Here is a 57671-nt window from a genome sequence, read left to right as displayed (position 1 = left end):
CAGCTTTATGGCAAATGGCACCTCTGCTCTTGGTCTGGACCTTAGTGGTTTCTATTCGGAAAAGTTCAACAAAGTGGGAACAACGGTGTTCGCTTCGTACAATTTGGGAACACCTTACGATCCTGCGGATATTGGGTTGACAGCCATTCCCGAGTTTGATCGCTTTACCCTGAACCCCAAATTGTACTGGTATCTCAACGAACACACCGAACTGCTGTTGGGTATCAATGCCATTTGGGAAGACCGTCTTGGTGGTAATATGGATTATGTTAAGGGTGACGCGGTAGCCGACCCCTATTTTGAATCCAATGAAACCGAAAGGCTCTCTACCCAACTGGGATTCAAACATGCCTTTAATGACCAAAATCGATTGGAAGTCAAGAACAGTTTCAGTTTTTATGACCGAACTATCCAAATCCCAGATTTTTCTTTTTCGGGATACCAACGCTCGTCTTTTAGCGAGATTAATTTTTCCACAACTTCGGAAGATGAGGTGGAATGGGTCTTTGGCGCCAACCTATGGACGGAATATTTTAACGATACCCGCGAAAATCAGACCGAAGCTTTGGATCAATCCTACCAGATTATTGGATTGTTCGCTCAAAATGTATGGTCTATTGATGAAACTTTTTCTGTGGAGACCGGGTTCCGGGCCGATTTTCATTCCGATTATGGGGCCATGGCCCTTCCAAGATTATCTGTTCTCTTTGAGCCCACTAGCGCACTGACCTTCCGTTTGGGTGGTGGTATGGGGTACAAAACTCCTACGGTGTTCACCGAGGATGCCGAGCGGTTACAGTTCAGGAACGTGCTGCCCATCAATACGGATGAGGCTGACTTGGAGCGTTCCTTAGGTGGTAATTTCGATGTTAACTATAGATGGGTCCCCATGCCTGGGATGACAATGTCTATCAATACCCTCCTTTTTTATACCAAGATTGATGATCCCATGACACTGGTACCGGATGGGAATGGATTCTATGCATTCCAACAATACGGGGGCTATGTGGACACCCGTGGCGCAGAGGTCAACCTCAAGATAAAATATGGGGATTTTAAACTGTTCACTGGGTATACCCACGCCAATGTAAAACAACATGAAAATGGGACGGTTTCAGATTTTCCTTTGGTGGCCAAACACCGATTGAACAATGTGCTCATGTTTGAAAAGGAAGACAATCTTTGGGTAGGCCTTGAAGCCTATTATTACAGTCCACAACAATTGGGCAGTGGTGAAACAGGCCAATCGTATTGGATTGTTGGGTTGATGAGTGAAAAGAAGCTCGGTGAGAAATTTTCGATATTTCTGAACTTTGAGAATTTTCTGGATACTCGACAAACAAGGTTTGGCACAATTTATACAGGAAACATCAGTGACCCACAATTTTTGGATATTTATGCCCCTGTGGATGGTTTTGTAATCAATGGCGGATTTAAGATAAAAATATAGTTTTCCCTAAAAGAAGGATGCCAAGAAAATAACTTCTTGGTATCCCCTTTCCATTTTTCTTTTTATCAGAAAGGAAGCCTTCACATCATAGTATTCAACGGTTTTCTTGTTTTTGAGGACAGTTTGTTGATAACCCTGTGGAAAAAAGTTTGGGCCATCTGACACTTGTCAGATTTTTTTCCAAGCCTAGATTTTACGTTTGTTCCCATGACTTTTTCAGCCTCAAAAATCGCAATGTTGATAAAACTGTTGAGAACCCGAAAGAGGCAATGTAAAATCAAAGTAAAGAAAATATGAATTTTACAATCAGTTCATTTAGGACAAATCCAAACACTTTTTCTCATGCACATTTCTCATATTACTAAAAGGGATTTTAGTACACAGCCCTTCGATTTGCACAAAATTACCAATGCCATTTTAAAAGCCATGACCGCTGTAGACCATGGCCAAATGGAAGATGCCCAGACCATAGCCAGTAATGTTGAAAAGGCATTGTTGGAACGAAAAGAACAAGAGGAACACTATGTTCCCACGGTTGAGGAAGTTCAGGATGTGGTTGAGAATGAGTTAATGAACAGTGAGTTCCACGATGCGGCCAAAGCCTACATTATTTACAGGAACAAAAGGGCCCAAATGCGGGAAACGGATATTTTTGAGAAGCGCATCAACCTGAAACCCTACGAGTATCCCCAATTGTATGAATATGTGCCAGCTATCCGTCATTCGTATTGGATTCACACCGAGTTCAATTTTACCAGCGATATTCAGGATTTTAAATCTGGACTGACGGAAGTTGAACGAAGCGCCATTAAAAATACCATGTTGGCAATTTCCCAGATTGAGGTTGCCGTTAAAACCTTCTGGGGCGATATCTACCACCGTATGCCCAAACCTGAAATTGGTTCGGTAGGAGCCACATTTGCGGAAAGTGAAGTCCGCCACCATGATGCCTATTCACATCTGCTTGAGATTTTGGGTTTGAACCTAGAATTTGAGAACCTTAAGAAAAAACCTGTGATCATGAAACGGGTGCAGTATTTGGAAACCGCTCTTAAGAATGCCAAAAGTGAGAACAATAAGGAATATGCGGAGTCCATTTTGCTGTTTTCCCTGTTCATTGAGCATGTTTCTCTTTTCTCACAGTTTTTGATCATTATGGCCTTCAACAAGCACAAAAATGTGTTGAAGGGAATTTCGAATGTAGTGGAGGCCACCTCAAAAGAAGAGCAGATTCATGGTGATTTTGGAATCGATATCATAAACATCATCAAAAAAGAACACCCAGAATGGTTCGATGACGAATACAAGGAAATGATTCAGGAAATATGTGAAAAGGCATTTGAAGCCGAAAGCAAAATTGTGGATTGGATTTTTGAGGATGGCGAATTGGATTTCTTACCCAAAACAGTTGTAAATGAATTCATTAAGAACCGTTTCAATAATTCTTTGGAAAGCATTGGCATTGCAAAGGTGTTTGAGGTAGACCAAAAATTATTGGCAGAGACCGAGTGGTTTGATGATGAGATCATCGGCACCAAACATGGCGACTTTTTTGTAAAACGATCCATCAACTATAGCAAAAGAACACAAAGTATAACCAGCGACGACCTTTTTTAAATTATGGAGAACAAAGCCCAATCCCCCCAAATCGAAGACCTAAAAAAAGAAAACCAAACCCAAGAACTTGTAAATGCCCGAAAAAATGCGCTGGCACAACTCAAGGAAAAAGAAGAAAACACCGGATTTGAATGGCTGAATGAATACAGTCGTCAGTTTTTGGCTTCGGGCTATTTGACCGATGGGGTTACCCCAGAAGGTCGGATTCGGGAGATTGCGGACCGGGCCGAGCAAATTTTGCAGATACCAGGGTATTCGGACAAGTTTTACAACTATATGTCCGAAGGGTTTTTCTCTTTGGCGTCCCCGGTTTGGTCCAATTTTGGAAAAAGACGTGGGCTGCCCATTAGCTGTTTCGGCTCCCACATTGATGATGATATGGGGAATATTCTCTATACCCAATCTGAAGTGGGCATGATGTCCAAATTGGGTGGAGGTACTTCGGGCTACTTTGGGAAAATTAGGCATAGGGGAGCTGCTGTAAAAAATAACGGGCAGGCTTCTGGGGCTGTACACATCATGCAATTGTTCGAATCCATGGTGGATGTGGTGAGTCAAGGTTCAGTACGTCGCGGTCGCTTTTCACCGTATTTGCCCATTGATCATAAGGATATCATGGAGTTTTTGGAAATCGGTACCGAAGGGAACCCCATCCAGCAATTGACCCATGGTGTTACCGTGACCAATCAATGGATGCAGGAAATGATCGACGGCGATGTGGACAAGAGAACCGTTTGGGCCAAAGTCTTGCAGCGTAGGGGAGAGATGGGCTATCCGTATGTGTTCTTCTCTGACAATGCCAACAATGGAGCTGCGGATGTCTACAAGGACAAAGACCACCGCATTCACGCCAGTAATCTTTGTACCGAAATTATGTTGCCTTCCAACGACAATTGGTCGTTTGTATGTGTGTTGTCCAGCATAAATGTTCTGCATTACGATAAGTGGAAGAATACCGATGCCGTGGAGACCATGGTTTATTTCTTGGATGCCGTGATTACCGAGTTTGTGGAAAAATTGGAGGCGTATCGCGATTCCTCCGACCGGGATGATAGACAAACCTTCCTATTTATGGAGCGTGCTTACAATTTTGCCAAGGAAAATCGTGCCTTGGGCTTGGGCGTGTTGGGATGGCATTCGCTATTGCAATCCAAAAGGTTGGCATTTGACAGCCAAGAAGCCTATAATTTGAACAGTGAAATATTCAAGGGCATCAAAGAGCGCTCCTACAAAGCCTCAGCAGAATTGGCCGAACGTTATGGTGAGCCCGAAGTATTGAAAGGCTACGGAAGGCGCAACGCTACCCTGAACGCCATTGCCCCAACCACTTCATCGGCCTTTATTTTAGGTCAGGTTTCACAAGGAATTGAACCGATTTGGTCCAATTGCTATGTGAAGGACATCGCCAAGATCAAAACCACCATTAAAAATCCATTTTTGATGGAATTATTGGAGGAAAAAGGACAGAACACACCAGAAGTTTGGAAAAGCATTCGCGATATGGATGGTTCTGTTCAGCATTTGGACTTTTTGACCGATGAAGAAAAAGCCGTGTTCAAAACGTATTCGGAGTTGGACCAATTGGATATTGTGTACCAAGCCGCTAATCGGCAAAACCATATTGATCAAGGTCAATCGGTCAATATTATTGTTCATCCGGACATGCCGACCAAAGAAATCAATAAAATTCATGTAACCGCTTGGAAATTAGGCTTAAAGTCGCTGTACTATCAGCACAGCATGAATGCTGCACAGAAATTCAAGCAGAAAAAAGAATGCACTAGTTGTGAGGCATAAGTCTAGCTAGCTAAAACTGTTCCAATAGAGCTTATTTCAGCCCCCAAACCATGGTTTGGGGGCTGTTTTTTTGATGTGTCCATAATAAGGCCAACAATTCCAAATCCAGTTAAAATGTTAAAAAATGGGCATTGTTTTCCATCTTTAATCCGATGTTTCACAACAAATGATCGGCGTAATACAACATAACTTCCATTTTGTCCGTAGTTGTTGATATGTTTGGGTTACTCTTACTTCGTAAGAATAGCCTCATCCTCTAAACTATGAACAAACCCCAACCTCGCCAGTACAAAATCCATTTCTTTTTGGCTTTCTTGTTTGCACTGGGCATAGTGCAAGTTGGGAATGCGCAATGTCCGGCCGATGCAGGTTCTGATATAACCGTGGCACATTTGACCCCCATTTTTTTAAATGCGGCATCACCAGCACCAAATTCAGGTGTATGGACGCAGGTCTTGGGACCATCTGTGGTAAATTTTGTAGATCCAACCGACCCTGCCACAGAAGTAGAGGGAACTGTTCCCGGAACCTATGAATTTAGATGGACGGTTTCTGGAGCATGTACAACAGCATCAGATATCGTTGAGGTGAATGTGGTTGGAGTAGATTTGGAGTTAGAAATTGCGGCGAGCAATCCCACACCAGATGTGGGCGATGTGGTCACCTTTACCATCAACCTGAGTAATTTAGGGGATGTTGACGCGACCGGGGTTTCAGTTGAAAGCTTGGTCCCTGCCGGTTTTGGGAGTGTAACGGCAATCAATAGTGGAGGTACATTCAGCTTTGTTACCGATAAGGTTACATGGACTGGACTTTCAGTTCCATTGGGAACCAACACAATGGTTCTTAATTTTGATGCAACGGTTTTGACCCCAACGGGCACTTCAGGCGAGTTCACCCATATTGCCGAAGTAACCGCAAGTGGTGAATTTGATTATGACAGTACCCCCAATAATGATGACGGGGACCAGAGCGAAGATGATGAAGACGCAATAACCGTAGCACCGCTTCAAGCCGATTTATCCCTTACCAAAACCATTGTGGGCGGAAACACCATGCCTTTTGTGGGTGAAGCCATTAGTTTTGAAATAGCCATAACCAATGATGGCCCTGATGATGCCACCAATGTGCGGGTGGTAGATCAACTACAATCTGGGTACAGTTATGTTTCGTATACAGCTACAGCAGGAACGTATGATGTAGGAAGTGCCTTTTGGGATGTAGGGACTTTGGCCAATGGGGCAACCGAAACTTTGACCATCAATGTAACCGTAAACGCTACAGGAAACCATACCAATACCTCTCAAGTTTGGCAGTCTGATGCTTACGATTTGGACTCTACACCCGGTAATGGGGTCTCTTCTGAAGATGACCAAGGGGACGTCTCTGTTACCCCTGTTGAACTGGTCGACCTTTCGTTGACCAAGGTGATTGATAAATCTCCACCTTTGGTGAGTGACAATGTTAGGTTTACGCTGACTGTTTCCAATGCCGGTCCCAGTGATGCAACTTCGGTGGAGGTTACTGATCTCTTGCCATCAGGATTTACCTATGTTTCGGATAATGGGGGTGGAGCTTACGATGAGGTTAGCGGTATCTGGACTGTAGGCGCCCTTGCCAATGGAAATTCCACAAGCCTGAGCATTTTCGCCAACGTGAACGCGATGGGCGATTATACCAATATTGCCGAGATTACGGGCCATGATCAGGCCGATTCCGATTCAACCCCAAATAACAATGTTCCGGGTGAAGATGACCAAGATGAAGTAGTGGTCAATCCCACTCCAGTAGTTGACATTTCAGTCACCAAAAATGTGGATGAATTAATTCCTAATGTGGGCGATCAGGTAATTTTTACAGTTACGGTTCAAAATGATGGCCCCAGAGATGCCACAAACTTGGTGGTCACGGATGTTTTAGCTTCGGGCTATGATTTCGTTAGTGCTCTAACCAGCAATGGCACCTACAATAATGTGAATGGATCATGGACCCTAGGAAGTTTGGCCAGCGGAGCCTCAGAAACCCTTACGATAACGACTGAGGTGTTATCCAGCGGCAACTATGCCAACACCGCAGAACTTACAGGACTTACTGAGACCGATGTGGACTCAACTCCGGGAAACAACAGTGAATCAGAAGATGACCAACAAACAGTTACGCCGGTGCCTCTTCCGTTATCAGACTTGCTTTTACGGAAATCTGTGGACAATCTGAGTCCATTTGTGGGAGAGGATGTCATTTTTAACATCAATATTACCAATTTGGGGCCGAGTGATGTCACCGGGGTTCAGGTATTGGACTTGTTGCCTTCAGGATACACCTATGTTTCAAACAGTAGAACGGCGGGAACCTATAATTCCAACACAGGAATTTGGGAACTGAACAATGTCATTCCCGATGGGGTGACGGAAACCTTGAATATTGTGGCTACGGTAAACCCAACAGGGGACTATTTTAATGTGGCCGAAGTGGTTTCGTCCAACAATGATGACCCCAACTCAACCCCTAACAATAACAATATTTTTGAAAACGATCAAGATAGTGCGGGAACCATTCCTATTCCTGCTGCGGATATGACCCTGACCAAAACCGTTGATAATGAATTTCCCGATGTTTCTGATACCGTTACCTTCACCCTCAGCTTGACCAATGAAGGTCCAAGTGATGCTTTTGCCTTAGTGGTGGAGGACGTATTGCCTTCAGGATACACCTATATTTCTGATGATACTGGTGGATCTTACGATGTGAATTCAGGTATTTGGAATGTGGGCAACCTAATTGCAGGAAGCAATGCAACGCTGAACATGGTGGTTGAAGTAAATGCCTCTGGAGATTATGTAAACCGGGCCGAGTTGGTGAATTCCGTAATACCAGACCCAGATTCCGCTCCGGGCAACAACGACCCAACCGAAGACGATCAAGATGAGCAATCCACCACCCCAAGACACGTTACTGATATTTCAATCACCAATACAGCAGATAATCTAAGTCCATCTGCAGGAGATCAGCTAGTGTTTACCATTGCCGTAAACAACGCAGGCCCCAATGATGCCACAGGCTTGGTTGTGGAAGATGTATTGGCCACAGGCTATGGTTTTGTAGCTGCTACGCCTTCAGTAGGAACGTATGACGAGCTAGTAGGTTCTTGGGATATTGGAAATCTGAACAGCGGGACATGGGCAACCCTTCAAATTACGGTAGTGGTACTGCCCAACGGGGATTACAGAAACACAGCCGAGTTGATTGCGTTGGATACGTATGATCCTGATTCTACGCCAAACAACAATGTGCCTTCAGAAGATGATCAAGCTACCGTAGTGCCTGTACCCGATGGTTTGGCAGATTTGTCGCTGACCAAAATTGTGGATAATGCCACGCCAAACGTGGGCGATGTGGTCCGATTCACCATCAGCGTCACCAACGATGGCCCTACCGATGCAACTGGCGTTGTAATCACCGATGTATTGCCCGAAGGCTATACCTATCAATCGCATACCGCAACTGCCGGAGTCTACAACCCTGCCAACGGCTTGTGGAACGTCAACCGAACAATTTTCAATCAGAACAGTGAAACGCTCGAGCTATTGGCCGTGGTGAATACCCCTACGGGGCAAGCTGATGAATATCTCAATGTAGCCGAAATAACAGCCAGTAATTTTTCAGACCCAGATAGTAATCCAAATGAAGGTAACACAACCGATGATTATTCGGATGGCGCTGCTGATGATGACGAAGCCAGTGCTTTTGTGGTGCCCCAAACCACAGATTTAGCCATCACGAAGGTAGTGGACCGATTGGAACCCAATATTGGGGATGAAGTTGTTTTTACGATTACTGTGACCAACCAAGGCAATGTTCCTGCAACGAATATTGGTATTGAAGAGCAATTGCCCAACGGTTATCGTTTGGTGAACTCTTCAGCATCTGTGGGATTGTATGATGCTGGTGGTGGTTTTTGGGAGTTGGATGTGCTACAAGTTTCCGAAACGGCCCAACTCGATGTAACCGTGGAGGTCTTGGATTTTGAAGACTATTTAAACACGGCCAGCTTGGCTTTCGTAGATCAATTGGACACCAATGCGGGCAATGATTCAGCCGAAGCCTTGGTGCAACCTAGCTGTTTGGTGGTGTACAATGAATTTTCACCCAATGGTGATGGGGTTAACGACTTCTTTACCATTGATTGTATTTCTAGATATCCCGGAAATGTACTTGAGGTGTATAACCGATGGGGAACTGTGGTGTATCAAAAACGCGGGTATAACAATGATTGGGATGGAACACCCAACGGTAGGGCCATTATTCAAAAAGAAGATGAATTGCCGGTAGGAACCTATTATTATGTGTTGGATTTGGGGGATGGTTCCGAACCCAGAACGGATTGGTTGTATCTAAATCGATAATAAAGGGATGAACGGCGCAAACAACATATCGCGAATGAAAAAACGAATGGGGCATACCTATCTAGCGGTTTTACTCTTGGGAATCTTTACAGTTTCGGCACAGCAAGACCCACAGTTCACCCAATATATGTACAACACCATGAGTGTAAATCCTGCCTATGCCGGTTCGCAGGGGTATCTCACTGCGCTGTTGATGCACCGTTCTCAATGGGTTGGTGTGAATGGAGCGCCAAACACACAGGTTTTGGCCGTGGACACTCCCTTGGAAAATAAATTGGGTGTTGGAGGAATTTTGGCCCATGATGCTCTTGGCCCTTCTTCGGAAATTTTCTTGGACGGCAATGTTTCCTACACCATTCAGTTGGACAGTACAAATAAAAAGCTGTCTTTTGGGATGAAAGTGGGAGGTAGATTATTTGATGTGGATTTCTCCAAAGGATTGACCCAGAATCCAGATGTGGCCTTTCAAAATAATGTACAAAGCAAATTTTTCCCTACCATTGGTGCGGGACTATACTACCAGACCAAGGATAGTTATTTGGGCTTTGCTGTGCCCAATTTCTTTTCGCAAAAGCATTATGATGGGGAGGAACAAGAAATAGCCGCCGAGCGCTTGCACTACTATTTTATAGGAGGTAAGTTCTTTGACCTGACTTCGGAGATAGTCATGCGGCCAGCCTTCTTTGTAAAATGGGTGCCCGGTGCTCCAATTATCGCTGATGTTTCGTTGAATGCTGTCCTACGGGAAACCTTCACGTTTGGGGTGGCCTATCGGTGGGACGATTCTTTTTCAACTCTGTTGGGTCTTCAAATTACCCCAAACTTAAATGCAGGATACGCGTATGACCTTACCACCTCCAATTTGGCAAATTATACCGGAGGTACGCATGAAATATTTTTACGATATCAATTCAAGGAACTCAAGAAACCCTCAGAATCGCAATAATTCTTTCGCGAAAAACGGAAACCAAACATCAACATAACCTCATGCATGCAAGCCTTCAACTGTAGTTGAAGGTTTTTTTTTGAAAAAATTTCACGTTCATGCAACCTTTTCATTTTTGATTTGTCATTGGGATAGAATGAAATAGGATTATTTTTAGCCGTCATTGAATAACCGTCCAGAATTTTTGGAAGCAAACGTACGTTTTACGCACCAAGCTTTGGTGGAGCAGAGTAGAGAAGGGGATCGCAACGCGCAATACCAGTTGTATGGGTTGTATGTGGATGCCATGTTCAATGTTGCTATGCGGTTGCTGACCATTCGGGAGGATGCTGAGGATATTATTCAGGAGAGTTTTGTGGAGGCTTTTAAAAAGTTGGACTCTTTTAGGTTTGAGAGCACGTTTGGCGCTTGGCTAAAACGGATTGTGATCAACAAGAGCATCAACCATCTCAAAGCAAAACGATTGTTGCTTTCCTCCATGGAAAATGAGGGAGAATTACTGGATGATGAACAGGAAGCGGAACCGGACCAATTTGAAATTGATAAAATTAAAATGGGGCTAACACAACTTCCGGAAGGCTACCGACAGATTATCACCCTGTACTTGATTGAAGGGTATGACCATGTTGAAATTGGGGAAATTTTGGGGATAACCACCTCCACTTCCAAATCGCAATACCACCGCGCTAAAAAGAAACTTATTCAAATTGTAAAAGAGCTATGATGGACAATTTTGAAAAACAAATACGGGAAAATAAACAGGCCTTTGATGTCCATAAAGTGGATAAGGACAAGTTGTGGCAGGGAATTACCTCCCAATTGGATGAAAAACCAGAAACGAAGGTTATTCCACTGTGGAGATCCAAAAAGTTATGGGCCGCGGCCTCCATTGTTTTGCTTTTGGGACTATCGGTGATGACATTTTTCACATTGAAAACGCCAACACAACATATGGATGCTTATGCCAATGAGGAACTCTTGGAAATTGATATGCACTACCAACATTTGGTGCATCAACAGGTGGAGTTGGTGCAGAATCATCCCAAGTTATCGGATGATGACAAAGAGGAGTTCCTATCCTTTATGGACGAACTGGACGAGGAATATCAACAATTAAAATTGGAAATGCGAAACAACCTGGACAATGAACGGGTTTTGGAAGCGATTGTGGCAAACTATAAAAAACGCATTGAACTGATTGAGAACTTATTGAAGCAAATCAATGCGTCCAAAAAAGAAATGGATTATGAAGGGTATGTATTATAAAAACATTGGGGTAACAGTAGCTCTATTGCTGTGTACACTCATGGTCTTTGCCCAAAATGAGCGAAGCAAGCGATGGGATAAGACCTACGATCTTTCTCCTACGGGAAAAGTCCATATAGAAAACAAGTATGGCAATGTGGTTATCAATGGATGGGAAAGAAATCAGGTAAGGGTTTCCATCTCCATAGAAGTAAACCACAGGAAGGATGAAAGTGCCGAAAAATTATTGGATCGGATTCAGCCCAAGGCCATTCAAGCTGGGAATTTTATCCAGTTTATTTCAGAAATCAAGGACCGGGATGCCAATATTTTCGCGAAATACTTCAGTAAGGCCAATCCGTTTGACTTTGATAAAAGCAACGTGCAGATTGATTATGAGGTGTACCTGCCCATAAATGCGGAGCTCAATATTACCAACAAGTTTGGGGACATTATCATTGATTCTTGGAAAGGCGACTTGGAAACTGATTTGCAACATGGCGACATCTACATCAACGGAAACATATCTACCGCAAAAGTTGACATGCGTTTTGGAAAATTCCATGCCAGAAATCTGGACTATGGTAATCTTAAGATGGACAATGGCAGTATTGACATTGACAAAGCGCAAAAGCTCAAAATAATCAGTAGTGGCAGTGATATACGGCTTGGCGAGATTTCAGATTTGGAGCTGTACTCCAGCAAAGATGAAGTGGAACTGGAATCGGTTGATGCCCTGCGTGGCGATTTTAAATTCTCGAATGCAGACATTGCCAGTGTAACAAATGAGTTGTTCCTAACACTAAGAATTGCAGAGATTGATATCAAAAGGATTTCCAGCTCCAACGCAAACATCAATATAGTGCAGGAATCCTCCGAAATCAATGTGGACATAACAGGAATGGCATTTGACTTTAGGGCAACTTTGGAGCAAGGACTTTTGCGTGTTCCCAAGACTTTTACCAATATCAACACCCAAGTCACCAATGAAGGAAGCAAGATCAGGGAAATTACTGCTAAATATGGAACGGGTGAACGTGGCAGTTTTTCGATCAATGGAATCAAAGGGGTGATTGTGCTGACGGATTGATTTTTTAAAATCTGAAAAAAATTGATTCTGGTGCAACCCTTTCAAATTTTGAATGTCTTTAGAATGAAAATCAAAAAACGGAACATGATACAACTAAAATCGTTACTTCCCATCTTGCTGTTTGGGTGTGTTACATGGGGCCAACAAACTCAGGAAAATTCGGATTACATTGAATTTAACGACCGTAAGAACGTAGTGCACGGGGTTTATTTGGGGCTTACTACTTATTATGGAGAAATGAGGGGGAAATCCACCTATTTGGGAGGTCTTAAAGTGGCCTATGTGGCCAACCGACAGTTCGAGGTTGGTTTTTCTGGGGTTTTTCTGTACTCCGAACAAGACAATCCAAGAACCTTGAATGAGGACCTGATTGGGGCTTATGGGGGTATCCACTTGGAGCCTATTCTATTCAGTAAGTCCACTGTAAATCTTTCTTTCCCCTTGTTGATCGGAGCAGGAGGGGTGGGCTATTTGGCCAATAACTTTGATGACCCTGTAGATGACCCCGATGAGGATGATTTTGAAGCTGTTTTTGTAGCTGAACCTGGTGTGAGTCTACTTTTTAATGTCTCTAGATACCTTCAGCTGGAAGCAGGGGTCAAGTACCGTTTTTCCAGTAAGGTGGAATTGGAGGATAGTCCACTGCGCAACATCAATGGGTTTTCAGGTGGAATCGGCCTAAAAGTAGGCGTTTTCAATATGGGAAGAAATCGCTATAAAAAACATTTGAACGATGGCCAGTAGATCAAAAAACGAACAATCAATCAATAAAGGAATCCTAACCAGCCACGTCTTCACAGAAAATGGGACTGTATTTCTAAGAAGTTCCGAAGATGTTGACATTAATGAGTGGTCCGCGATAAATTTTCATTGGATGCCCATTTTACAATTGGAGCGAGAGTTGGGTTCCTAAGAATCATTTACATCAAAAAACGAACAGCATGAAAACTTTTAAACATGCCATCATCGCCTTGGCGATGGGGTTAATGGCAACTTCTTGTGTACAGGAAACTGTGTGGGTCTCTGATGAGGTGTCCACTAGAAACTATGACTTTGAGAATATTACAGCACTTCAGGTGGCAACGGATTTTAATGCCTATGTAACTTTTTCGGAAACGGAGGAGCGTGTGGAAATTGAAGCTAATGACAATCTTTTTAATAAGATGGATGTCTTTATGGAAGGAAACAAATTGGTTGTGAAGTTGGAAAACAACATCAGGGTCAAGGGCAGGGAGACCTTGAACCTTTACATCACCACAAGGAACATTAATTGGTTTAAGGCATCCTCGGATGCGGCCATTTTTTTGGAAAACCCGCTTCATGCGAACAGTGTTTCTATCAATTTGAGTTCAGATGGGCACTTTATTGGGGATATTGTTTCAGAAGATTTTGAGCTCAAAGCGGAGTCGGACAGTGATGCAGAACTTTATTTGGAGGCCAAGAATGCGTATTTCGACTTATCCTCAGGTGCTTACTTGGATGGGGAAGCCACTATTGACAATGCTGTGTTTCGACTTTCTGCTGATGCCACAGCGGATTTGTTGGGTACTGTTGACCATGTGGATGCGATATTATCTTCAGATGCTGAGTTAAAGGGGTACGCTTTACATATCAATGACCTTGAAATTGAGCTTTCTTCTGACGCTGAAGCCTATCTGACGGTTTTCGAGACCATTGATGTTAATGCAAGTTCTGATGGTCGGCTTTACTACAAAGGTGATGCTGATATTGTTCGTCAAGTGCTATCCAGTGGAGGAAAAGTCATTAAAAAATAGGCTGGCCAGTACCATAAGGATTTTATAAAAGAATGGGATAGCTTGCCTTAAACCAATACCTTTGGAGGAGCAAAAGCAAGATTGTATGGAAAGGAATGAACTCTATCCCATTTTTTTAAAGGTTTCCAATCTTAACGTGCTTATTGTTGGCGGTGGTAATGTGGGTTTGGAGAAGTTGACCTTTTTGTTGAAATCCAGTCCCAATGCCCAAGTACAAATGGTGGCTCCTGAATTTTTGCCCGAAACCTTGGCTTTGGCCCAAAAACATTCTGTTGAAATCACAAGGGCGGAATACAATGCTGATTTTTTAGATGGAAAGCACATTGTAGTTGCCTGTACGGATAAGGTAGAAGTAAACGAGCAGGTGTACCATGATTGTCGGAAGCAAAGTATACTGGTAAACGTGGCGGATAATCCTCCGTATTGTGATTTTTATATGGGCGGAATCGTAACGAAGGGCAATGTGAAAGTTGCCATTTCCACTAACGGAAAATCACCCACAACGGCCAAACGTTTACGTCAGTTTTTTGAAGATGTTCTTCCAGAGAATATAGATGATTTGGTGAAAAACCTCAATTCATATCGAGATACGCTAAAAGGCAATTTTGAAGAAAAAGTTGAGGCGCTGAACGAATTCACTAAAGGCCTTTTGGATTCCAAGGAAAATGAAAAGAACTGAAAGTAGGAGGTAAGCTATTATAAACGTTTCATTGCCTCAATAAGGTCATCCTTTTTTCTTGGGGATATGCTTACGTGCATGTTATTGCTCATAATAATATAGCCACCATCAGACTTAATGTATTTCTTTACTTCATTTAGATTAATTAGAAAACTGTTATGCACTCGCATAAACTGCTGGTCGGCCAAAAGGTTCTCATATTCTTTAAGATGCTTGCTTACCAATAATGTTTTTTTGTTCTTTAGAACGAAGCAGGTATAAGAACCATCAGCCTTGCAAAGAATAATGTCGTCTATGGCTATGAATTCCATTCCGGCAGTGGTGGCAAGACAAATTTTTTCTTGTCTACTGGTACCTCTTGATAAGCTTTGCATTAGCGTATCGATTTGTTGGCGGTACACATTGGTATCCATTTGGTTTCTGGCTTTTTCTACTGCGTCTTGGAGTTCAACCAAATCAATAGGTTTTAACAGGTAATCAAGTGAACTGAATTTTATGGCTTTAATGGCATATTTTTCAAAGGCAGTTGTAAATATGATCTCAAAACTTGGTTCCTTTATCTGTTCTAAGACATCAAAACCTAGCCCAGGTTGCAATTCAATATCTAAGAACACCACATCTGGGCTGTATATGGAAAGTACTTTAACGGCTTCTTTCACTGAACTTGCGGTGGCAATCACCTTAACATCTTGGCAAAACTCTTCCAACATGGATTTTAAGGTTTCCCTACTGTGTTTTTCGTCTTCTATGATTACTACTTTTAAAGTCATGCGGTCTTTTTTATTGAATTAATAGTTGTTTGGAACTTGGTTAAGTTATTGCCAAAACAATAAGAAGTATTTTTCTTATGCCCTTTGAAAGAATAGTATCGTTTTGTATTTTTGAGAAAGAAGGGTCGGATTTCTATTTGATTTAGATTGTCAAATAGAATGCTCTTGGTATTTTGCCTTTCACTGTTCAACAATGTCATCAGACTGGGTTATGGACGTTGCTCCCTATGGGACCAATTTGTTTTCCTCAAAAGAATTTTCAACAGCAATCCTCTATTCTTGTAAAGATAATCCAATGATTTAATCTTTTACAGAATTAGATAAATCTAAGCATTAAAAACAAATAACAGATATTGGTTGTACTGCAAGTCTGTATACTTGTTAGCAGTAATTGGGTTCAATTATGGATTTGGGGGAGAGGGGCGTTTATGGCCTTAGAACTAAACTACTGAGTATTAAATTTAGTCAAACTAAGGAGAGGTTTTCATAATGTTGAGGTTTATTTTAGTAATTCAAAGATTTTATTTAAAAGTATAACTCACCATTTTCCTTTCTTAATATTACTGTTGCGCAGCATAACCCCATACTAGCTATCAGCTTTACTAAAAAGATACTCATGGTGAGTTGTTTACTGTAGATGTATTTATAACCAAAGAGAAACACAGATATAGGGCTGCACTATCTTCATCGCCAGAACTGAAGACAGTACCATAGTAGTCTGCGTGCAGCCCAAAGACTGTGTTTCTTTTTTTCATTGTTAATTGTTACTGGGCATAAAACTAATCTTGTTAAACACATTTCATAGGTGCTATTTGATGTAAACGGGTTCTGGGTTTACGGAATGCCTCTATGGATTCATGTGGATAACCTTTTGTATAATTTTCAGGCCGTGGAATACAATTTTTGATCTTGGGATTGTAATTCAGGTGTCTTTGGCTTTGCTCTTTTGGGCATAGGAGCTATAAAATGTCCTTTAAAGTCTATTGCTGCAATATTGCTGAAATAACCCAAAATATCTTCATAGTCATTGATGTTGACCCCAGCCTTTACAAGTCCCTTATGAATGGGCGATTTGTTTGGTTTCGCGCCCCAATCCCCATAAATTCTTTTATCACGTGATTTTATAATAAGGATTTTCAACTTGCTCAAATGCCAAGCAGGAATGTAAAAATTGGATACTCCATCATTTAGGGATTTGAACGTGACATATACTTTGCCAACATTTTTGTAAACGTTTGCAGTGTATCCTAACGTAGCATTGTTAAAAGGAAGTTTAACACATTTATCTTCCGATTCAAGATAAAAAAGAATTGGGCTGTTGTAGAGTACATCTTCGGTAATTTGAGGAACATCAATGGTAAACGACCAACCAGGCAACTGGTGTCTGATATCAAATGACAATAATTCTACCGTATTACAGGGCAAAGGCTTCGAATCCTCTCCTTCTTTATCGGCAATGGAAGATGATTTGTTAAAAAGGTATATGGGGTATCCTATGATAATCGCTGCGCAAATTAACGTCCAAATGATGGTTAAGAGTTGCATAAAACATATTTGATTAAAAACTTAGGGAACGTTTAAATCTTGTACCAAGTAACAAATTGTAGATTGGATTATAGTACATGAATATACAGATGGTGGTTCTCAATTGACGGATATTTCTCATGCGATGAAATGCTCGATTTCATAGGTGAAATGCACATGAAAAGGTGTTGCTTAGTGTAGAATCCATTTATGGTACATTTATACCCTAAAGTAGGCTGACCCATTATCTACTAAAAAGCAAACTGAGGATAACGGGCCAACCTTATCATCTGAGAAAGTTCAATAATTAGGTTTCAACATCCTTTTTTTCATCAGAAAGTTCCAATTGACCAACAACGTTCATAACATCATAATTGGCAATTTTCCTTGTGCTATAATTCCTTTTAATATGGTTGAGGTAGGTGTGTATTTCTAAAGTATAATAGTTCTCTAGTTCAAATATCGAATTTGGGTCTTCGGCGATTTCAGATTTTTGATTTGTTTTCTTTTTGCCAAATGACCTAGCATTGTATACAATTTTATAGTGGTTATTTTCTTTGTCCATCCATTCAATGGTTACCTCTATAAAATCATCCATTCTTTCCCTAAGTCTATATGTGGCTTTTTTAGGGATTCTACCATGTTCGTATTCAGACTTGACTAAATCTAAAATCCATTTTTCAAGAAAGCTCTCTCTCATTTTAATTCTATGTTTAGGTATTCAGATGTTATCCCTTATAAGGGACTTGTTCTTTTTTGTTCTTGAGGATGAAGGTTTTGTGTTCCCAGATGGTTTATGGAATCCCATAGGTTGAAATAGGTCATCCAGTATTCATGGACGTTTTAGGCATTTTGGCCTAGTGGTTCTTGGGAACTTTTTGTGAAGGTTGACTAAAGGTCTCTTGAATGAGGTGTATAAGGGACCTTGAATTTTGTCCATAAAAATGGTTCTTGGTAGCTATTGTATTAGTTCATACTCCATACTTCTTTTAACCACGCAATGGTTCGGTTGCGTGCAAGTTCACTTTCAGGTATGTCGTCATAGTCAAAACTATGGTCGGCATCGTTATAGAAGTAACTTTCCACTGGAGCTCCTTTTTCTTCCAGAAGGTTTAGCATGCAAAGTGTATTTTCTGTGAGGTTATCATTACCGGGTATGTGATAGAGCATTGGGGCATACGGGTAAAACACATTTTCATCCAAAACTTCCAAACCACATGGGTGCTTTCCCCAATAGTTGTAACCAACAGAACCTCCGTAATAAAAAACTCCTGCGGAAAAGCCTAACTCTGGTTTGGGCTGTGGTGACAAAATTCCATCAGAAGCATCATAGATTTTACCGTCATCGCTTTGAGTCCACTCAAAGTCTTCGGGAACCTTGTCAGTATCGATTAGGGTTGAAGCAACAGAGGTGGCTCCATCTGAGAATCCCAAAAGGGCAATATCTTCGCCCCTTACCACGGAGGCTCCGTCTTCATATTTTAAATTTTGTAGTAAGGCAAGAGTGGCGTTTGCGTCTCTAGGTCGCACAAATTGAGCACTAATTCTTATGTTATTCGGTAGCTCGGCCCATTTTCCTGTTCTTGTAATAACCCCTCTTTCTGTATAACTATCCACAAAAGCACTTACAATGCAGTTTTGGGCCAGGATAGTTTGCCATTCCTTAAATTGACCGGACAGTGTTTTGCTATCTGGACTGTTTTGGTACCAAAGGCCATATGACCCATGCATGACTACAACGGCTGGAAACGGACCGTTATCGGAACATTCTTTTGGAATGGATAAATAGACAGGAACCTTTACATTATCCACAAGAGCATAAACAACGGTATCCGTTGTAGTGGCAGACAATTTAACATCTTCAATTTGTCCATCCAACAGTGAAGAGCGGTCATTGCTACAGGATACAATAGAGATAAAAATTCCAAGAAATAAAAGTAGGTTAAGGTTTTTGGATGATTTAGGGTGTCGCTTCATAATAATAGTGTTTTAATGATTAATACGTGCAGCTACAATTGGATATGCCTTGAAAAAGGTCCACGCCAAGTGTTATTACATGTGTGCCTTTTGAATAGCCCAATAGTTCATTCATGATGATTTGATAGGAATACCCAAAATAAAAGTCACCTTTTTTGAGTCCTATGATTGGGGCGATATAGAGAGGTGCCCCAAGTTGGTCATTTAAAAATCGATAAGTGAAACCAGCGTAATAATAGTCAAGAAAGTCATACCACTTAAATTTGGTATTGACATCTGTAACAGAGCGGTTATCATTTTCAAAATACTGGAAGAAGATAGAAGGTTCGATCTCAAAATCGGCCCTTCTGCTTCTCCGATATTTATATCCAGAATACAAATAATAGTTTCTAAGCGTATTGGGTTCGTTAATTGGATTGAATTTCTTCAAATCCTTGTTTAGAATGTTTGAAACATTAAGGCTTAAATAAAAACCTCCTCTTCTGTACAAGGTGCCAATGTCAAAATTTGGGTTACTCGATGCTCTATCATTTACAACCGCCAGATCATTATTATCTTCAAAATTTTCAATGTCTATCCTAAACTGATTAAGATTGAAGGATAAGGCCATTGAAAAAAAATGGTCTTCATACTTATTGATGGTCAAATGATGAGCAAAAGAAACTTTGCCGCCGCGTTGTTTGGTCTCTCCATTGGAGTCATTGTACAGTACCATACCAATTCCTGACCGGTTGCCCAGTCTTACATCTGCAGAAAGCGACTGTGTATCAGGAGCATCCTTTACACCTACCCATTGCGATAGTCCATTCATTCTAACCTTCACATAATTTCCTATGCCTGCAAAAGCAGGGGACATCAAAAAAGGATTGTCCGATAGGTATTGGGACAATTGCGGTACGGTCAATTCTTGCCCTTTACCAAGGAATACGCATAAAAACAGGAATGGGGTTATTAACTTTTTCATAAATCAATTTTTAACGGTATAATGTAAAATGTCCAACAAATTCGCGCCCACTTCCATCATTCAGTTGTACGATATACCAGTAATCACCCGAAGGCATGGCTTGAGATTGGTAACGGCCATCCCATCCATTATCGAGTTGTCCCATAATCTCTAATTTTCTACCATATCGGTCAAATATGAAGGTTTGAATATCAGGGAAGAGCTCCATGTTCCTTGGTTTCCAAAAATCATTCTGCCCATCGTTGTTCGGAGTGAAAAAATTGGGGATGGTTATCTCTACAAGGTTGAGCGTTATGGAAGATGTAGCTTCACATCCTCTTCCATCAATTACGGTAACCTCAAAAGTTCCACTTCTGGTAATGGTATAAGTGTTTGTGGAACTTCCCCCGTCATTTTCAAAATAATAGGTATAAGGAGGAAATCCACCACTCGCATTGGCAGTTATTTCATTGATATAATCATTGGATAAGCTCAAACTAAGTGGAGTGGTCTCCTCAATCGTAAAGGGAATTTCGACCAAACATCCATTATTGTGCATAATGGATAGGGTATGATTACCTGGGCTGATGTTGTTGAAATCAGGACTGATTACAAAGTCATTGGGATTTGTAGAATCTAAAGCGTACAGCACTTCATTCACTATGCTGGAATCCAATAAGGTCACTTCGACACTATTAGATGGTAATCCTGAATCACATGAATATATAGGCTCTATAGTTGCTTCAAGATTTGGGCCTCCAGGTAAAACTTCAAATACGGTATTTGATTCACACCCGGAACCATCAATAATGGTCATTTGGTAATTTCCAGCGGCTAGGTCATCTAGATCAAAAGAATTAGACGCAAAAACCATTGGCAGCATAGAATTCAACTGGACCGTTAAAGGCAAATCAGTGGTGTCCGTGTTTACGCTTACTGAGCCATCGAGACTTTCCCAGCATGTCTCATTTTCAACGGTTGTAGATATATTAAATCCTGAAATTGTCACTGTGAATGTGTTGTCCACTTCGGGGCAGCTTCCGTTGGCCGGGCTGAATACGTGCAGGGTGGTGGATGCGTTGACCATGTCCCCTGCGGAGAGTGCGGAGCCTGTCCCGCCTGCCCCTGTGAAATAGTTGCCGTTGGCGAGCGCCGGCAGGGTGTAGGAGTCACATGCGGTGACGTCCGATGGTGCGTCCGCCACGGGGGTCTGGTCCACCGTCACGGTCACGTCCACGGCCTCGCCGCACTGGCTGGGGTCGTCCGGGGTGAAGGTGTAGTCGGTGTCCCCTGTGATGTTCGTGTCTATGGCATTGGGTGCCCATGTACCTGTTATCCCGTTGTCGGAGACCGCGGGAAGCGCACCGGGGGTTGCGCCCTCACAGTACGTCGTGGTGAAACTGAAGGCGGGGGTCACCGTAGGGTCCACCGTCACGGTCACGTCCACGGCCTCGCCGCACTGGCTGGGGTCGTCCGGGGTGAAGGTGTAGTCGGTGTCCCCTGTGATGTTCGTGTCTATGGCATTGGGTGCCCATGTACCTGTTATCCCGTTGTCGGAGACCGCGGGAAGCGCACCGGGGGTTGCGCCCTCACAGTACGTCGTGGTGAAACTGAAGGCGGGGGTCACCGTAGGGTCCACCGTCACGGTGAACGATTCCTCGTCGGAACAAATACCATTCTCGTCCCATACGTATACGGTCGTTGTGCTGTTCAGCACGGCGTTCGGCGCGATGGTGTTCCCGCCCCCTCCCGGGCCCCCAGGCGCATCGTAAAAACTTGGGGAGGTCAAGTTCGTCCCGGTGATGCTGATCCCCGAGAGGTCGAACGAGTCACATGCGGTGACATCGGCGATGGGATCAATGTCAGGTGATCCAGGAGCTATTAGGTTGACGTCGTCACCATCAGGGTTTGAGGGACACCCATTGATTATAATTCTTAAGTTGTTGTAGTTTCCAGCGGGAAGCCCATTAATGGTTGCTGATTGAAATACCACATTAACATTGGGGAAGCTTCCACTATCGTGGATAATGGTGTACTGTCCATCGGGTACGTTTGAGAATAGTAGGAATATGTTACCATCGTTTACTCCACATGCAGATGGGTTTGCAAAAGTATCCACAGAAACCGTAGGAGTGGGGTTGTTTGTTATTATTACAGTGTCGGAGGAGCTTGGACATGTGCCGTTCGATATGGTCCACTCCAACGTGGCACTTTGTCCGACTGGGAGTCCAGAGATTCCGGTCGTTGGGTCACTGGGAGTATCGATGGAGAGTCCAGGCCCATTGATTTCTGTCCACATGCCAGAGCCCACAGTAGGGACATTGGCAGCCATGTTGAAGGTGCCATTATCGCACTGTTGGATGTCCGGCCCCGCATTGGCGGTCGTGGGATCTTCATAAAAGGTCACGGTTATCTCGTCAAAATCGTTACAGTTTCCATTTACATCGGTCCACCTGAACGTGTACGTTCCGTACGCGTCAACGGTAAGGGTCTGGTCTGGGTCGCTCGCGTTTGTTCCGAAGGTAAGGTTCCCGGGTCCGTTCTCCATGGTCCAAGTACCGTTGCCCATTGCACTGGAGGCATCCACGACGTGTGCAAGTCCGCACTCTTCGAAAACGGTCTGTACCGATGGCTCGTGGGCATCCGCGGTAGGTTGCGGTTCTATGGTAACCGTTACGGTTGCTGTTGCATCAACGCAGGGTGCCGTTGCGGTTAGGGTATATGTAAAATCATAGCTGCCGGGAACAAGCCCAGAGAAGTTGATATTGGTAATGTTGGGGTCTGGCATCATACCTCCAAATGCATTGTCATCATCATTCCAACTTCCACCAATCTGGGGGGTACCCAGTAAACTACTTGGAAGGTTCACCAGGGTTGGGTCTCCCTCGCAAATTTCGATAGTATTGTCACTTCCGGCGTCAGGGGATGTATAGACTTCAATTATATGGGTTACATCAATAAAATTACCAGAGGTATCCGTTACTCTATAGGTACGGGTGATGGTCTCTGGATTGGACATGCCATCCGATGAATCACTTATATGTACTACGGTGTCCACTGCACAGTTATCATCTTCGTCGTTGACCACACTTGGGTCTGGTGCTGGTACGGTATCGCACACCACTATTGCTGTAGGATTGGTGGCGGTTGGAGGTTCTATATCTCCAAATCCAATGGTAAATACTTCGCCATCCAAAAAGTCTATTCCATCAAAATATGCATTGTCATTTCCATCAATACTGGTGGCATCAATTTGTGTAATGGCACCTGTGGTGAAATCTCCATCTCCATCAGTGTCAATCAAAAGTTTAATACCGCAGTCACCATTGCTCAATATATCAGAACCTGATAAATCTACTCGGACACTTACTCCTGTAATTGGGTCTACTTGCCCTGGGCGTGTTCGCGTTAGTTGAACCTTCCATTCTCTTTCGAGCCGGAAGTTTATTCCAGCGGGTAGCTCCACATTGGTTTGATTGATACTTAAGTCGTTATTCCCCCAAAGAAGATAGTTATGATCATATTGAAAAAGACTACCATCGATTGGGGTACGTTCTGGAGTCATCAGATCATCATCAATCATTAAATTGTCTGAAACAAAATCTGTGTCAGTAGAAATCGTAACTATTGCATCGGCATTTACACTTTTGGAAATTCGCTGATCTAGATTGTACCATAGCCTATAACTTGGATTGAGCACACTTTGATGACGATCTCTTCCAATTCCAGCTATATCATGTTTGTATGTTACATCGGATTGCCATATAATGCTCCCATTAGCCGCAAGGTAATCGTATGTGCCGTTTCCAGCGATACTTCCAAGTTGGTTTTCATTTGTAAGAGTGATACCATATTTAATTGCCAGATAGCTTTCCACTCTCTGCCTAACAGTATTAGTTATTGGATTGGTAGACGAAACGTCAATCAACATCACTTCGGCAATATCCCCAGTGAGGTTGCGGTCTGCATCACTACTATTAAAATGTTTGCCCAATCTATTGTAATCAAAAAGAGGGTTGTCTGCAAAAGGGTCATTTCTGAGTATATTTATATCGTGTATACCATTTACCCATGTATCCAGTGCTTCTTGTTCAAAACTTGTGGTTCTTGTAAAGACACCGATTGTGGGCTCACCCATAAGGTCGATGGTACCACTTTCAAAAAATTCTTGATTTTGATTTATGTCATATAGATTGGGATCGGTATCAGCCTGTGGTCCCGTATACCAGGTTCTACCTATTGAAAAACGGTTGTTGTCCGCAACGCCTAGTGACAAATTACCAGCCCAGTCATCTTGGTCTAATGAGGTATGTAGGGTATCAACAACCCCCCCAAAAAGAAGCCGTTGTGTTTCTGCAGTGTTTCCTGAACCCACGGCTTTGAAAACAATAAAAACTGCAATATCTTCTTGAGCATTAGATCTAAAATGCAAAGCCTCACCAGCTCCTCCATTATCATTTCCATCGAATTGAATAACAGGATTAAAATTTAGATTGTCGGTATTATTCCTGCGAAATACTGGAAGATTGGGAACAGATCCTGTTGGCCAAAGAAAGCTTGAACCAAATGAATAATCAAACCCCGGAGGGGACCCATCCCAAGCGTTGGGATAATCATTGATACTTGCTGGATGAGGAATAGCATTTTGCTCATCAAAATCAATAATGTCAAACCATGTTGTAACAGGAGTACCGTCTCCACCTGGGTTCCCAAAAGTACCAGGGACTCCAGGATTAGGATCATAGAAATTTTCACCTGAGGGATCAGCGTTTACGGCTTTGTCTGCCCTAAACCAAGTATCGTTTCTTGTTTGTCCATGTAGTTGATTGGTCGCTACAATAACCAGCAATAAAAAAAATACACTGGACATGCACTTATGCATGTTTATATTTTTAAGAAAGTGTAAAAATCTAGTCATAAGCAAGTAGGTTTTGGCCACATATTTTTGGGCAGAATACACGGCTCCATGTTAACATAGAATTAAAGTACTATGCCTACTTTATATATAAGGGGAGCAATTAACCTATAAGGCTTTACAATTGACGAAAGGCCCAAATGGATTTATGGCGATAATTTTAAAACCTTCTTTTTTACGGTTTTTATGAACCATTAATTTAGCCTCTCTTTTAATTTACTCCATTGAAAATGGAATGCTTATCCCACAAAAAAAACCGCCAAGAAAATTTCTTGGCGGTCAACTATCACTGTTGCATTAGAATACTCGAGTTACACCAAACCTTACATTCTTAATTCAGTATTGAATTTATGGACAGGACAGCTATTTTATTAGATTAATCTCAACTCTTCGGTTTTGTTGCCTTCCAATTCTGGTAGCATTGGTTGCTATTGGTTTGTCTTCACCGAACCCAATGGCTGTCAATCTATTTGATGCAATACCTTCATTGGTCAAGAAATTCCGAACTGAATTTGCCCTGGCCTCTGAGAGTTTTTGATTGCTTTCACTGCTTCCAACACTATCGGTATGGCCTTCCACAGTAAATTTGGCATTAGGGTACTCATTCAAGATCTGAATAATATCCACCATAGTTGAAACCGATTCTGGTTTTATGGTTGCCTTTCCAGTATCGAAGAGGATAGTTCTAGCATAGTCGTTCAGCTGTTTTTGAACTTCTTGTGTTACTTCAGGACAGCCCTTATTGCTAACAGGACCTGCTATAGTGGGACACTCGTCATCGATATCCACAAGTGAATCACCATCAGTATCAGGGCATCCTTTGTTTTCAACTGTTCCAGGAGTATTTGGACAACGGTCTTCACTGTCTATGATTCCATCCCCGTCAGCATCTGGACAGCCATTGTGCTCAGCTAAGCCTGCTACAGTTGGGCAGTCATCGTCTTTATCCAAAACTCCGTCCCCATCGGTATCTTTCCAAGGACATCCATTGTTTTCAGCTGGGCCTGCTTCGTTGGGGCAATCATCATCTTTGTCCAAAATTCCATCACTATCTGAGTCCTTCCATGGGCATCCCTTGTTTTCGATGGGTCCTGGGGTGTCCGGACATTTGTCTTCTTGGTTGATGATGCCGTCATTATCCCTGTCTTTCAACTTATTTTGATAAACAGGAATCTTCAATCCAGCATATAGATCCACGGCTTTGGTGTTTTTTCCGGCGATAGCGGAAATAATAGATCCAGAACCAAGGTAAACAGGGCCTAATCGTACTCCGGCACCCCATTGAAACCCAGCCCCCTCAAGAACGCTGAGAGGAGAATAGATTCCCAACCAAGTACTTTCAAATCTAGGGGTAAGCCTAAATTGATTTAGAACTCTATTGGTGTTCGTTCTTTGCTTCGGCGTTAACGGAATATCGGCATTAAGATTAAGATAGAATTTGGAGTTAAGGTTCCAATCTACATTGGTATGGAATGCGGTGGGCAATGTAATATTAGCCGATTGCGACTCTGATAAAAGATCAAAATTGTCCCTTAAGGCATCTTCCAGCACATCACCGTCAAAATTATCCTTGTCTTGGGTTTTGTTGAGATCATAAACTCTTTCGACTCCGTTTGTATCCGATATTTCTCCTATGTCTGTTATGGATGCACTCCATTTTAATTTGTATTTATTGGCACCTCTATCTGCAATGGGATTTCCCTGCGCATCCAACTTGGTGTATTTTGCGTGTTCTGGTCTCCACTCATAGACAAGGCCTATATCAGCACCAAAGCCGCCACCTCCACTAAAATCAAAAAAGTCTCCGCCATTGCCTTCATCGTCAAAGGTGTCAGTGTTACCGTAAGTAAATTCACCTGTGGTACTTACCCTGTTGGTTTCTGAAGTATAGTTGACCGAAACATTTGACCCTTTGATATAGACGTTGCCCATACCTTGAATGTATTTGAGGGACAGACCGCCTTTTAGAAAATGCTGTTCCTGATTTAAAAGCACTCTGGCATAAGAGGCTCCTATTTCTCCCCAAAGGTTAAAGGCACCATATACGCTACCTTCCTCCAAAGAGAAATCTTCCGTTTCATCAAACCCACCTTCTTTGTCCAAGAGTTCACCGTTGACATCATTGATGTTAAAAAACGCCCTACCTCTGGTAAAGATGGCCAAGGATTGTTTTTGATCTATACTAAGCATTACAGATGGACCCAACACATCAATGTTCCATGCTATGAAGTTGTTTTCTGTAGGCGAGGTATTGGCATTATCAAATGCATCACTGAAACTGTTTAAGGCATCACTGAAGTTGAATCCGATGTAATCGTTTCCCACAAAGGAACTGACACCAATAAGGTTGACATCCAATTTAAGCCTGGAATCTGCAATGTTGGCAGGGTTGGAAATTATCCCATGCACACCACTATAATTGTCCTCTAGGAATCCAACATAGGATTGGGCAAGACTGACCGAGGTGGTCAAGACGAGGAAGATGCCCATTAAAATTATTCTTGAATACATTTTAAAAAGATTTATTTTTTGGTTCTGTGTTTTTATTGCCATGTTTTATGATGATTGGCATTTTACAAAGAGATAGTAAATATGTGAGGGTGGGATAGGTAAATGAATGAACGCTACTTTTCAATTGATGAAACCGAAAGATGAGTTTACCGAGATATTCCACAGGCAGGAAAAAGCTTCGGTTTTTTGTAAGGTGGTACAGAATCCAACCTTTAATAGGAGGGAAGCTTATCAGAAAGGTTTATAAAAATTGCCAAGAAAAAAGATTGGGTTTTCCCAAAAATAAAAAACCATTACAACCAAGGAACCATACTGGTTCCTTGGCGTAACGGAAACCTCAACTAAACTAAACACTTTTATGACCAACAGTCTTAAAAAGTGCATTGCTATATGTGCATGCGTTAAAAATTGATCTTGCTTTTCAATATAGTTTAACGCGTAATTGCATAGCAAACATACGTTGTAACATCACATTTGGAGTGGCCCACCTAACGGATGCCCCGTTTCAACTGACGAATGGGCAATCTGGTTTGGTGGTTAAATAAAAAAGCAGTCCCATTGGACTGCCTTTTATTATATTAAAATTGGTTTTTACTCCTTACTAGGAGGAACTATCATCAACAGATGCATCTGGAGCGTTTTTCTTTACAGAGGCAACCCCGTTTTCCATAGCTGACTCGCTGGAATACATCTCACTGTTTCCAATGACCTGTCCGTTGGAGGCTTTTAGGTTAAAGTATGGACTTCCATCCTTTGCCGTGTTTCTTTCAAAGTTTCCATCGTCCTGCGAATGTTTTCTCACAGACTCGATACCATTCTCACAGGCAGCTTTGGTGGTATACCCCTGACTGCTTAAAATTACTTGGCCGTTTCCAGCTTTTAAATTAAACCTGAACTTGCCAGATTTATCTGTATTAATCTCAAATTTTCCCATGGTAATATGTTTAAGTACTAAATCTAGAGATTTTCTTAAAAAATGACCAATATTTCAGTAGAAAATCACCGTTTTTTATACTTATTTTAATTTATGGATAAAAAAAGGCGTTGAAGTTTGTACTCAACGCCTTGTACATTTTAAGGAAGGTGCATTTAAACCCTCACCTGGCCATTACCAAATACGTAGTATTTGTTTGTGACCAATTGTTTGAGTCCAAGTGGACCTCTATGATGCAGTTTGTCTGTACTGATGGCCAACTCGGCACCCACACCCATTTGTCCGCCATCGGTAAAACGGGTTGAAGCGTTTTGGTACACAGCGGCACAATCCACATTTTCCATAAATGTCTGTGCAATGCTATCGTTTTGGGTCATAATGGAGGCGGAATGGCCACCTGAGTTTGCATTTATTTTTTCAATGGCCTCATCCAAACCAGTTACTGAACCAATAACACACTTCATGGCCAAAAATTCTTCTTGCCATACTGATGCGTTGGGAATAATATCCTCTTCGGTCAAAACCGTTTTCACTTTTTCATCCACCAGAATGGAAACACCTTTTTCGGAAAAAAGCTCTTTCAGTTCTTTCAATTTATCCTCATAACCGTCAATCCCAGAATCTATCAAAATCTTGTCCAACGCGTTACAGGCGGATATTTTATGTGTCTTGGCATTTACAATTACCTCCAAGCTCTTTTTCCAATCGGCTTCTTTATGAACATATAGGAAATTGTTTCCTCTACCACTGACCAGTACAGCACATTTGGCATGTTCCTTTATAAAGGCGATTAGGCGTTCACCGCCTCGGGGCACGATTAAATCGAGATCTTGATCAGGATTTTTCAAAAATTCTTGGGTCTGGGTACGATCCATTTCCAAAAACTGGATGAAATCCATTGGTAGATGGTTCTCTTCCAATGCCTGATGCCAGAATTTAACCAGTACCTTATTACTGTGATAGGCTTCCTTTCCACCTTTCAATAGGATTTTGTTATTTGCCTTAAAAGCCAACACTGCGGCTTCTACGGTAACATCGGGTCGAGACTCATAAATGATCATAATGGTCCCAAAAGGGGCTGTTTTGTTGATGATCTTGAGCCCATTGTCCAAATTTCTCGTAGAAATCTCTTGGTTAACAGGGTCTTCCTGGAGTCGAACTTCTTTTACCGCCTGAATCATTTGATCAACTTTTTTCTGATTGACCACCAAACGGTCGTACAGCGCTTGATCGTCCCGGTTGAACGCATCTAAATCTTTTTGGTTGGCTATTAAGAGCTCCTCCCTATTCTTGTCCAGAATCTGCTCCATATCGGCCAATACCTTATTTTTTATATCTGTATTCAATAATTTCATAGTTGTCATTTTTTTATAGTGAGACCTTGGTCCCTACTTTTTTTCCTTCAACAATATCTAGAATTACATTGTCTTTTTTCCCGTTCACGATATACGACGGAATGTTATCTGCAGCAGCCATTTGGGCGTAGCTCAATTTTGAGCCCATACCGCCACGGCCTTCACCTTCAGCTTTGTTGCCTTCTTCAATGTACTTGTCCAAGTCCTCTTTAGGCGCTACTTTTTGAATGACCTCTGACTCTTCTTTTTCTGGGTGACCGTTGTAAAGACCATCAATATCTGTCATGAGGATCAATTTATCGGCATTCATCAATTGCGCGATCAATGTGGCGAGCTCATCGTTATCAGAAAACATGGACATGGCCACGGAAACGGCATCATCCTCATTGGCAATGGGCACCACACCTTCAGATAGAAGTCCTTCAATACAATTGATCATATTGTCTCGATGCATTCCTGGGTTAAAATCCCGCTTTGTGGGGAGTACTTGGGCACATTTCATACCGTAATCCCTAAAAATGTTGTAGTACAATCGCATCATTCGGGGCTGTCCGATGGCAGAATATACTTGTCTTCTTTGGGTCTTGTCCTTGATATCGGCTTTGCCCAACACTTCTTTTCCCGCAATTACGGACCCCGAAGAGACCAAAATGGTCATAATATCGCGTTCGTACAGCTCCGCAACTTGTTTTACCAGCTTTTTGAGTACTGGTCTTACAATTCTGTTGTCTTTGTTGGTCATAACATTGGTTCCCACCTTTATGACCACGAGTTCTTTATACATGTTTTAATATTCTTCGCCGAGTTCTACGGCACGATTAAAGGCTGCATAGGCAGCTTCCTTTATCATTTCACTTACGTTATTGTCCTGCATGGAATCTAAAGCGGCCCTAGTGGTGCCACCTTTAGAAGCTACACGCTCCATCCATGAATCTGGGGTAAGGTTGTTCTGGTTGAACAGTTCCACGGCCCCGGTAAAGGTCTGACTTACCAACACTTTTGATACATTTTCGGAAAAGCCCATTTGAAGAGCCGCATCCATCATGCTCTGCATAAAGTAGAAAACATAAGCTGGACCGCTTCCCGAAATTCCTGTGGAAGCATCGATAAAGTTTTCACTTTTAACGCGGAGCGATTTTCCGGTGGTATCCAAAAGGCCTTCCACCATAAAAAGTTCCAATCGGGAAACTTCATCCGCAGAAACGTAGCTGGTGAGTCCTTGCCCCACTTGTGCCGGAAGGTTGGGCATAGCCCTAACCACTTTTGTAATGCCCAGGGCCTCTTGAATATATTTTATGGTCACCCCGGCCATGATGGAAATGAACAATTGTTCGGGTTTCACCAAATTCTTCATACGTTTGAAGAGGTCTTCGGCATGATAGGGCTTAACGGCCAAAAATATGATATCTGCTTGGGGCACACAGTCCTCTAAGCGTTCCATGGCATCGAAATAGGCTATTTTTCCCACTTCGTCCAATTTCTCCTTTGATTTGTCCAGCACCATAATGTTGCGTTTTTTCAACAGTTTGGATTTGGACATACCTGTGGCGTAGGTAAGTCCCATGTTACCTGCACCAATTACCAATACTTTCATTGTTTGGATTAAAAAAGTTTATATAAAATTTAGATGGATATGTTACAGTCTTTGCAATCTTTTACTTTACCGTAATAGGTTTCCCTGTACTTGTGCAATGTACGTGTAGGGATTCCTAAAATGTATCGCTTTATGTACGTGACCTGGGTAGTAAGTTCCCCCATTTTAACACTGTAGCGTTTTTCATACTTGGTTTCCCTTTTAATCTTTGAAAGTTTCATTTTGTTGTTAATGGTGTTTAAGACTATTCGTTTTCCCTTTCGTTAAGGTATTTTGCTTTGTATTGTGCTTTTTTAATTGTCTTTCTTCGTTCTACTGATTTTTTAGTGTATTCCTGACGGTCGCGGATTTGCTCCAAACGCTTTGTGTTTCTATATTTTCTTTTGTAGCGTTTTAGAGCTCTTTCTATACTTTCGCCGGACTTTACTTCAATTTTGAGCATATATTGTTTTAACGGTTCAATCTCATTTCTGTGTGGGTTTCGCTAAACCCATATTCTTCAAAAAACTTCTTATTTGGGCATTGGTTTTCGCTGGTAATATGGATGGCAACATCTCCTTTGCAATACTGTAGCGTGTAATCCAGAAGTTTTTCTTCGATACCTTGATTCCTAAACTCCCGGTGCACCACAAAGAATACCATAAAGTTCTCTGGAATATAATCACCCATACCGGTCTTGTTTACCACCGCCAATGCAAGAATGTTGTCCTTGTCCTCCATGGAGAATACATATCCGCCTAAACCGGGTATTTCCTTAGTGGAATACTGAATGGCTTTACGTATGGCCTTCTTAGTGGCCCGTTTTCCTTCTTGATGTTCAAAAAGAAAATTGGTGAAGCGTGCGGCTTCCATGGTTGAAAGTCGGGTATAGGCATCGTAGGTCTTAATTACCATGCTTATGTTTTGCGATAAAATGATAGTATTGTTTTTGGTTACAAATAGGGCTTTTTGCCATATCCCGAAAAGAGCTGCTTTTCAAGATTGCGCATTGCAAGAGAAACCTTGGTCAAAGGTTGGAATTATAGAGTAGGTGGAATGAATTTATCCGGTTGGTTACGAAATACCAGATAGGTAAAGCTTAGAATCCTACAGTTTTTTCTCTCGTGGAGCTTGATTTTCATCGGTGCAAAGATAAGGCATGCTAGCCGTATATCCCAATTTTGCTGGGTTTTATATTTTTTATAACGTTTGGTTGACCCTATTTCTTAAAAATCTTTACACTTTGTAGTATTGAATAGCTCAGGGCAAACTTTTGGCATATCTACACAAAACAACACAATATGTTAGGCACTTTGTGTTAAACCAAATTCGTAATTTTAAAGGAATTACGAATTAACTACGTTGATAGAAGTTTAATTTCAAAATTAATAAGATGAGGACCTAAATAGATTCCACGGGGTTGGGCGAACCGGCATTTCCTCCCGTGTTCCCTGCGCTGGCCAATGCCATGTACAAGGCGACTGGAAAACGATTGTATGATCAGCCGTTTTTATAAAGTCCAATAGCTATTGATAAGACAAAAATCAAACACCAAATTAAAAATTTGAAGTATTTAGAACTACCTCCACTTTACATAAACCTATGAGAAATTTACTGATACTGCTGCTTTTTTGTGCCGCGCAGATTTTATTGGGGCAATCGAATGCTACCCCTACAGAAAAATGGAGCCCTAACTGGATTACCATGCCCAATGTAGACCTCGAGGAAGCCGGTCTTTATCTCTTCCGTAAATCCTTTAGGTTGGAACAGGTACCAAACGAATTTGAAATTTTTATTTCGGCGGACAATCGGTATAAACTTTTTGTGAATGGCACCTTAGTTTCTTTAGGTCCCAACTGGGGAGATATAGAGCACTGGAATTACCAAAAGGTTGATATCGCTCCCCACTTAAAATCTGGGGAAAACGTACTTGCCGTGAAAGTATGGAACGAGGCCGATTTACGGGCCGTGGCCCAATTTTCCTTTAAAACAGCTTTAATGCTTCATGGGGAAGGGGAATTGGAAAAAATTGTGAACACCGACAAAAGTTGGAAAGTCATAGAAGATAAAAGCTATACGCCTATTGAACAGCACGTGCGGGCATATTATGCCGCTGGTGCAGGTGACTTTATGGATAATAATAAGTCCGTTGGCAATTGGATGGATTTGTCTTTTGATGACAGCCAATGGCAGTCGGCCATCAATGCAAAAGAAGCTGTGGCAGTTGGATATGGGTTCAGGCAGCAAGATGGATGGAAATTGGTGCCCTCAATTCTGCCGGAAATGGAGTTGACCAAAGAGCGTTTTGCAACTGTACGTAGGTTAGAAGGTATAACAGTTCCTTCTTCCTTTCCCCAAAACCCAACGGACATCAAAATAGAGGCAAATTCCAACATTCAGATTTTATTGGACCAAGAATATTTAACCAACGCTTATCCAACTGTAGTGTTTAGCGGCGGGAAAAACAGTGCCATCACACTGACCTACGCGGAATCACTGTATGAAAGTGGGAAGGCCAAAGGGAATAGGGATATAATTGAAGGAAAGACAATTTGGGGCAGAAAGGATAGTATCATTTCCAATGGAGAGGATAACCAAGAGTACACCTCACTTACCTACCGAACCTATAGGTATGTGCAAGTTGAGGTGAAGACACAAAATGAACCCTTGGTCATTAATGATATTTACGGCACATTTACTGGATACCCCTTTCAATTGAAAGCAAGCCTGAGGTCTGATAGAAAGGAGCTTTCAGACATTATGGAAATAGGATGGAGAACCGCCCGTCTCTGCGCTGTGGACACTTATATGGATTGTCCGTATTACGAAAGGCTACAATACGTTGGAGATACACGAATTCAACATTTTGTGTCGCTCTACAATAGTGGGGATGACCGTTTGCTAAAAAATACAATTAATCTACTCGACTATTCAAGACAACCCGACGGATATACGCTTAGTAGGTACCCAGATAGACAGAGTCAGGTGATTCCAACCTATTCCCTTTGGTATATAGGAATGTTATATGATTATATGATGTATGGTAGTGACTCCAATTTTGTTAGGGAAAAACTCTTGGGTTCCCGTCAGGTGATGAATTACTTTATCTCCTATTTGGATGAGGATGGTTCTTTAAAGAACGTACCCGGTTGGAACTATACAGATTGGGTGCCAAAATGGGATGCTGGAGTTGCCCCCATGGCGGAGGATGGTTCTTCCGCAGCTATGGACTTGCAGATGTTGCACGCTTTGCAATCAGCTATTGCCCTTGAAAAAGAATTGGGCAAACCTGAATTTGTAGTACTTTACACCACTATAGCCAACAATCTCACCAGAACGATAAAGGAAAAGTACTGGGATGCGTCCAAAAACCTATTTGCTGATACCCCTGCCAAGACCCAGTTTTCACAACACAACAATGCCCTGGCCATTTTGGCAAATATTGTTGGTGAGGATACCAAAAGGGTAATTGGTAAATCGCTTATGGAAGATACTTCATTGACTCCGGCATCCATTTATTTCAAATATTATTTGCACTTGGCATTGAATGAAGCGGGTTATGGTGATCAATATCTGGATTGGTTGGATATTTGGAGAAAGAACATAGAGCTTGGACTTACTACTTGGGCCGAAACCTCGCAGGTTGAAACAGCACGTTCAGATTGTCATGCGTGGGGGTCTAGCCCCAACATTGAATTTTTTAGGATTCTGCTGGGAATTGAAAGTACTTCACCTAACTTCAAAACAATAAGGATTGCCCCAAAATTGGGAGAAATACAAAGGATTGGTGGAGAAATGCCCCATCCCTCTGGAATTATTTCGGTGGATTACCAAAGAGATGGAAAAAATCTATCCGCTACCCTAGTTTTACCACAAGGAACTTCTGGAGAGTTCCTTTGGAATGGAACTATTCATGTTTTGAAGTCAGGTAAAAATGAACTTAAAATGTAGTGATAAAGTACTTTCCTTTGGAATATAATTAAAACAAAAAAGCTCCGAGAAATCGGAGCTTTTTGCGGTCTGGACGGAACTCGAACTTTTTACCAAAATAGCCCATTTTATAGGGCTTTCGAGGGGGTCAAAATCAAGAGGCACCGAATTGCTCACCTTTTAACAAATTTTAACCTTTTTAACATTAAAAATGATGGATATTAATCTGATTTAGCACTTTAGTTTCAATAAGCGTGTAATTACTAATTCTGTGTTGTAAATATGTATTTTTTTAATCAATTACAATAAAAAGATTATTTAATCTTTTTTATGGACTTTAAAGCTTATCTTTTTACTTCCACCATTCTTCCCAATATCCTAACACGTTAAGTATTCTCGAATTTAATTTTCTCTATTAGATCCTAGAAATATTCAGGGCTCTAAATTTTTAAAACATCATCGTTTTTGATGAACCTAACAACATCTTCTTTTATTCTTTTTGATTCTTCACTTGACACCTGTTCTGTTGGAAGTGTATAAAAACGAAAGTACTTTCAATTATTCTTCTAAAGCAAATGCAACATATTCATCCCCTGAGATACTACCTATTTTACCACCGCCGCATGCAATAACTATATATTGTTTGCCCGCTACGGTATATACTGCAGGGGTTGCATAACCAGGTGCGGGTAACTGGGCTTCCCAAACCACTTTCCCTGTATTCTTGTCAAAGGCCCTGATCTTTGAATCTTTGGTGGCCGCAATAAATACAAGTCCACCTTTGGTAACCACGGGACCTCCGTAATTCTCGGTTCCCGTAATGGGGACTCCCTTTGCTGTCAGTTCAGCATATTCTCCCAGCGGAACCTTCCATAATAATTTACCCGTGGATAAATCCACGGCATTCAAAGTTCCCCATGGAGGGGTAATACCGGGATAGCCGTTATCATCCAAAAACCGATTGTATCCTGCCATTTGGTATGGAATTTGCTCCAAGCAGTTCTTTATTTCCTTATTATGTGAAGTGGCTGGTTCTTTGTTAATTTTTTGTGTACCTATGGTTTTTGTTTCCATATTTAGAAGAAAGTTTAATAATGCCTTCTTTTCATTGTCAGATAAATGGCTAAAGGAGGGCATCATATTGATACCATTTTCCATTATTCCTGTAAGTTCTTTGGAGCTATATTTGTTTCCGATGTCAACCAGTGAGGGATAGGAAGAACCGTTGCCCTCCAGTTCAACACCATGACAAGCAAGGCAATATTTATCATAAACGTACCTGCCAACCGGCTTAGAGACACTTTCACTCTCTTCTTTAGGAACATCTACCATTACCATTGCCCAAGGCAATTCACTACTGTTTACATATAGGATTTTGGAATCCGGATCAAATGCTGCACCACCCCATTCACCACCACCATCGAAACCAGGGAAGATCCAATTACCATCTTTACTTGGTGGATGGAACATTTCTTTGTATTTAATCTTTCTATATTTTTCCAACATCTTTTTATGAGTGACTGAATCAAGGTTGGTGACATCGCTCTCTTCGAATTTTTGACGAGCAAAAGGTTCGGGAAGAGTAGGTATTGGTTGGGTAGGCCAGAGGTGTTCACCTGGAAGTCCATCCTGAGGGACTGAACGTTCCTCTATCGGAAATATGGGTTCTCCGGTTTCTCTGTCAAAAAGGAAAACAAACCCATGCTTTGTGATTTGAGCCACAGCCTCAATTTCCTTACCATCCTTTTGGAGAGTTACCAAATTTGGATTGGCAGCAAGATCCCGGTCCCATAAGTCGTGGTGGACGGTCTGGTAATGCCATTTGTAATTACCCGTAAGGGCATCAAGGGCAACTAGTGAATTTGCATATAGGTTAGATCCTTTACGGTATCCACCATAAAAATCACCGGAAATAGATCCTAGAGGGACGTATACTATACCCCTTTTTTCGTCTAGGGACATTCCTGCCCAACTGTTTGCACCGCCAAGTTTTTTATAGGCGTCTTTATCTGGCCAGGATTCATATCCTTTTTCACCAGGATGTGGGATGGTATGGAAAATCCACCTCCGTTCCCCGGTCATAACATCGAAAGCCCTTATATGGCCTGGAGCAGCATCGGCTGATTCTGCCACCCTAGATCCTAAAATTAGAAGATTCTGGAAGATGATACCTGGGGATGTGTTGGCCACAAATGGATTATATCCGTTTGGATCACGGTCCAAATCTATGGACAAATCGATATATCCATTCTTGCCAAATTCACGGATAGGTTTTCCCGTACCCACATCAATGCCGTAGACCTTTGCCCCTACATTGTAAAAAACACGTTTGTTTTTCCCTTCTTTATCTTCCCAATACACAACGCCACGATTAACTTTGTAAAAACTCATAGGATCGTTGGCAAATTCCGTGTCTTCATTTGACGGATCAAATATCCACTTTGACTCTCCTGTCGAAGCATCGAGAGCCAATAATTTTAATTTTGGGGATGAACCGTATAATATTCCGTCAACTACGATGGGATTACATTGATTCTGTGACCTATTGTCAGCATCTTTATCCTCAGAGCTGTAACGCCATGCTACTTTAAGGTTGTGGACATTTGAAAGGTTGATTTCTTCTTGGTCCGAATATCTCATGCCCGCTTTGTTGCCGGCATAATTTTCCCATCCACTAGGTTCGATGACTTTGGATTCAGTGGATATATCAGTGCATGAGATTAATTGGATGCTAAATAATAAAGTTAAGCTTCTTCCAATTTGGCGACATGGGAATAGATATAATTTTAATGCATCCATTTATCCAGATTTTCAGTTACAAAATTGTCATCGTTGAGTTCCGGATATAGTTTATAAACCCGATCTATCTCTTCCTTTTGGTATGGGCTCAATCTCTCCTTAGGGTTTATGGTATAGTTGGATTCCAACAAACCCTGTCTGATTAAAACCTCATGGATACCTGCAATAGATCCCTTGAAACCGTTCCTTGAATCAAAAAAAGCCGCATTGGAGTCTGTTACTTTTATTCCTAGTGAAAGCAAATCCTGAAAATCTGAGGGAGAAGCATTTTTTACCTTGTCGTATAGCTCAACAGCTTTTTTGTTCCAAACGGCCCAATGGCCCAACAAACCACCTATGATTCTTTTTTTGATGATTTCATCGCCCACAGGGATATGATATTCGGTGAGTAGGTCCGCTACGATATTATCATCGTTTCCAGTGTAAAGGGCTATTTCATCAGCTCTTCCAGATTCTGCCACCCCTCGCACGACATCAATGGTATGGTATCTGTCAAAAGGAGCCATTTTAATGGCGACCACATTTTCTATTTGGGAAAAACTTCTCCAAAAATCAGTGTCCAAGATACGACCGCCTACAGAAGGCTGCAGGTAAAAGCCCACTATAGGTATTATTTCTGCAACCGCTTTGCAATGCGCAACCAATTCTTCATTGGATTGATTTTTAAGGGCAGCCAAGCTGAGCAATACCGCATGATAGCCTAAATCGGATGCAATTTTGGCTTCCTGGGTAGCTTGACTTGTGTTTCCTAAAGCACCTGCTATTCTAAATATTGATTTGTTAGTTTTCTGGCAATGATGGTCAATTTCTTCCTTTGCCAATTCCAAAACAGGTTTAAATAGTCCGGCTTCCCGTATTTCAAATTGACTGGTATGTACTCCCACGGCAAGACCGCCCGACCCAGCGTCCAAATAGTATCTGGATAACGCACGCTGTCTTCGCTCATCCAACTCCAGATTTTTGGTCAAAGCGGTTGGGTTGGCAGGAATGACCATTCCGCTGTGCAGATATTCCTTAAGATCATTTGATAATGTGTTGTCCATTTCTTATGTATTATCAGTATTTGCCATCTCTAACTTCAAAATGGGTTGCTTTTCCCAATAGGCGATTTCCCTTATCAATCCAATCCCCCGTCCATTCTATTACTTGGTCGAGCGGGACACTTGGTTTTCCTAATATTTTATGGGATTTTGAGGTGTTGACCAGTAGGGCGGAGTCTGCCTCTTTTCCGGTAAGTTTGACAGCTTTGCCCATTATTTCACCCAACTTCTTTGCAACCCCAGCTACTGGAACGGTCTCTGCACCACTAACATTGAGATGATTGGCTGGAGACGAACAGAGTTGAATACTCCGAAGAATCATATCGTTGGCATCACCCTGCCAGATAACATTGGCATATCCCATGGTGAGATCAATTGTTTCCCCGTCTTTTACCTTGTTGGCGATGTCGACCAAAACACCATATCGCATTTCAACGGCATAATTTAGACGGATGAGAATCACCTCGGTGCCATTTTTTAAACTTCCATACTCAAACAGGCGCTCCCTGCCCAAACAGGATTCTGCATATTCTCCAATGGGTCCTGTAGCGTCTGATTCTTTACAACCACCGGAATTGATTTTTGCCAAAGGATAAACACAACCTGTGGAGAATGCGACAATTCTGGAGTTTTTAAACCGATCAACCACCAGTCCGGGCAGATACGAATTCATGGCCCAGGTGTAGCTTTCGTTGCCATCGGTGCCAAATTTCATCCCGGCCAAATAGATGATATTTTTGACATCGGGTAGGCTTTTGATGAAATCAAGATCTAACAAATCTCCCTTAATGGTCTCTATGCCACTTTCTTCCAAGAACGACTGCTGTTCAGGCGAACTGAACCTTGAAACCCCAATGATTTTTTTGCTCACTCCTGCCTCATCACAGGCACGTTTTGCCATTCTTGCCATGGAGACTCCCATTTTACCCGCTACACCGAGCAACATAAAGTCTCCATCTAACTCCTTCATCATTTTAACCAGTTTGGGTGTTGGCCTAGAAAGGGCTTCCTCCAATTCTTCCTCGTTGGAAAAGTATTTCGGATAATTTTTCATAGACTTTTTAGTTTACTATTTTGAATAATAATTTTCTTATACAAATCAACGGCTTCATGTATTTTGTCCACATAACAGAATTCATCAGTTTGATGCGCCATTTTTGGTTCTCCTGGTCCTAAAATTACAGTAGGAGCGTTAATCCAGGGGGTAAGAACTGAAGCATCGGTTAAAAACGGAGCCGCTTTTTTGGCATTTTTCTGCGTTGGGTCAAACTTGCAAATTGCATAGACCTCTTGAATGAATGAATCGTCTTCGTCTGTAGAGACCGCACATAGATCCACCATTTTTTCAATCATTACTTCCTCTCCAAGGATTTCCTCTAACTTTTGAAGGGCCTGTTTGTTTTTGTATTTTGATGTAGATCTCACATCGATGGTAAATTCAGCCTTATCTGGCACAGAGTTCAGATTCAGGCCGCCTTCAATTTTTCCAACATTGATGGTTGGATAACCGAGGTTTGGGTCTTTTTCTGCATCAAACTTGAGTTTCTCAATTTTGGCAATGGCCCTAGCGGCTTTGTAAATGGCATTGTCCCCTAGTTCTGGCATGGAGGAATGGGCAGTGACCCCAAAGGTTTTTGCAGTAAGGTACAAACCGCCTTTATGGGCTATATAGGGAAGGTTGGAGGTGGGCTCGCCCACAATTATGGCACTGGCTGCACCAATGTCATAGCCATCATCACAAAGGGATTTGGCTCCCAAGCAGCCCAACTCTTCATTGGCGGTAAGAATAAGTTTTACCCCTCCGGGCGGAGCTTGGTCTTCAAAACTTTCCACCGCAGCGATAATCATGGCCGCAACGGCTGCTTTCATGTCAGTTGAACCGCGACCGAACAGTTTACCATTTTCAATCACGGCTTCCAAGGGGTTATAGTTCCATGTTTTGTCGCCAAATGGTACAACATCAAAATGCCCGGTCAACACAATGGGAGGGATGCTGTTGGAAAGTCCTTTTGTGGCAATGACATGTAGTCTGCCCTCGTCATACTTGGGGTAATCGACTGCGAATCCATGGCCTTCAAGAATTACCCCGACGTACCGGGCAATTTCTTCCTCATCGCCAGGCGGGTTTATGGTATTGAACCGTATGAGTTCTTTTGTCAGGGAAATTACATCCAGTAAATGTGGTTTCTGTTCAGTCACAGAACAATATGCTAAGGTTGTTATTTAAATAATAGAGTTCCAAATCTGCGTATTTCATGAAAGCTTCCCGGTAAATCTTGCCAGGACCAGTAGATTTCCTTTTCATCGAGATAGTCCATGCGATTAAAGTTTGTTCTCCATTGGGTTCCGGAATTTGGCGGAGCTTGAATCATGGGAGATAGCAAAGCGTACGGAATAAAAAATTCCCCCATCCAGCTTTCAATATTGGCATTGCTTTCTTTTTCCCCTCCCTGAACCGAAGTCCCATGGACAATATTCCTGTCATCCTCATGATACCATGCTTGCCATCTATGGGGTTTGCCGTCAAAATTCATGACCATTAGTGGGAGTTCATGGTTTAATGGCGACAATTCATATTCAAAGTAAATCTCTTTGGTGGTATCGGGCCATATAAAAACTTCCACCACGTCTTCCAACCACAGGTGCGCCCCATCTTCAGTTATGGATGCGTTGAGTTTTGGGTCTTCACAATGAAATAAAAAGTAGATTCCGGTCTCTGAATATAGCACCTTGACCTTGGTTTGCAGGGGCGTATCCATATGTGAACGTTGTGCTATGGTTACCCATTTGGCTTTGTTCCAATTACTGGATTTTCCATCACCAGTGGGTTCAAAATCTGAAGTTTTATATGCTTTAATCTGATCCATATCTGTTGAGTCCTTTGGTTGGAAACCATAGGTGGCAGAAATACAACCTAAGAGCAAAAGCAAGGTTTTCATACGTTTGCAATAGGGTGTTTTTGAAGGGAAGGATACCATGTGAGGGCATTTTCCCTGTATATTTTTTTGATTACCTTATCAGGTAGTTCGATCCCTTTAAATTGGCCCTTAAATTGAGGTGCTTCCATGGTGTTGTTTGTTGTAAAAAACTTCCAATCCTGGAACCAAATCCAATGTGCCCTATTTTTAATTTCAGATGGATCGTTGGTTTTATCATAGATAATGTCCGTTCCATACAGTATACGATCCTGATATTTCATTAAAAAATCCCTTACGCCACTCCAATTGTCCTTGGCTTGAAACTGTATATGGCAAATCCTTTCTGCCATATCCACGGCTGTATTGGGAAATTCATCCAACCAAGCGCCAATTTTTTCTATGCTCCATTCCATACTGGAGAAATGTGCACCTATAAATCTTAGGTCACGGTGTTTTCTAAGCACGTTATCCCTTGCTGCCAGTTGTTGTTCATAGGAAGGGTAATCAGGCAAGTTGGCCATATGGTATTCTGGATGGCTTCTAAAGTATTCCTGGTCTGAGTTCATGGTCATTTCATCCAAGGGAAGCCAACAATTCTTAGGTTCACCCAAATGGGCTAGTATGGGGATGTTGTTCTCGATCAAGAAGTCAAATATTGGTTCAAAACAGGGATGATCGAACATGATAAAGTTGCCATTCCCGTCTCTACTATCCATTCCGATGTTCTTCCAAAACTTAACGGCGATAGCCCCATTTTTTATCCCACTTTTTATTTGGTCGATAGCCGTATCCAGCCAATTGGGTCTGCCCCAATCTGTCATGGTAAAGGTGGTAATGTGAATTGCTCTGTTTGAATTGAGGTTCAGCACTTTTTTTTCTTGATCTTCAATGGGATCAAAAAAAGGAGCGTCTGTGTTAATGCTGATCAGTGAGAAATTGTCCAATTCCGCCTGCTCCAAAAGACTGGCGTCATAAGTATTGTAATGCATGTGTGCATCAATTTTTTCTAGATCAGAAAACCTCAATTTATTTTTCATTGCGGACTATGTCTAACTTATTCTTTACAAGCTTAGTAACCTGTTCCGTTGCTGTTGGAAATACTTTTCTTAAGTCGATTTCCTCATTGGTCAACAATTTGGCCTTCAAGGTCTGCATGAAGATATTTTTGATTTCTGTGGCCAAATTTATTTTACATATTCCCCTATCTATGGCTTGTCTCAGACTTTCATCTGGTACGCCAGAGCCTCCGTGCAGTACCAAGGTCACATCTGTAGCTGCCGATATTTCCGATAGCCTCTTCAAATCCAATTTAGGCTCCTTATCATAAAAACCATGGGCTGTTCCAATGGCTACAGCAAGGGCATTTACTCCTGTGGCTTCTGCAAATTGCTTGGCTTCTTCGGGTTGTGTGAATCCACTATTATCCTTGGCTTGGCCCAACTTGGCAATGTAGCCCAGTTCTGCCTCCACGTTGGCACCGTAGCTTTCAGCCAATTTTACCACTTTGCTTGTGATCGCAATGTTGTCTTTGAACGGTTGTTCACTGGCATCGATCATAACGGAATCGAATCCGGCATCAAGACATTGGGCGGCCAATTCATAGGAGCTTCCATGATCCAAATGTACCCATCCTTCAACACCATGTTTGTCCAACATGGATTTTGCCAAATTAAAGGCAACTTTTAATCCCATATAGTCAATTGAACTTTTGGTCAATTGAAGAATAATAGGGTGATTGGCTTCTTTTGCAGCACACAATACCCCTTCCAGTGTTTCGTAATTGTAAAAATTGGTGGCCAAAATACCTTGGCGTTTCTTCCTAAGTTCAATAAACTTATCTTGTAGCTTCATTTTTAGTGTTGGGTATAGTTAAATTTTTCCTTGGCTATCTTCATAATGCTGTCCAAGTCTTTAAAAGCGGCAGTTCCTCCAGAATCTGTTGTGGAAATGGCTCCGATAAGGTTTCCAAATTCTTGGCATTCTTCGGGACTTTTTCCTTTTACATATTTTGAAATGTAGCCTGCGTTGAAACTATCTCCGGCGCCGATACTATCAACAACATTTTTATTGGTGAATGCATTTTTTTCAACTTTTTTGCCATCGTAGCAGAGTACAGAACCTCTATTACCACATTTGACGACCAATTGGTTGCATTTTTCTTTGATAACATCTATCGCCTCCGTCAAATTTTCCTGTTTCGTCAGTTTTAGCAGTTCTGCTTCATTTGGAATGAATACATCCAGTGCCGGCAGGACTTTTTCCAGATCGAGGTCCCATTGGTCCGAGGGATCCCATTGTACATCCAAAGAGGTGGAAAGACCTTCATTTTGGGCCGTTTTGAACAAATTGTGCAGCTCGTTGTGGAATCCGGGTTGAAAAAAGTATGAGGAAAAGTGCAGATGCTGGGCCAACCTCAGGTCTTCCTTTTTTATATCATCAATGCCCAGATGGGTCATTGCTCCTTGATGTGTTACCATAGCCCTCTCCTCATTATAGTTAAGGGCGATGGTTGCACCTGTTATAAGGTTTGCGTCAGTAATGATCAAGGATGTGTCCACACCTTTTTTCTGTAGTTCTTGAATGATGAATTTTCCAAATAGGTCCTTCCCCAACTTGCCTATAAATCCTACGTTCAGGCCTAAGGAGCTTAGGTTGCTCGCACAAATTGCGGAGGAACTCCCGAGTGCCAACGTCATATGATCGGCAAGAACTTCCTTTCCAATTTCAGGATAGCCCACGATTTGATTTAGAATTAAATCAACATTAAGCTCTCCTACGACTATAACATCAAACTTTTTTTTCAACTTGTTCATTTTTATCCAAGAGACGGACTGCACATTTGTTTTCCAGCAATTCAACGTCCTTTTTATAAAACATTCCTAAATCTTCCCTCACACAGTTTGCTGCCCCACATGAAGCGGCCAGTTTGGCGGTGTCTTCCAGATTATACCCTTTTACATGGGCTACTGCAAGGCCGGCCATTAAACTGTCTCCACAGCCTACTGTGCTTATTACCGTATCCACTTTACTCAAGGCATGCACAATTTTTTCACCGTCTGATAAATACAGACCTTTTGCTCCAAGGGTCACTGCGATCAGTTCACTATGTTCCCCAAGTTTTGAAAACAGCGCAAAAGGGTCGTGGGTATTGTAAATTTCATAGCCCTCATTATGATTAATGTGTATCCCAAAAGGATTTTTGACCAATGCATTGGTCAAAGAAATTCCGGAGCAGTCTATGATTGATTTTTTTCCATGGTCTTCCGCAATGGATATCAAGTTAGAAAAATTGAAATTATCATCGTTCATGGGCCATGAACCGCTCATGCAGACAAGGGATGTGCTTTTGAGTAACTTTTCATAATCATCCACAAAGCTTTTATAAGACGTTTTGTCAATTCTTGGCCCTGCCCCCAAAATTTCTGTTTCATCAAACTCATCATAAGTTTTTATGGTCAGGCATGTTCTTGTCCATTCATCCAAAGTTGGGCCATAACAGGCGATGCCTTTTTCCTCGCACTGCTCTCTGATCCATTTTCCGCTTGCACCTCCCCAAAAAGCCAATAAGGCCACTTCTTCTCCCATTTCCTTAATGCCCATGGCAACATGCACGCCCTTGCCGCCCGGGTATGATTTTTCTTTAAATACTCTATTTGTGGCCCCTCTTTTGAAAGTACGGATAAATACCAATTTATCAATTGAGGGATTGGGACAGACACACAATATCATTTTGGACAATCAGCTATTCTTGTTTGTAAATATTTACGCCTTCCACTACTCTGTTGATAGTGTTGTTTATGGATGGGGAATCTGGGGTTAACCCTAGGTTTAATGATTTATACATTCCCAATAGTTGGCTGGGAAGTACAGCACATACGGCAAAATATTCTTCGGGAATTTTTTCTGTATCTGATGCAACTTCTATGGAAAGATCCATATCGATTTCATTTTTGCATTTTAGGCGTTGGGCAATCCCAATTTCGTATAATTTCTCTTCTTGCGAATTGATGGATTTTACTAAATCGTATTCATATTTGTTCACAAATTCATCATCTGAAAAAATATATACCACCAACGTTGAGCTTTTAATCACAACCTTTGGTCCATGCCTTAGCCCTAAAAAAGAATCATATTTACAGACAACTTGGCCGTCTGTAAGTTCCTGCACTTTTAGCTGTGACTCTCTGGCAATGCCTTTTAGTGCTCCAGACCCTAAAAAAACAGCGCGATCAAAGTCTAATTGAGCCACATTATACATTCTTTTGCCATAATCAGTAAGAATTTTCTCTCCATATTCAACTAAACGGTCTATGTGCTTTTTATTTTGGTCCAAATTCCCCAAATCGGATACCAACACTCCAGTCAATAGCATGGTTGTAAAGGAACTTGTCATGGCCAGCCCTTTATCATTAGCTTCTTTTGGCATCATCAAGGCATAGGACTGTTTTAGGTCGGTATCTTTGACTAGCTTTCCTTGCGGATTACATGTTATGATAAGATGATATACATTATTACAATAATTTTCGGCTAGTTCAACCGCAGCGAGACTTTCAGGACTGTCTCCAGATCTCGCAAAGGACACCAGCATAGTGGGTTGGTTCGGATTTAAAAAATCTGAGCAGTGCGAGATTAAATCGGTCGTGGCAATAGCTTCAGTGACCCTGTTCACTTTTCGTTGAAAGCTTTTGTTCAACACTTCACCGATATAGGCCGAGGTGCCGGCTCCGGTCAATATTATTTTTAAATCTTCATGAGCAAGCGCTCCTTCTAAAAACTTGACCAGTTCTGTTCTGCTGGATTTTATTATGGAATAAGTTTTATGCCACAATCTTGGTTGTGCATTGATTTCCTTGAAGGTGTTGCTGTCGTTTTTATCTATGAGGCTGAGTGTTCCTTTATCCATGCTTAAAACTAAACTAATTAATCATTGCTTAATTACTAAATGTAAAGTAATTAGTAATCAAAGATAACTTTTTTTGTATTTTTATAAAGGAAAAATTATAAAAAAAAATTATTTATCCTTTTATTTACTTTTATTTCATAATATCCAAAAGATTAAATGAATATATTTAGTGTCAATTTAAAAAAATGAATAGATGAAAAGTACGTGGATCATTGTTTTATCCCTAGGGATGTCCCTTGGGGTTTCGGCCCAAACCCCAACAGCGCAGAAGCTGGATTCAAATATGGCATTAAAACAGGTCGATTCCAACGGAATTGTTTGGCTCGACCCAAAGCATGAACCTGTGAAAATTGTTGGTTTTGAATGGTTTGGACAAGATAGTGTGTACAGAAGACTTCCCTTAAACCCCAAATGGCCAATACGGGGAGCGGTAAGTCGATTGGCTGATCATACAGCCGGAGGGCAAATGAAATTTCAAACCAATAGTAAAAGAATACAGTTAAAGGTGGAATTGGACGAGCCTTCTGGGATGTACCATATGCCGCCGACAGGGCAAAGTGGTTTTGATTTATATGTGCGTACAGAAAATGGCCAAGTATATCTTAAAACAGCACGTTTTGGCGCAAGGGACAGCATATACCAGACAGAACTTTTAAATACCAATATGAATGAAATGCGAAGCTACACCATTAATTTCCCCCTGTACAATGGGGTGAAATCGGTTCATCTAGGAATTGAGGAAGGAGCAGATATCAAAGAGCCTATGCCTTTTAGTTTTAAAGGTAAAATTGTGACTTATGGCACTTCTATAACCCAAGGAGGCTGTGTGTCTAGACCTGGAATGGTATATTCCAATATTTTGAGTCGTAAGTTGGATGCCCAATTTGTGAACTTGGGTTTCTCAGGAAATGGTATGGGTGAACCGGAATTGGCGTATTTAATCAATGAAATCCCAGATGTTAGCTTTATTATTTTGGACTACGAAGGAAATGCGCTTGATTCCATAAAGGAGAGTCTAGGGCCATTTGTTGATATTTTAAGAAGTAAACACCCATTTACCCCAATTTTAATAATGTCCAAAACCCGAAGGTATAGATCAGCCACAGGTGAAGGATACCGACATCAAATCGATCTCCGTGATTTTCAGCGTGATTTGGTACATGAGCGAAAAAAGTTGGGAGATGACAATATTTACTTTTTAGACGGTACACAGGTACTCGGAGATGATTTTTTCGAATGTACGGTTGATGGAGGGCACCCTACCGATTTGGGCTTTTACAGGATAGGAGAGGCTTTGTATGCTAAGATTAGGGAAATTCAAGAAAAAAAAGCCTAAACTCCTAACAAAGTGTTCATGGATTTTGGTTGATTAATTAATCTTTTAGCTTGAATGCAAAATAGTAATCACCTGATTTTGTCCCCTGAAGGCCGCCACCTCCAGCTGCAATGACCACATATTGTTCACCATCAACAGAATATGTTGAAGGAGTTGCATAGCCACCTACAGGTAATTGGAACTCCCATAAAATTTCGCCGGTTTTTTTATCCAATGCCCTAAACTTTTCATCCCTTGAGGCGCCAATAAATATCAACCCCCCTGCAGTTACAACCCCTCCGCCAAATAATTGGGTTCCTGTTGGGGGTATCCCTTTTTTGGTAAGCTCTTCGTATTCTCCCAAGGGGACTTCCCATTTAATTTCACCTGAGTTTAGGTCTACTGCACATAGTTTTCCCCATGGGGGCTTTATTCCCGGATACCCTTCTTGATCTCGTAATTGCTGATAGGCCTTTAACTTAAATCTTCTTAAGGTATCATGGGAAGCTGATGTTCTTTTAGCAGTTTTACCTTCTGAAATTGGCAATAAATCACGAACTCCCTTATTGTTCAGTCCATATAAATAGGCTAAAACAGCGCGTCTGTTGTTTTCTGAAATATGTTTAAAGGAGGGCATCATGCCCCTTCCATTTTTTAGAAGGTCTCTGGTTTTTTTTATTGTAATTCTATCCTTTATGTTCGTCAATGATGGAAAAACAGAATTTCCTTTGCGGTCGGTTCCATGGCAAGTAGCACAATTGTTGGTATAAATATTTTGGCCCATAGCCGCAAAATCATCGAATTCGTTTATTTCTTCATTATATGGGGTATCCTCCACCAGTTGTACCAGGTTGGGAATATCGTTCACTCCAATGTACATTATGCCGGTTTCCTGATCGTATGCCCCACCGCTCCACTCGGCACCTCCCCTAAATCCAGGAAGTTGTACAATACCTGATTCGGATGGGGGTGTATAAATGCTTCCCAAGGAGTACCCCTTGATTTGCTCTTTAACATATTCATGGGATTCTTCAGAAATATCTGTGATTAAACTTTCATCAAAGCTTTGTCTGGAGAAAGGTTGGGGTTTCACGGGAAATGGTTGTGTGGGCCAGGTTGATTCCCCTATCATATTCGTTTGGGGAACAGGTAATTCTTTGACTTCAAACAACGGTTTACCGGTTTCTCTGTCGAGCAAGAATACTAATCCTTGCTTGGTGAGTTGTGCAACAGCATCTATTTTTTTTCCATTGTGATTGACGGTAATTAAATTGGGGGGAGTTGGAATGTCATAGTCCCAAAGATCGTGATGCGATACTTGAAAGTGCCACTTGTATTGTCCGGTTGAAGCATCCAAGGCAACCAAAGAATTGGCAAATAGACCTTTCCCTTTGCGGTCTATTCCATAAAAGTCGTGAGTTGGGGATCCCAAGGGGGCATAGACTATACCTCTTTCCGTGTCCAGGCTAAATCCGCTCCAGGCATTGGCTCCCCCGCCGATTTTATAATAGTCTTTTGGCCAAGTGTCGTATCCAAACTCTCCGGGATGGGGTATAGTGTGGAATATCCATTTCAATTCACCATTCCTAACGTCGTAGGCACGGATATGTCCAGGCAAGGAACCAGGGCTCTCATGGAGACTGGATCCCATAATAATTACGTCTTTGTAGATGACACCTGGAGAAGTGTTCCTTATAAAGGCTGTTTCCTTGTCAATGTCCCGATCAAGATGATCCATTAGGTCAACTACTCCCATGTTTCCAAAATTTGGGGCTAATTTGCCGGTTTTTAAATCGATGGACTGGATCTCATTCATTACACAATAAAACAGTCTCTTGTCCTCTCCATCTTCCCAGTATGTGAGCCCTCTGTTGGTTCCGCCTATGCCTGTTTTTACTTCCTTTCCATTGGATGCAGGGTCATATTTCCAGACTTCTTCTCCTGTCGCGGCATTTAGGGCAACAACTTTAAGGGTCGCCGTGGTAGCATATAAGATTCCGTCAATGATCAAGGGATTGCACTGAATGGAAGAGCTTGTTTGGTTATCCCCAGTACGATAGACCCAAGCGACATCCAGTTTTTCAACATTCTCAGTATTGATTTCTTTTAGGGTGGAGTAGGCATTGTTTTCATAGCCTCCTCTGTAGGCCTCCCAAGAATGATTTGCTGTTTCGGTTATATTTTTAGAGCGATTGCATGAGATTAGTGCAAGGCTCAAAAGAAGGCAATGGAAAAAAAAGTGCTTGGCTCCCATTTATTTAAAAGATTGAAAAACTAAATACGTAAAAATAAGATTTTGCAAAAAAAAGCAATATTTTTGAATTAAAACAAATAAAACGTAACATTATAATTTAATGAAACCTTTTTTTTAATTAAAAATGAAATGTATTTTTAAGGTTTTCAATCAAATTAACAGATAAGGCATGGAGAGACGTGAAGCTGTGGTAAAAATGTCATGGATGCTAAAATCAGCATTATTGACGCCGACGCTGGTTACTGTGCTGCAAAGTTGTCAAGATATTGTGTCCAAGCCCATTGCTTTGCAGGTGTTGAATGCTGACGAAAATGAAACGGTGATTGCAATGGCCGACACCATTATTCCAAGAACCAATACCCCGAGCGCATCAGATGTAAAGGTCAATTACTTTATGGATCTGTTGTTGAAGGATGCTTTTGATGAAAAAACCACGCAAAGTTTCTTGAAAGGCTTATCCCAATTCAATGAAGATTGTAAAGCTACAACCGGAAGTTACTTTTCAGAACTTGACGAAGATGACCGCTTTGAATACCTTAAAGAAGTTGATGCTGACATCATGGGTAAAAAATATGGAGAAAAGGTTCCCTTCTATTATTCGTTCAAACACCTAGCAGTGACAACGTATTTTTCCACAGAAGAAGGGGCTATCCAAAATTTGGATTACAACCCTGTTCCCGGCCCATATATTGGAGAAGTGGATTGTGACGAAAACACAAAAATAATGATGGGAAATCATATGTAGTGCATTATGGGAGAGAACAATTTTGAGGTTATAGTCATTGGATCCGGTATCACTGGAGGATGGGCGGCAAAGGAATTTACTGAAAAAGGACTGAAGACCCTTGTGCTTGAAAGGGGCAGGGATGTAAAACATATTGAGGACTATACCACCACAAATAAATCCCCATGGGAATACAAGTACCGCGGTTATGATTCCCGTGAAGTGCAAGAACAATACCCCATTCAAAGCAAAAAATACAATTTTGATGCCTCTAGTCAACAATACTTTGTGAATGATAAGGAGCATCCCTATGTAAACCCACCCGATAAGCCATTTAGGTGGTTTAGGGGGTATCAAACTGGGGGGCGGAGTATTATATGGGGCAGGGGGACCTTTCGGATGAGTGACCTCGAATTTGGGGAAAACCTAAGAGATGGACATGGGATTGATTGGCCCATTCGGTACAAGGACATTGAACCTTGGTACGACTATGTTGAAAAGTTCATTGGAATTTGTGGTACTGAAGAAAACATAGCCCACTATCCAGATGGGAAAAATTTTCTTCCACCCTTTGACATGAACACGGCAGAAAAAGTAATCAAAGAAAGGATGGAAACCCATTATCCGGACCGGAAATTGATTCCCACCCGAATGGCACATTTAACCAAGGTGAAACCGGGGCAGTTTAAGGGTAGGTTTGAGTGCCAGTCCAGAAATATGTGCCATACAGGCTGCCCTTTTGGAGCATATTTCAGTACCAACAGTTCCACACTGCCTGCAGCTTACAAGACCGGTAAGTTGACTCTAAGATCCAATTCAGTTGTGGATTCCATTATCTATGATGGCAAGACCAATAGAGCCATTGGTGTACGGGTAATAGATGCTGAGACGTTTGAGCGGATGGAATTTTTTGCAAGGGTGATTTTCCTTTGCGCCTCCACTTTGGGTTCAACAGCGATATTGTTGAATTCCAAAAATTCCCGTTTTCCAAATGGATTGGCCAATTCCAGTGGGGTTCTAGGACACTATTTAATGGGGCATCATAAAAACATCAGGGGAACAGGAGTTTTAGAAGGATATCAGGATAAGATTGACCGAGGCCATCGCCCATCCGGAGTGACCATTCCAAGATTTAGGAATATAGAAGGGGAGGAGATGGATTTTTATAGGGGGTATGGACTATCGGGTGGTGCATATCGTGAAGGGATAAATCCAAATCAGGTAGGAATTGGTTCAGGATTCAAAGAAAAACTGACCAAACCCGGTTCTTGGAAAGTGGTACTTGTGGCATACGGGGAATGCTTGCCTTATTTTGAAAACAAGGTTGAGCTGGATAGTGTAAAGAAAGACAAATGGGGTGTCCCTTTATTGTATATCTCCGCCGAGTTCAAAGAAAATGAAATGAAGATGAGGAAAGATATGCGAGATCAGATTCAAGAAACCATGGAGGTAATGGGATTAAAAGATATTGAAACCAGTGTGGGCTCACATATTGTTGGTGATGCAACCCATGAAATGGGCACCGCTCGTATGGGGAAGGATCCCAAATCCTCTGTACTCAACGGGTATAACCAATGTCATGATATTCCCAACCTTTTTGTTACGGATGGATCCTGTATGGTTTCTTCCAGTTATATGAGTCCATCATTGACCTATATGGCACTCACGGCTAGGGCATGTGATTATGCCCTTCAACAAATGAAAAAAGGAGTGATTTAACAGTTCAATTTTGTGGCATCGATATAGATTCAACATTAAAATTTTAAGCAACGAATAACCAAACCAATGGAAACAAAGAGCAAAAGGTTGACATCCTTGGATTTTTTTAGAGGAGCAACAGTGGCGGCCATGATCATAGTCAATGAACCGGGCAATTGGGACACCAAGTATTATCAATTATCCCATGCAGAGTGGGAAGGGTGCACCATGACCGATTTGATATTCCCTTTCTTTCTGTTCATTGTGGGTGTTTCAATTGTGCTTGCCTATAATAAGGCATTGGGCAAGGGAATGGGCAAAAAAGACTTGCTCAAAAAAACGCTTAAAAGAGCAGCCATTATTTTTCTGCTGGGGTTATTTCTAAGTTTGTTTCCCAACTTTAATTTTCAAGAATTTAGAATCCCGGGCGTACTTCAACGAATTGCTTTGGTCTACCTTTTTTGTTCAATGATCTTCTTGTTTGCGGACAAAAGGAGTCATTTTATTTGGTTTGGAGGTATTTTGGTGGGGTATTACATTATTATGATGTTTCTCCCGGTTCCGGGTATTGGTCCGGCCAACTTAGATCCGATCAATAACTTTTCAGCTTGGTTTGATCGATTTATCCTGGAAGGCTACATTGGAAGCCGTGGGCAAGGGCAGTACGACTCTACTGGAATATTTACCACCATCCCTTCCGTAGCATCTGGTCTTGCTGGAATTTTGGTCGGAAATTTACTTGCAGAAAAGAAAAAAGAACAAAACGAAAAGCTGATTTGGATGTTCATATTTGGATGCTTGTCCATGGCGGTCGGATGGGCTTTTAGTTATGAATTCCCAATCATCAAAAGACTTTGGACATCATCATTTGTATTGTACACTGCTGGCATAGCAACCATATGCTTTGCCACTTCGTATTGGCTTTTGGATGTAAAAAACCGTCAAAAATATATAAAGCCCTTTTTGGCCTTTGGCGTCAATGCTTTGGCCGCTTATTTTGGAGCAGCGTTATTGGGTCAATTGGCCAGCGTCCAATTCATTCCATTAAATGGCTCCAAAGTTGGCGTACGGGAATGGCTGTTCAATGAAGTTCTTACTTCTATATTGAATCCATACAATGCATCTTTGGCCTATGCCATATTGAACACATCCGTGATTTTTATATTGGTGTGGTATTTCTACAAAAAGAACATCATTATAAAGGTGTAGTAGTCTATAAAAGTCAATTTCATAGACTCTTGATTGGTCCATAGAGCGTTTTACCAGTTAATCTTTGGCACGTAGCCAGTGGATTAATTTCTCTGTTGCAGAATTTTCTTTGGAAGCGTTGATGTGGGCAGTGATGTTGTTGCCACTTCCCTTTTGCTTATAGATTTCAAGTGGGAATTCAAGGAGACGGTCTATTTTGTCCCTATCAGCCGGGGCGCCGTCCGCCGAAACTGGGTCTATTAGGGTGATATTCCGCGGAAACAATGAGGCCATAAGATCCGGCAAATCATATTTTTCCAATGCCCCTGGAACGGTAAAAGGAATATAGTCGGGTTTATAAAATTGGGTCGATGTAATGTCTGAATAGCTTAACAAAGATTCAACCATAGCCACTTTTTCAATACGCTTGTCAAAAGCCGCGGCATGAAGCAATTCGCCTCCCAAGGGCCCAACAGCGATTGCTGAAACCTTCCCATCGGGCTTCACCACATTTTTGCTAAAGTGCAAGACCCGTATCATATCCTCAGCCCGAAGTCCCACGAAGGATTCTCCAACAAGCATGGCGCCAAACCATTGGTTGTACGACACTCCTTCAATATAAGAGTCGCCTTTTAAGTATCCCGGTCCAAGACTGCCAATCCCGGGTAAATCTGCCAAGACAATGGTGTAGCCCTCGTTTAGGATTTGGGTAACCGTACTATCTTGGTTAACGGCATGTTCCATACCTGCACTGTCAAAATAAAGTACAACTTCATCTTTTTGGTTTTCCAATGGTTTTAGCACCAAGGTGGGTATTTTGTAATCTCCGCTTCCCTGCAATAGATACTTTTCCATGGTGTGGTCCGGGTTCACAAAACTTCCAGAAAATATCTCTTTACCAAAATCGGTCGGGGCAGTAAACCCTGCAATTTCTGCTGCACTTGCCCATACTTCGTTGGCATGGTTGTCAAAATCTTTTCGTGAGCTTTGGCGTGCAGCCTCCTGTTCCTCAACCTTGTCCTTGTTCAGTTCATAAATACTTTTTGTTTTGAAGGAAGTGGCCAATTGCCCTGTTTTGGTTACTTGGAGTTCCTTGATGGTGGGAACTTCTACATCGATGTCCTCTGGACTTCCGGGGTTGTTCAGTTGCTTTTGAAAAAAGGCGTACATGGCTTTCCTGTTCTTGGTTGTGGATGAATGGCGGTCATCATCCTCAACCATACGCAGGTTTTCTGGTTTTCCTAGAGTAGAGTACATATTTTGGGCTTCTTGGAAAGTTTCCCGAGCCCCTTGAATACTAAAAAAGTCGCGTGTGGTGCTGATAATCAGTGTGGGTTTCGGGGCCCTGGCCTCAATAAAATCACCATGATCTAAACCCTTGGCTATCATTTGATATAGATTTTGCTCGGCACATTGCGGCCCTATGGTTCGGTAGATATACTCATAACTGGTTATATAGCATTCCGGTGCAGTGGCTAGAATGCGGTCATCCAAGGCGCCTACATATGCGGTTAAATTTCCACCACCAGACCTTCCGGTCATGCCAATTCTGTTTGGATCCACCTCTTTTCTGGAAAGCATATAATCTATGCCCCGGATAACGTCCCAAATAAAATAATTCCCAGTGGAATACCCAGAAATCAAGCACTGTGCTCCAGCAAAGGAATGTTCGTGGTCTGGATATTTCACTTCGAATCGACCCGCTTTTTTGCCCCAATACTCATAACGCTCTCCTTGACCCATGGGGTCGATAGTAAATACAACAAACCCTTTTTTTACCAAGTTTATGATGATACGTTGATAGGTAGGCGATCTAAATCCTTCAAGGCTGTGTCCACACGCATAGAAAATAGCGGGGGCATTTTCCTTTACCCCGTCTGGAACATATAACGCCCCAGTGACATAATATTGTGGAAGCGATTCATAGATTACTTTTTCGATTCGGTACCCATCTCTTTGCAAAATCCCAGTAATCTGTGGGTTTAAGGGCGTCTTTTCTGGAAGTGGCCCTACCACTTCCAGTAATTTTTGTTTAACTGTGGATTGCCTCTCTAACCAATCTTCAGCAGTATTTAATTGGTTCAGTTTGTCTTTTCTTTCATTTATCTGATCATAAGCGAGATTACTGAAATGTTTGAACAGCGAGTTTTCTATATCTGTATATGATTCCCAATAGCCAAAAAAATCCAACTGCTGTTCTTGAGCTTGTACTGTAGAAAAAAGGACTAATATTATTGTGCAAAATTTAATATGCTTTTTCATAAGAGTGCATTAATTATGGACAAATTCCAAGTCAAAATTGACCGAGATATCATTGCCAGTTTTTATTTGGCCAAACATGGCCGTTGGAGGTTCAATGCTGAAATCACTAAGTTTCATGGGCAACTCACCAGACAAGGATATCTTTTTGTTGTTGTAAATAGCTTTTACCTGGGTTGAAATTTTTTTTTCCACACCTGCAACGCTCAAAACACCGCTTAGGTTCTTTAGAACACTGCCATTCCTATCGATCAAGTCAAACTCCACTGGGTTGTTTGATGTAAAAGTGATGGTAGGGAACAAATCCTTTTTAAGGGCTCGGTACATTTTATTGTTCATTGTTTTTCCTTTACTACCCTGGATATCATTGACAAAAAGATTGACGGATATATGGGATAGTTGACCAGTCTTGATCTTATCGTCAGTTGCCTTTTTGGCCGTGACTGTCATTTTCCCGGTTTGATTTTTTACCTCCACGGTCCAATCATGCAATGTGGAAGTGCCACTTACGGTTATGGAAGAGGAGTTCTCCAATTCATACTCTTGCGAAAATCCAAGTATGGAACATAAAACAAATACCAGACTGGTTGCATACTTTGCATATTTGGGACTAACTAGCATAATCATATTATTTTTTACCGGGTTTTACAATTTCGTATGTACCATTTTCAGTGGGCTTATGAACGGACTCTGAATCCCAGCTCATATCTTGGGGGACAATACTCTCAGTGGATTTAAGAAGTTCCTCCATGGTAATCCGTTGGCCAGTTTCTGCTGCCAATCTCCCCATAATCGTGGTTAGCGTGCTCTTGGCCCCATACTCCGTGTCATTGTAATGGACATTGTTTAAAATAGCATTGATGAACTTGTTCTGTACTTTTTGAGAATCGCCAATGTCCGTCCTGTCCCTGTAATTCCAGAAGGTTTTGCCTTTATAATCCTTAAATTGGAATCTTTCATTGGCAATTCCTTTTGTGCCCCTTATTTCCCAACCCATTTTATTGGCACAGTTGTTCATGTTTCTGCATTGGGAGTGCATTTGTATGCCGTTGGCATATTCGTATTCTATGAAGAAATGATCATAGGTATTGCCTTGTTCAATTCCAGAAAACACCAATCTTCCCCCATTTCCCAAGGCC

General features: G+C 41.8%; 45 protein-coding genes (2 of these 45 cut by a window edge). 17 read left to right on the top strand and 28 right to left on the bottom strand.

Going from position 1 to position 57671, the window contains the following annotated elements; genetic code table 11:
- The 12 genes from ACFOWS_RS14320 to ACFOWS_RS14265 all read left to right on the top strand — a co-directional run.
- Positions 1–1450, top strand: partial view of a TonB-dependent receptor gene (locus ACFOWS_RS14320; RefSeq protein ID WP_379765865.1) — the 3' portion only. It extends 728 nt beyond the left edge of the window; only the last 1450 of its 2178 coding nucleotides appear in the window; the start codon falls outside the window, past its left edge; the stop codon is at positions 1448–1450.
- Between the two features lie 342 nt (positions 1451–1792).
- Complete coding sequence (locus ACFOWS_RS14315; protein WP_379765862.1) at positions 1793–3067, top strand: ribonucleotide-diphosphate reductase subunit beta; 1275 nt, start codon at positions 1793–1795, stop codon at positions 3065–3067.
- A gap of 3 nt (positions 3068–3070) precedes the next feature.
- Complete coding sequence (locus ACFOWS_RS14310) at positions 3071–4864, top strand: ribonucleoside-diphosphate reductase subunit alpha (protein ID WP_379765859.1); 1794 nt, start codon at positions 3071–3073, stop codon at positions 4862–4864.
- 263 nt (positions 4865–5127) lie between these two features.
- Entirely contained in the window at positions 5128–9267 is a 4140-nt protein-coding gene (locus ACFOWS_RS14305; RefSeq protein ID WP_379765856.1) for a T9SS type B sorting domain-containing protein, read from the top strand.
- Positions 9268–9301: 34 nt separating this feature from the next.
- The gene (locus tag ACFOWS_RS14300) at positions 9302–10213 is read left to right on the top strand and encodes a PorP/SprF family type IX secretion system membrane protein (RefSeq protein WP_379765853.1); all 912 of its coding nucleotides are present in this window, start codon (positions 9302–9304) and stop codon (positions 10211–10213) included.
- Between the two features lie 184 nt (positions 10214–10397).
- Entirely contained in the window at positions 10398–10937 is a 540-nt protein-coding gene (locus tag ACFOWS_RS14295) for an RNA polymerase sigma factor (RefSeq protein WP_379765850.1), read from the top strand.
- Positions 10934–11479 carry a hypothetical protein gene (locus ACFOWS_RS14290; RefSeq protein WP_379765847.1) on the top strand — a complete coding sequence of 182 codons (546 nt, stop codon included), beginning with the start codon at positions 10934–10936 and terminating at the stop codon, positions 11477–11479. Before ACFOWS_RS14295 ends, ACFOWS_RS14290 begins: the two co-directional genes overlap by 4 nt.
- Positions 11460–12548 (top strand): hypothetical protein, encoded by a 1089-nt coding sequence (locus ACFOWS_RS14285; RefSeq protein ID WP_379765844.1) that lies wholly within the window; start codon positions 11460–11462, stop codon positions 12546–12548. Before ACFOWS_RS14290 ends, ACFOWS_RS14285 begins: the two co-directional genes overlap by 20 nt.
- Positions 12549–12632: 84 nt before the next feature.
- Positions 12633–13292, top strand: coding sequence for a hypothetical protein (locus ACFOWS_RS14280; RefSeq protein WP_379765842.1), 660 nt, complete (start codon positions 12633–12635; stop codon positions 13290–13292).
- A complete protein-coding gene (locus tag ACFOWS_RS14275; protein WP_366586779.1) occupies positions 13282–13461 on the top strand; it encodes a hypothetical protein in 180 nt (59 codons plus the stop codon). The genes ACFOWS_RS14280 and ACFOWS_RS14275 overlap by 11 nt, the downstream gene beginning before the upstream one ends.
- Positions 13462–13489: 28 nt before the next feature.
- On the top strand, positions 13490–14323 hold the full coding sequence (locus ACFOWS_RS14270; protein WP_379765839.1) for a head GIN domain-containing protein: 834 nt from the start codon (positions 13490–13492) through the stop codon (positions 14321–14323).
- An 85-nt stretch (positions 14324–14408) separates the two neighbouring features.
- On the top strand, positions 14409–15002 hold the full coding sequence (locus ACFOWS_RS14265; RefSeq protein WP_379765836.1) for a precorrin-2 dehydrogenase/sirohydrochlorin ferrochelatase family protein: 594 nt from the start codon (positions 14409–14411) through the stop codon (positions 15000–15002).
- Between the two features lie 17 nt (positions 15003–15019).
- Here the strand turns inward: ACFOWS_RS14265 and ACFOWS_RS14260 are convergent, their stop codons facing one another.
- From ACFOWS_RS14260 to ACFOWS_RS14195, 14 genes are all read right to left on the bottom strand, one after another.
- Positions 15020–15772: a LytR/AlgR family response regulator transcription factor gene (locus tag ACFOWS_RS14260; protein ID WP_366586787.1), complete on the bottom strand. Its 753-nt coding sequence runs from the start codon at positions 15770–15772 to the stop codon at positions 15020–15022.
- An 882-nt stretch (positions 15773–16654) separates the two neighbouring features.
- Positions 16655–17317: a hypothetical protein gene (locus ACFOWS_RS14255; protein ID WP_379765833.1), complete on the bottom strand. Its 663-nt coding sequence runs from the start codon at positions 17315–17317 to the stop codon at positions 16655–16657.
- Positions 17318–17603: 286 nt separating this feature from the next.
- Positions 17604–17996 (bottom strand): hypothetical protein, encoded by a 393-nt coding sequence (locus ACFOWS_RS14250; protein WP_366586791.1) that lies wholly within the window; start codon positions 17994–17996, stop codon positions 17604–17606.
- A gap of 266 nt (positions 17997–18262) precedes the next feature.
- Positions 18263–19273: a dienelactone hydrolase family protein gene (locus ACFOWS_RS14245; RefSeq protein WP_379765830.1), complete on the bottom strand. Its 1011-nt coding sequence runs from the start codon at positions 19271–19273 to the stop codon at positions 18263–18265.
- A gap of 19 nt (positions 19274–19292) precedes the next feature.
- Positions 19293–20237: a PorP/SprF family type IX secretion system membrane protein gene (locus tag ACFOWS_RS14240; RefSeq protein ID WP_379765827.1), complete on the bottom strand. Its 945-nt coding sequence runs from the start codon at positions 20235–20237 to the stop codon at positions 19293–19295.
- A 10-nt stretch (positions 20238–20247) separates the two neighbouring features.
- Positions 20248–25086 (bottom strand): T9SS type B sorting domain-containing protein, encoded by a 4839-nt coding sequence (locus ACFOWS_RS14235; protein WP_379765824.1) that lies wholly within the window; start codon positions 25084–25086, stop codon positions 20248–20250.
- Positions 25087–25494: 408 nt separating this feature from the next.
- Positions 25495–27642, bottom strand: a complete 2148-nt coding sequence (locus ACFOWS_RS14230) for a DUF5723 family protein (RefSeq protein WP_379765821.1) — start codon at positions 27640–27642, stop codon at positions 25495–25497.
- Between the two features lie 601 nt (positions 27643–28243).
- Positions 28244–28576, bottom strand: a complete 333-nt coding sequence (locus ACFOWS_RS14225; protein ID WP_366586805.1) for a YegP family protein — start codon at positions 28574–28576, stop codon at positions 28244–28246.
- Between the two features lie 155 nt (positions 28577–28731).
- Positions 28732–29931, bottom strand: coding sequence for a glutamate-5-semialdehyde dehydrogenase (locus ACFOWS_RS14220; RefSeq protein ID WP_379765817.1), 1200 nt, complete (start codon positions 29929–29931; stop codon positions 28732–28734).
- Positions 29932–29944: 13 nt separating this feature from the next.
- A complete protein-coding gene (proB, locus tag ACFOWS_RS14215) occupies positions 29945–30715 on the bottom strand; it encodes a glutamate 5-kinase (RefSeq protein ID WP_366586810.1) in 771 nt (256 codons plus the stop codon).
- Between the two features lie 3 nt (positions 30716–30718).
- The gene (gene proC / locus ACFOWS_RS14210) at positions 30719–31525 is read right to left on the bottom strand and encodes a pyrroline-5-carboxylate reductase (protein WP_379765813.1); all 807 of its coding nucleotides are present in this window, start codon (positions 31523–31525) and stop codon (positions 30719–30721) included.
- A 29-nt stretch (positions 31526–31554) separates the two neighbouring features.
- Positions 31555–31746 (bottom strand): hypothetical protein, encoded by a 192-nt coding sequence (locus ACFOWS_RS14205; protein ID WP_036382046.1) that lies wholly within the window; start codon positions 31744–31746, stop codon positions 31555–31557.
- 23 nt (positions 31747–31769) lie between these two features.
- Positions 31770–31967 (bottom strand): 30S ribosomal protein S21, encoded by a 198-nt coding sequence (gene rpsU, locus ACFOWS_RS14200; RefSeq protein ID WP_366586815.1) that lies wholly within the window; start codon positions 31965–31967, stop codon positions 31770–31772.
- A gap of 8 nt (positions 31968–31975) precedes the next feature.
- Positions 31976–32419: a GNAT family N-acetyltransferase gene (locus ACFOWS_RS14195; RefSeq protein ID WP_366586817.1), complete on the bottom strand. Its 444-nt coding sequence runs from the start codon at positions 32417–32419 to the stop codon at positions 31976–31978.
- Positions 32420–33106: 687 nt separating this feature from the next.
- Here ACFOWS_RS14195 and ACFOWS_RS14190 point away from each other — a divergent pair.
- The gene (locus ACFOWS_RS14190; protein WP_379765810.1) at positions 33107–35455 is read left to right on the top strand and encodes a family 78 glycoside hydrolase catalytic domain; all 2349 of its coding nucleotides are present in this window, start codon (positions 33107–33109) and stop codon (positions 35453–35455) included.
- A 537-nt stretch (positions 35456–35992) separates the two neighbouring features.
- Here ACFOWS_RS14190 and ACFOWS_RS14185 read toward each other — a convergent pair.
- Genes ACFOWS_RS14185 through ACFOWS_RS14140 form a run of 10 tightly spaced genes read right to left on the bottom strand, consistent with a single transcriptional unit; the run spans position 35993 to position 47094 of the window.
- Complete coding sequence (locus ACFOWS_RS14185; protein WP_449267393.1) at positions 35993–38233, bottom strand: outer membrane protein assembly factor BamB family protein; 2241 nt, start codon at positions 38231–38233, stop codon at positions 35993–35995.
- Positions 38221–39276, bottom strand: a complete 1056-nt coding sequence (locus ACFOWS_RS14180) for a dihydrodipicolinate synthase family protein (protein ID WP_379765804.1) — start codon at positions 39274–39276, stop codon at positions 38221–38223. The genes ACFOWS_RS14185 and ACFOWS_RS14180 overlap by 13 nt, the downstream gene beginning before the upstream one ends.
- Positions 39277–39289: 13 nt before the next feature.
- Positions 39290–40327, bottom strand: coding sequence for an NAD-dependent epimerase/dehydratase family protein (locus ACFOWS_RS14175; protein ID WP_379765801.1), 1038 nt, complete (start codon positions 40325–40327; stop codon positions 39290–39292).
- Positions 40324–41472, bottom strand: coding sequence for a M20 family metallopeptidase (locus ACFOWS_RS14170; protein ID WP_379765798.1), 1149 nt, complete (start codon positions 41470–41472; stop codon positions 40324–40326). Before ACFOWS_RS14170 ends, ACFOWS_RS14175 begins: the two co-directional genes overlap by 4 nt.
- A 20-nt stretch (positions 41473–41492) precedes the next feature.
- A complete protein-coding gene (locus ACFOWS_RS14165; RefSeq protein WP_379765795.1) occupies positions 41493–42212 on the bottom strand; it encodes a carbohydrate-binding family 9-like protein in 720 nt (239 codons plus the stop codon).
- Complete coding sequence (locus ACFOWS_RS14160; protein WP_379765792.1) at positions 42209–43180, bottom strand: amidohydrolase family protein; 972 nt, start codon at positions 43178–43180, stop codon at positions 42209–42211. Before ACFOWS_RS14160 ends, ACFOWS_RS14165 begins: the two co-directional genes overlap by 4 nt.
- Positions 43181–43217: 37 nt before the next feature.
- On the bottom strand, positions 43218–44042 hold the full coding sequence (locus ACFOWS_RS14155) for a class II fructose-bisphosphate aldolase (protein WP_379765789.1): 825 nt from the start codon (positions 44040–44042) through the stop codon (positions 43218–43220).
- 2 nt (positions 44043–44044) lie between these two features.
- A complete protein-coding gene (locus ACFOWS_RS14150) occupies positions 44045–45004 on the bottom strand; it encodes a carbohydrate kinase family protein (protein WP_379765786.1) in 960 nt (319 codons plus the stop codon).
- On the bottom strand, positions 44979–45920 hold the full coding sequence (locus ACFOWS_RS14145; protein ID WP_379765783.1) for a 1-phosphofructokinase family hexose kinase: 942 nt from the start codon (positions 45918–45920) through the stop codon (positions 44979–44981). Before ACFOWS_RS14145 ends, ACFOWS_RS14150 begins: the two co-directional genes overlap by 26 nt.
- A 13-nt stretch (positions 45921–45933) precedes the next feature.
- Positions 45934–47094, bottom strand: a complete 1161-nt coding sequence (locus ACFOWS_RS14140; protein ID WP_379765780.1) for an SIS domain-containing protein — start codon at positions 47092–47094, stop codon at positions 45934–45936.
- A gap of 193 nt (positions 47095–47287) precedes the next feature.
- Between ACFOWS_RS14140 and ACFOWS_RS14135 the strand changes: the two genes are divergently transcribed.
- The gene (locus ACFOWS_RS14135) at positions 47288–48430 is read left to right on the top strand and encodes an SGNH/GDSL hydrolase family protein (RefSeq protein WP_379765777.1); all 1143 of its coding nucleotides are present in this window, start codon (positions 47288–47290) and stop codon (positions 48428–48430) included.
- Between the two features lie 37 nt (positions 48431–48467).
- On the opposite strand, the gene ACFOWS_RS14130 is transcribed toward ACFOWS_RS14135, so the two are convergent.
- Entirely contained in the window at positions 48468–50627 is a 2160-nt protein-coding gene (locus tag ACFOWS_RS14130) for an outer membrane protein assembly factor BamB family protein (RefSeq protein ID WP_379765774.1), read from the bottom strand.
- Between the two features lie 205 nt (positions 50628–50832).
- On the opposite strand from ACFOWS_RS14130, the gene ACFOWS_RS14125 reads away from it, so the two are divergent.
- The 3 genes from ACFOWS_RS14125 (at position 50833) to ACFOWS_RS14115 (ending at position 54294) form a co-directional block, all read left to right on the top strand.
- Complete coding sequence (locus tag ACFOWS_RS14125; protein ID WP_379765771.1) at positions 50833–51408, top strand: gluconate 2-dehydrogenase subunit 3 family protein; 576 nt, start codon at positions 50833–50835, stop codon at positions 51406–51408.
- A 6-nt stretch (positions 51409–51414) separates the two neighbouring features.
- Complete coding sequence (locus ACFOWS_RS14120) at positions 51415–53106, top strand: GMC oxidoreductase (RefSeq protein ID WP_379765768.1); 1692 nt, start codon at positions 51415–51417, stop codon at positions 53104–53106.
- A gap of 66 nt (positions 53107–53172) precedes the next feature.
- Entirely contained in the window at positions 53173–54294 is a 1122-nt protein-coding gene (locus ACFOWS_RS14115; protein ID WP_379765765.1) for an acyltransferase family protein, read from the top strand.
- A 57-nt stretch (positions 54295–54351) separates the two neighbouring features.
- Here the strand turns inward: ACFOWS_RS14115 and ACFOWS_RS14110 are convergent, their stop codons facing one another.
- The 3 genes in view from ACFOWS_RS14110 to ACFOWS_RS14100 are tightly spaced (at most 9 nt apart) and all read right to left on the bottom strand, a layout consistent with a single transcriptional unit that may run on beyond the window.
- Positions 54352–56535: an alpha/beta hydrolase family protein gene (locus ACFOWS_RS14110; RefSeq protein WP_379765762.1), complete on the bottom strand. Its 2184-nt coding sequence runs from the start codon at positions 56533–56535 to the stop codon at positions 54352–54354.
- 9 nt (positions 56536–56544) lie between these two features.
- Positions 56545–57159, bottom strand: a complete 615-nt coding sequence (locus tag ACFOWS_RS14105) for a YceI family protein (RefSeq protein WP_379765759.1) — start codon at positions 57157–57159, stop codon at positions 56545–56547.
- Between the two features lies 1 nt (position 57160).
- On the bottom strand, positions 57161–57671 hold the final stretch of the coding sequence (locus ACFOWS_RS14100) for a Gfo/Idh/MocA family protein (RefSeq protein WP_379765756.1). It continues 794 nt past the right edge of the window; 511 of the gene's 1305 nt are visible here — the last part of the coding sequence; the start codon falls outside the window, past its right edge; its stop codon occupies positions 57161–57163.

This window comes from Flagellimonas marina (assembly GCF_042651185.1).
Taxonomy (GTDB): Bacteria; Bacteroidota; Bacteroidia; order Flavobacteriales; family Flavobacteriaceae; genus Flagellimonas; species Flagellimonas marina.
Note: the sequence above shows the minus strand (reverse complement) of the source record. Positions and strands in the feature narration are given on the sequence as shown.

What these genes read in the sequence shown, in the direction of transcription:
- ACFOWS_RS14160 (WP_379765792.1), bottom strand. Translation starts at nt 43,180, where the DNA reads ATGCATTACAATACTTATGACGCCAGTCTTTTGGAGCAGGCGGAATTG.
- ACFOWS_RS14205 (WP_036382046.1), bottom strand. Translation starts at nt 31,746, where the DNA reads ATGAAACTTTCAAAGATTAAAAGGGAAACCAAGTATGAAAAACGCTAC.
- ACFOWS_RS14315 (WP_379765862.1), top strand. Translation starts at nt 1,793, where the DNA reads ATGCACATTTCTCATATTACTAAAAGGGATTTTAGTACACAGCCCTTC.
- ACFOWS_RS14120 (WP_379765768.1), top strand. Translation starts at nt 51,415, where the DNA reads ATGGGAGAGAACAATTTTGAGGTTATAGTCATTGGATCCGGTATCACT.
- ACFOWS_RS14235 (WP_379765824.1), bottom strand. Translation starts at nt 25,086, where the DNA reads ATGTCCAGTGTATTTTTTTTATTGCTGGTTATTGTAGCGACCAATCAA.
- ACFOWS_RS14230 (WP_379765821.1), bottom strand. Translation starts at nt 27,642, where the DNA reads ATGTATTCAAGAATAATTTTAATGGGCATCTTCCTCGTCTTGACCACC.
- ACFOWS_RS14225 (WP_366586805.1), bottom strand. Translation starts at nt 28,576, where the DNA reads ATGGGAAAATTTGAGATTAATACAGATAAATCTGGCAAGTTCAGGTTT.
- ACFOWS_RS14220 (WP_379765817.1), bottom strand. Translation starts at nt 29,931, where the DNA reads ATGAAATTATTGAATACAGATATAAAAAATAAGGTATTGGCCGATATG.
- ACFOWS_RS14105 (WP_379765759.1), bottom strand. Translation starts at nt 57,159, where the DNA reads ATGATTATGCTAGTTAGTCCCAAATATGCAAAGTATGCAACCAGTCTG.
- ACFOWS_RS14240 (WP_379765827.1), bottom strand. Translation starts at nt 20,237, where the DNA reads ATGAAAAAGTTAATAACCCCATTCCTGTTTTTATGCGTATTCCTTGGT.
- ACFOWS_RS14115 (WP_379765765.1), top strand. Translation starts at nt 53,173, where the DNA reads ATGGAAACAAAGAGCAAAAGGTTGACATCCTTGGATTTTTTTAGAGGA.
- ACFOWS_RS14290 (WP_379765847.1), top strand. Translation starts at nt 10,934, where the DNA reads ATGATGGACAATTTTGAAAAACAAATACGGGAAAATAAACAGGCCTTT.
- ACFOWS_RS14255 (WP_379765833.1), bottom strand. Translation starts at nt 17,317, where the DNA reads ATGCAACTCTTAACCATCATTTGGACGTTAATTTGCGCAGCGATTATC.
- ACFOWS_RS14195 (WP_366586817.1), bottom strand. Translation starts at nt 32,419, where the DNA reads ATGGTAATTAAGACCTACGATGCCTATACCCGACTTTCAACCATGGAA.
- ACFOWS_RS14260 (WP_366586787.1), bottom strand. Translation starts at nt 15,772, where the DNA reads ATGACTTTAAAAGTAGTAATCATAGAAGACGAAAAACACAGTAGGGAA.
- ACFOWS_RS14165 (WP_379765795.1), bottom strand. Translation starts at nt 42,212, where the DNA reads ATGAAAACCTTGCTTTTGCTCTTAGGTTGTATTTCTGCCACCTATGGT.
- ACFOWS_RS14280 (WP_379765842.1), top strand. Translation starts at nt 12,633, where the DNA reads ATGATACAACTAAAATCGTTACTTCCCATCTTGCTGTTTGGGTGTGTT.
- proB (WP_366586810.1), bottom strand. Translation starts at nt 30,715, where the DNA reads ATGTATAAAGAACTCGTGGTCATAAAGGTGGGAACCAATGTTATGACC.
- ACFOWS_RS14140 (WP_379765780.1), bottom strand. Translation starts at nt 47,094, where the DNA reads ATGGATAAAGGAACACTCAGCCTCATAGATAAAAACGACAGCAACACC.
- ACFOWS_RS14275 (WP_366586779.1), top strand. Translation starts at nt 13,282, where the DNA reads ATGGCCAGTAGATCAAAAAACGAACAATCAATCAATAAAGGAATCCTA.
- ACFOWS_RS14285 (WP_379765844.1), top strand. Translation starts at nt 11,460, where the DNA reads ATGAAGGGTATGTATTATAAAAACATTGGGGTAACAGTAGCTCTATTG.
- ACFOWS_RS14145 (WP_379765783.1), bottom strand. Translation starts at nt 45,920, where the DNA reads ATGATATTGTGTGTCTGTCCCAATCCCTCAATTGATAAATTGGTATTT.
- ACFOWS_RS14150 (WP_379765786.1), bottom strand. Translation starts at nt 45,004, where the DNA reads ATGAACAAGTTGAAAAAAAAGTTTGATGTTATAGTCGTAGGAGAGCTT.
- ACFOWS_RS14185 (WP_449267393.1), bottom strand. Translation starts at nt 38,233, where the DNA reads ATGGATGCATTAAAATTATATCTATTCCCATGTCGCCAAATTGGAAGA.
- ACFOWS_RS14310 (WP_379765859.1), top strand. Translation starts at nt 3,071, where the DNA reads ATGGAGAACAAAGCCCAATCCCCCCAAATCGAAGACCTAAAAAAAGAA.
- ACFOWS_RS14135 (WP_379765777.1), top strand. Translation starts at nt 47,288, where the DNA reads ATGAAAAGTACGTGGATCATTGTTTTATCCCTAGGGATGTCCCTTGGG.
- ACFOWS_RS14180 (WP_379765804.1), bottom strand. Translation starts at nt 39,276, where the DNA reads ATGGACAACACATTATCAAATGATCTTAAGGAATATCTGCACAGCGGA.
- ACFOWS_RS14265 (WP_379765836.1), top strand. Translation starts at nt 14,409, where the DNA reads ATGGAAAGGAATGAACTCTATCCCATTTTTTTAAAGGTTTCCAATCTT.
- ACFOWS_RS14125 (WP_379765771.1), top strand. Translation starts at nt 50,833, where the DNA reads ATGGAGAGACGTGAAGCTGTGGTAAAAATGTCATGGATGCTAAAATCA.
- ACFOWS_RS14110 (WP_379765762.1), bottom strand. Translation starts at nt 56,535, where the DNA reads ATGAAAAAGCATATTAAATTTTGCACAATAATATTAGTCCTTTTTTCT.
- ACFOWS_RS14250 (WP_366586791.1), bottom strand. Translation starts at nt 17,996, where the DNA reads ATGAGAGAGAGCTTTCTTGAAAAATGGATTTTAGATTTAGTCAAGTCT.
- ACFOWS_RS14190 (WP_379765810.1), top strand. Translation starts at nt 33,107, where the DNA reads ATGAGAAATTTACTGATACTGCTGCTTTTTTGTGCCGCGCAGATTTTA.
- proC (WP_379765813.1), bottom strand. Translation starts at nt 31,525, where the DNA reads ATGAAAGTATTGGTAATTGGTGCAGGTAACATGGGACTTACCTACGCC.
- rpsU (WP_366586815.1), bottom strand. Translation starts at nt 31,967, where the DNA reads ATGCTCAAAATTGAAGTAAAGTCCGGCGAAAGTATAGAAAGAGCTCTA.
- ACFOWS_RS14155 (WP_379765789.1), bottom strand. Translation starts at nt 44,042, where the DNA reads ATGAAGCTACAAGATAAGTTTATTGAACTTAGGAAGAAACGCCAAGGT.
- ACFOWS_RS14305 (WP_379765856.1), top strand. Translation starts at nt 5,128, where the DNA reads ATGAACAAACCCCAACCTCGCCAGTACAAAATCCATTTCTTTTTGGCT.
- ACFOWS_RS14245 (WP_379765830.1), bottom strand. Translation starts at nt 19,273, where the DNA reads ATGAAGCGACACCCTAAATCATCCAAAAACCTTAACCTACTTTTATTT.
- ACFOWS_RS14270 (WP_379765839.1), top strand. Translation starts at nt 13,490, where the DNA reads ATGAAAACTTTTAAACATGCCATCATCGCCTTGGCGATGGGGTTAATG.
- ACFOWS_RS14175 (WP_379765801.1), bottom strand. Translation starts at nt 40,327, where the DNA reads ATGAAAAATTATCCGAAATACTTTTCCAACGAGGAAGAATTGGAGGAA.
- ACFOWS_RS14300 (WP_379765853.1), top strand. Translation starts at nt 9,302, where the DNA reads ATGAAAAAACGAATGGGGCATACCTATCTAGCGGTTTTACTCTTGGGA.